General features: G+C 72.4%; 52 protein-coding genes (2 of these 52 running past the window's edge). 19 read left to right on the top strand and 33 right to left on the bottom strand.

The genetic code is table 11. The annotated features are described in order from the left end of the window. Positions 1-987, bottom strand: the 5' portion of a protein-coding gene (locus ACWD12_RS25415; protein ID WP_450101489.1) for an MFS transporter. It extends 279 nt beyond the left edge of the window; 987 of the gene's 1266 nt are visible here — the first part of the coding sequence; it begins with the start codon at positions 985-987; the stop codon falls past the left edge of the window. A gap of 251 nt (positions 988-1238) precedes the next feature. Between ACWD12_RS25415 and ACWD12_RS25410 the strand changes: the two genes are divergently transcribed. After that, complete coding sequence (locus tag ACWD12_RS25410) at positions 1239-1715, top strand: carboxymuconolactone decarboxylase family protein (protein ID WP_358356849.1); 477 nt, start codon at positions 1239-1241, stop codon at positions 1713-1715. Positions 1716-1889: 174 nt separating this feature from the next. On the opposite strand, the gene merB is transcribed toward ACWD12_RS25410, so the two are convergent. Continuing rightward, positions 1890-2507, bottom strand: a complete 618-nt coding sequence (gene merB / locus ACWD12_RS25405; RefSeq protein WP_450101488.1) for an organomercurial lyase — start codon at positions 2505-2507, stop codon at positions 1890-1892. Positions 2508-2805: 298 nt separating this feature from the next. Between merB and ACWD12_RS25400 the strand changes: the two genes are divergently transcribed. Further along, on the top strand, positions 2806-3564 hold the full coding sequence (locus tag ACWD12_RS25400) for a cobalt-precorrin-6A reductase (RefSeq protein WP_450101487.1): 759 nt from the start codon (positions 2806-2808) through the stop codon (positions 3562-3564). 106 nt (positions 3565-3670) lie between these two features. Here ACWD12_RS25400 and ACWD12_RS25395 read toward each other — a convergent pair whose 3' ends face one another. The 3 genes from ACWD12_RS25395 to cobG form a co-directional block, all read right to left on the bottom strand. After that, positions 3671-5269 (bottom strand): precorrin-2 C(20)-methyltransferase, encoded by a 1599-nt coding sequence (locus tag ACWD12_RS25395; protein ID WP_450101508.1) that lies wholly within the window; start codon positions 5267-5269, stop codon positions 3671-3673. A gap of 137 nt (positions 5270-5406) precedes the next feature. Continuing rightward, entirely contained in the window at positions 5407-6033 is a 627-nt protein-coding gene (locus ACWD12_RS25390) for a precorrin-8X methylmutase (protein ID WP_450101486.1), read from the bottom strand. Continuing rightward, entirely contained in the window at positions 6018-7436 is a 1419-nt protein-coding gene (gene cobG, locus ACWD12_RS25385; protein ID WP_450101485.1) for a precorrin-3B synthase, read from the bottom strand. Before cobG ends, ACWD12_RS25390 begins: the two co-directional genes overlap by 16 nt. Before the next feature lie 76 nt (positions 7437-7512). Here cobG and ACWD12_RS25380 point away from each other — a divergent pair, with 76 nt between their 5' ends. Further along, the gene (locus tag ACWD12_RS25380) at positions 7513-8007 is read left to right on the top strand and encodes a Fur family transcriptional regulator (protein ID WP_450101484.1); all 495 of its coding nucleotides are present in this window, start codon (positions 7513-7515) and stop codon (positions 8005-8007) included. A 168-nt stretch (positions 8008-8175) separates the two neighbouring features. On the opposite strand, the gene ACWD12_RS25375 is transcribed toward ACWD12_RS25380, so the two are convergent. The 3 genes from ACWD12_RS25375 to ACWD12_RS25365 all read right to left on the bottom strand — a co-directional run bounded on the left by ACWD12_RS25375 (position 8176) and on the right by ACWD12_RS25365 (position 11723). Beyond that, a complete protein-coding gene (locus ACWD12_RS25375; protein ID WP_450101483.1) occupies positions 8176-9726 on the bottom strand; it encodes a hypothetical protein in 1551 nt (516 codons plus the stop codon). Continuing rightward, positions 9723-10298 carry a SigE family RNA polymerase sigma factor gene (locus tag ACWD12_RS25370; RefSeq protein ID WP_450101482.1) on the bottom strand — a complete coding sequence of 192 codons (576 nt, stop codon included), beginning with the start codon at positions 10296-10298 and terminating at the stop codon, positions 9723-9725. The genes ACWD12_RS25375 and ACWD12_RS25370 overlap by 4 nt, the downstream gene beginning before the upstream one ends. 240 nt (positions 10299-10538) lie before the next feature. Further along, entirely contained in the window at positions 10539-11723 is a 1185-nt protein-coding gene (locus ACWD12_RS25365) for a serine hydrolase domain-containing protein (RefSeq protein WP_450101481.1), read from the bottom strand. A 287-nt stretch (positions 11724-12010) separates the two neighbouring features. Between ACWD12_RS25365 and tsaD the strand changes: the two genes are divergently transcribed. Genes tsaD through ACWD12_RS25350 form a run of 3 tightly spaced genes read left to right on the top strand, consistent with a single transcriptional unit; the run spans position 12011 to position 14659 of the window. Then, positions 12011-13090, top strand: a complete 1080-nt coding sequence (gene tsaD / locus ACWD12_RS25360) for a tRNA (adenosine(37)-N6)-threonylcarbamoyltransferase complex transferase subunit TsaD (RefSeq protein WP_450101480.1) — start codon at positions 12011-12013, stop codon at positions 13088-13090. Positions 13091-13127: 37 nt separating this feature from the next. Beyond that, positions 13128-14108, top strand: coding sequence for an aminoglycoside phosphotransferase family protein (locus ACWD12_RS25355; RefSeq protein ID WP_450101479.1), 981 nt, complete (start codon positions 13128-13130; stop codon positions 14106-14108). Next, a complete protein-coding gene (locus ACWD12_RS25350; protein WP_450101478.1) occupies positions 14105-14659 on the top strand; it encodes a DUF1697 domain-containing protein in 555 nt (184 codons plus the stop codon). Before ACWD12_RS25355 ends, ACWD12_RS25350 begins: the two co-directional genes overlap by 4 nt. A gap of 40 nt (positions 14660-14699) precedes the next feature. On the opposite strand, the gene ACWD12_RS25345 is transcribed toward ACWD12_RS25350, so the two are convergent. Further along, entirely contained in the window at positions 14700-15506 is an 807-nt protein-coding gene (locus ACWD12_RS25345; RefSeq protein ID WP_450101477.1) for an SDR family NAD(P)-dependent oxidoreductase, read from the bottom strand. 474 nt (positions 15507-15980) lie between these two features. Continuing rightward, positions 15981-16778, bottom strand: a complete 798-nt coding sequence (locus tag ACWD12_RS25340) for an AraC family transcriptional regulator (RefSeq protein WP_450101476.1) — start codon at positions 16776-16778, stop codon at positions 15981-15983. Positions 16779-16862: 84 nt separating this feature from the next. On the opposite strand from ACWD12_RS25340, the gene ACWD12_RS25335 reads away from it, so the two are divergent. Then, positions 16863-18356 (top strand): MFS transporter, encoded by a 1494-nt coding sequence (locus tag ACWD12_RS25335; protein ID WP_450101475.1) that lies wholly within the window; start codon positions 16863-16865, stop codon positions 18354-18356. 30 nt (positions 18357-18386) lie between these two features. Here ACWD12_RS25335 and ACWD12_RS25330 read toward each other — a convergent pair whose 3' ends face one another. Together ACWD12_RS25330 and ACWD12_RS25325 are read right to left on the bottom strand one after the other, a co-directional pair. After that, positions 18387-19016 carry a DUF5134 domain-containing protein gene (locus tag ACWD12_RS25330; protein ID WP_450101474.1) on the bottom strand — a complete coding sequence of 210 codons (630 nt, stop codon included), beginning with the start codon at positions 19014-19016 and terminating at the stop codon, positions 18387-18389. 89 nt (positions 19017-19105) lie between these two features. Beyond that, the gene (locus tag ACWD12_RS25325; RefSeq protein WP_450101473.1) at positions 19106-20350 is read right to left on the bottom strand and encodes a Cmx/CmrA family chloramphenicol efflux MFS transporter; all 1245 of its coding nucleotides are present in this window, start codon (positions 20348-20350) and stop codon (positions 19106-19108) included. A 246-nt stretch (positions 20351-20596) separates the two neighbouring features. Here ACWD12_RS25325 and ACWD12_RS25320 point away from each other — a divergent pair, with 246 nt between their 5' ends. Together ACWD12_RS25320 and ACWD12_RS25315 are read left to right on the top strand one after the other, a co-directional pair. Beyond that, positions 20597-20806 (top strand): HTH domain-containing protein, encoded by a 210-nt coding sequence (locus ACWD12_RS25320; protein ID WP_358356874.1) that lies wholly within the window; start codon positions 20597-20599, stop codon positions 20804-20806. Further along, complete coding sequence (locus ACWD12_RS25315) at positions 20806-21372, top strand: Clp protease N-terminal domain-containing protein (RefSeq protein ID WP_450101472.1); 567 nt, start codon at positions 20806-20808, stop codon at positions 21370-21372. The genes ACWD12_RS25320 and ACWD12_RS25315 overlap by 1 nt, the downstream gene beginning before the upstream one ends. A gap of 91 nt (positions 21373-21463) precedes the next feature. Here the strand turns inward: ACWD12_RS25315 and ACWD12_RS25310 are convergent, their stop codons facing one another. Next, on the bottom strand, positions 21464-22126 hold the full coding sequence (locus tag ACWD12_RS25310; RefSeq protein ID WP_358356877.1) for a response regulator transcription factor: 663 nt from the start codon (positions 22124-22126) through the stop codon (positions 21464-21466). Further along, positions 22123-23601: a sensor histidine kinase gene (locus ACWD12_RS25305; protein WP_450101471.1), complete on the bottom strand. Its 1479-nt coding sequence runs from the start codon at positions 23599-23601 to the stop codon at positions 22123-22125. Before ACWD12_RS25305 ends, ACWD12_RS25310 begins: the two co-directional genes overlap by 4 nt. Positions 23602-23970: 369 nt before the next feature. Between ACWD12_RS25305 and ACWD12_RS25300 the strand changes: the two genes are divergently transcribed. From ACWD12_RS25300 to ACWD12_RS25290, 3 genes are all read left to right on the top strand, one after another. Beyond that, positions 23971-24762, top strand: coding sequence for an ABC transporter ATP-binding protein (locus ACWD12_RS25300; RefSeq protein ID WP_358356881.1), 792 nt, complete (start codon positions 23971-23973; stop codon positions 24760-24762). 98 nt (positions 24763-24860) lie between these two features. After that, on the top strand, positions 24861-27392 hold the full coding sequence (locus ACWD12_RS25295; protein WP_450101470.1) for an FtsX-like permease family protein: 2532 nt from the start codon (positions 24861-24863) through the stop codon (positions 27390-27392). Between the two features lie 1007 nt (positions 27393-28399). Further along, positions 28400-28918, top strand: coding sequence for an NUDIX domain-containing protein (locus ACWD12_RS25290; protein WP_450101469.1), 519 nt, complete (start codon positions 28400-28402; stop codon positions 28916-28918). Between the two features lie 117 nt (positions 28919-29035). Here ACWD12_RS25290 and ACWD12_RS25285 read toward each other — a convergent pair whose 3' ends face one another. Beyond that, positions 29036-29596 carry a YceI family protein gene (locus ACWD12_RS25285; RefSeq protein ID WP_358356886.1) on the bottom strand — a complete coding sequence of 187 codons (561 nt, stop codon included), beginning with the start codon at positions 29594-29596 and terminating at the stop codon, positions 29036-29038. A 102-nt stretch (positions 29597-29698) separates the two neighbouring features. Beyond that, a complete protein-coding gene (locus ACWD12_RS25280; protein WP_450101468.1) occupies positions 29699-31144 on the bottom strand; it encodes a PucR family transcriptional regulator in 1446 nt (481 codons plus the stop codon). A 278-nt stretch (positions 31145-31422) separates the two neighbouring features. Between ACWD12_RS25280 and ACWD12_RS25275 the strand changes: the two genes are divergently transcribed. From ACWD12_RS25275 to ACWD12_RS25260, 4 genes are all read left to right on the top strand, one after another. Then, complete coding sequence (locus ACWD12_RS25275) at positions 31423-33465, top strand: hypothetical protein (protein ID WP_450101467.1); 2043 nt, start codon at positions 31423-31425, stop codon at positions 33463-33465. Positions 33466-33950: 485 nt separating this feature from the next. Continuing rightward, positions 33951-35237 carry a hypothetical protein gene (locus ACWD12_RS25270; RefSeq protein ID WP_450101466.1) on the top strand — a complete coding sequence of 429 codons (1287 nt, stop codon included), beginning with the start codon at positions 33951-33953 and terminating at the stop codon, positions 35235-35237. A 175-nt stretch (positions 35238-35412) separates the two neighbouring features. Further along, on the top strand, positions 35413-35847 hold the full coding sequence (locus tag ACWD12_RS25265; protein WP_450101465.1) for a hypothetical protein: 435 nt from the start codon (positions 35413-35415) through the stop codon (positions 35845-35847). Positions 35848-35980: 133 nt separating this feature from the next. Beyond that, positions 35981-36763 (top strand): enoyl-CoA hydratase-related protein, encoded by a 783-nt coding sequence (locus ACWD12_RS25260; RefSeq protein WP_450101464.1) that lies wholly within the window; start codon positions 35981-35983, stop codon positions 36761-36763. A 39-nt stretch (positions 36764-36802) separates the two neighbouring features. On the opposite strand, the gene ACWD12_RS25255 is transcribed toward ACWD12_RS25260, so the two are convergent. Both ACWD12_RS25255 and lipB read right to left on the bottom strand, forming a co-directional pair. Continuing rightward, on the bottom strand, positions 36803-37576 hold the full coding sequence (locus tag ACWD12_RS25255) for a hypothetical protein (protein ID WP_450101463.1): 774 nt from the start codon (positions 37574-37576) through the stop codon (positions 36803-36805). A 31-nt stretch (positions 37577-37607) separates the two neighbouring features. After that, the gene (lipB, locus tag ACWD12_RS25250) at positions 37608-38252 is read right to left on the bottom strand and encodes a lipoyl(octanoyl) transferase LipB (RefSeq protein ID WP_450101462.1); all 645 of its coding nucleotides are present in this window, start codon (positions 38250-38252) and stop codon (positions 37608-37610) included. A gap of 125 nt (positions 38253-38377) precedes the next feature. On the opposite strand from lipB, the gene ACWD12_RS25245 reads away from it, so the two are divergent. After that, entirely contained in the window at positions 38378-38944 is a 567-nt protein-coding gene (locus tag ACWD12_RS25245; protein WP_450101461.1) for a dihydrofolate reductase family protein, read from the top strand. A gap of 62 nt (positions 38945-39006) precedes the next feature. After that, positions 39007-40089, top strand: coding sequence for an ankyrin repeat domain-containing protein (locus ACWD12_RS25240; protein WP_450101460.1), 1083 nt, complete (start codon positions 39007-39009; stop codon positions 40087-40089). Positions 40090-40095: 6 nt separating this feature from the next. Here ACWD12_RS25240 and ACWD12_RS25235 read toward each other — a convergent pair whose 3' ends face one another. The 15 genes from ACWD12_RS25235 to ACWD12_RS25165 all read right to left on the bottom strand — a co-directional run bounded on the left by ACWD12_RS25235 (position 40096) and on the right by ACWD12_RS25165 (position 56288). Next, a complete protein-coding gene (locus ACWD12_RS25235; protein WP_450101459.1) occupies positions 40096-40293 on the bottom strand; it encodes a DUF397 domain-containing protein in 198 nt (65 codons plus the stop codon). A 355-nt stretch (positions 40294-40648) separates the two neighbouring features. Next, on the bottom strand, positions 40649-41548 hold the full coding sequence (locus ACWD12_RS25230) for an SGNH/GDSL hydrolase family protein (protein WP_450101458.1): 900 nt from the start codon (positions 41546-41548) through the stop codon (positions 40649-40651). Positions 41549-41690: 142 nt separating this feature from the next. After that, the gene (locus ACWD12_RS25225; protein ID WP_450101457.1) at positions 41691-42503 is read right to left on the bottom strand and encodes an ABC transporter ATP-binding protein; all 813 of its coding nucleotides are present in this window, start codon (positions 42501-42503) and stop codon (positions 41691-41693) included. Continuing rightward, a complete protein-coding gene (locus ACWD12_RS25220; RefSeq protein WP_450101456.1) occupies positions 42500-43300 on the bottom strand; it encodes an ABC transporter ATP-binding protein in 801 nt (266 codons plus the stop codon). The genes ACWD12_RS25225 and ACWD12_RS25220 overlap by 4 nt, the downstream gene beginning before the upstream one ends. 5 nt (positions 43301-43305) lie before the next feature. Continuing rightward, on the bottom strand, positions 43306-45042 hold the full coding sequence (locus ACWD12_RS25215; protein WP_450101507.1) for a branched-chain amino acid ABC transporter permease: 1737 nt from the start codon (positions 45040-45042) through the stop codon (positions 43306-43308). 5 nt (positions 45043-45047) lie between these two features. After that, positions 45048-45974 carry a branched-chain amino acid ABC transporter permease gene (locus ACWD12_RS25210; RefSeq protein WP_450101455.1) on the bottom strand — a complete coding sequence of 309 codons (927 nt, stop codon included), beginning with the start codon at positions 45972-45974 and terminating at the stop codon, positions 45048-45050. Beyond that, a complete protein-coding gene (locus tag ACWD12_RS25205) occupies positions 45971-47272 on the bottom strand; it encodes a branched-chain amino acid ABC transporter substrate-binding protein (RefSeq protein WP_450101454.1) in 1302 nt (433 codons plus the stop codon). The genes ACWD12_RS25210 and ACWD12_RS25205 overlap by 4 nt, the downstream gene beginning before the upstream one ends. 179 nt (positions 47273-47451) lie before the next feature. Beyond that, on the bottom strand, positions 47452-49317 hold the full coding sequence (locus ACWD12_RS25200; RefSeq protein WP_450101453.1) for a hypothetical protein: 1866 nt from the start codon (positions 49315-49317) through the stop codon (positions 47452-47454). 148 nt (positions 49318-49465) lie between these two features. Then, a complete protein-coding gene (gene kynU / locus ACWD12_RS25195; protein WP_450101452.1) occupies positions 49466-50740 on the bottom strand; it encodes a kynureninase in 1275 nt (424 codons plus the stop codon). Further along, on the bottom strand, positions 50737-51849 hold the full coding sequence (locus tag ACWD12_RS25190) for an amidohydrolase family protein (protein ID WP_450101451.1): 1113 nt from the start codon (positions 51847-51849) through the stop codon (positions 50737-50739). Before ACWD12_RS25190 ends, kynU begins: the two co-directional genes overlap by 4 nt. After that, entirely contained in the window at positions 51846-52466 is a 621-nt protein-coding gene (locus ACWD12_RS25185) for a 3-hydroxyanthranilate 3,4-dioxygenase (RefSeq protein ID WP_450101450.1), read from the bottom strand. Before ACWD12_RS25185 ends, ACWD12_RS25190 begins: the two co-directional genes overlap by 4 nt. Before the next feature lie 31 nt (positions 52467-52497). Then, positions 52498-52947: a RidA family protein gene (locus tag ACWD12_RS25180; RefSeq protein WP_450101449.1), complete on the bottom strand. Its 450-nt coding sequence runs from the start codon at positions 52945-52947 to the stop codon at positions 52498-52500. Continuing rightward, entirely contained in the window at positions 52944-53732 is a 789-nt protein-coding gene (locus ACWD12_RS25175) for a 2-keto-4-pentenoate hydratase (RefSeq protein WP_450101448.1), read from the bottom strand. Before ACWD12_RS25175 ends, ACWD12_RS25180 begins: the two co-directional genes overlap by 4 nt. Positions 53733-53802: 70 nt before the next feature. After that, positions 53803-54612 carry a 2-keto-4-pentenoate hydratase gene (gene mhpD, locus ACWD12_RS25170; RefSeq protein WP_450101447.1) on the bottom strand — a complete coding sequence of 270 codons (810 nt, stop codon included), beginning with the start codon at positions 54610-54612 and terminating at the stop codon, positions 53803-53805. Then, complete coding sequence (locus ACWD12_RS25165) at positions 54609-56288, bottom strand: 2-hydroxymuconic semialdehyde dehydrogenase (protein ID WP_450101446.1); 1680 nt, start codon at positions 56286-56288, stop codon at positions 54609-54611. The genes mhpD and ACWD12_RS25165 overlap by 4 nt, the downstream gene beginning before the upstream one ends. A 214-nt stretch (positions 56289-56502) precedes the next feature. Here ACWD12_RS25165 and ACWD12_RS25160 point away from each other — a divergent pair, with 214 nt between their 5' ends. Further along, positions 56503-56669 carry the beginning of a LysR substrate-binding domain-containing protein gene (locus tag ACWD12_RS25160; protein ID WP_450101445.1) on the top strand. 772 nt of this gene lie beyond the right edge of the window, so only the first 167 of its 939 coding nucleotides appear in the window; the start codon lies at positions 56503-56505; the stop codon falls past the right edge of the window.

Here is a 56669-nt window from a genome sequence, read left to right as displayed (position 1 = left end):
CGACCGTCCGAGGACGGGGAACAGCAGCACGGCGGCGGCGATCCCGATCGCGGACGCCGCGAACGTCGCGCGCGGTCCCCGGGCGAGCGTGACGCCCGCGACGAAGTTGCCGGCGACCCCGGCGGCGCCGTAGAGGAGCAGGAACACGGTGATACGCGTGCCGTCCACGTGGGTGGTGTCGCGGAGGAACGCGGTGACGTACGTGTACGCGGCGAAGTGCCCGACCACGATCAGACCCGTCACCGCGAGGCCCGCCCGCACGCCGCGGGTCCGGAGCAGAGCCGCGAGCGTACGCGGCCTTGTCACCGTGCCGACCGGCAGCGCGGGCAGTGCCGTCGCGAGCAGGACGGCCACCGCCAGCGCGAGCGCCGCCAGGACCACGAACGCGGCGCGCCGACCCACGTGTTGGCCCAGCAGCGTGCCCGCGGGTACGCCGAGGACGGAGCCCGCCGGGACCGCCGCAAAGACCACCGCGGTGGCGGTCGCCACGGAGGCGGCGGGCACCAGCCGTGGCGCCAGTCCGGCGCCGATCGACCAGAAGCCGCCGATGACCAGGCCGACCAGCGCCCGGGCGACGAGCACGACCCAGAACGCGGGCGCGCACGCCGTCAGCAGGTTCGCCAGGACGAGCAGGGCCATCAGCACGGTGAGCACGATCCGCCGGTCGACGCGGCCGACGGCGACCGCGACGAGGGGAGCGCACAGCGCGGCGAGCACTCCCGGCAGCGTCATGAGGAGACCCGCCCGGCCGTCGGAGACGCCGAAGTCGTCGGCGAGGCCGGTCAGCATGCCGATCGGCAGGATCTCGCTGGTGACGATGGTGAAGATGCCCAGCGCCACGCCGACGACGGCGGACCAGTGCGCGGGTGCGTCGGGGGCAGGGGTATGGCCGCCGCTGCCGGGCACCGAGCGGCCTTCGGTGTCGGGACCCGGGACGGGCGCAGGTTCGGGTAGGGAAGCAGGTACGGGGGATTTGGCGGTGGGCACGGTGCTTCTCCCGCTGGCTCGGCATCGGCTCGGCGCCGGATCGGACGCCGCCGGGTGGCGGCGGCAAGATCCAGTACAGCGGGTCGCGCACCCGATGACCGGCGGGAATCGGCCGTCACCGATGCAGCCCCGGCAAGCCGCGAAAGCGGCCGCCCGTGCGCTCCGAAGGCGGGGGGCCGGTCGATGTCACAGGGGTTGCGGCTGTTTCGTCTCGGGGGTGTAGGCCACAACGACGACACAGGAGTTGCATCATGGACGCTCGACTCAACCTCTTCGGCAGCCCGGTCGTCGCGAAGATCATGAAGAATTTCATCGCCGCGGGCCACCTGCTCAGGGAGACGGATCTGCCGTACTCCACGCTGGAGCTGGTGAACATCCGGGCCAGCCAGATCAACGGCTGCGGCGTCTGCATCGACATCCACACCAAAGAGCTCGCACATGCGGGCGAGTCCGCGACGCGCATCAACCTGGTCGCGACCTGGCGCGAGTCCACCGTCTTCACCGAGGCCGAACGCGCGGCGCTGGAGCTTGCGGAGCAGGGCACGCGCATGGCCGACGCGGCCGGCGGAGTCACCGACGAGGTGTGGGAGAACGCCGCCAAGCACTACAGCGAGGCGCAACTCGCCGCGCTGGTCTGCGCGATCTCCGTCATCAACGCCTTCAACCGCGGGAACGTCATGGTCAAGCAGCCCGCCAACGGCGACTACAAGGTCGGCCAGCTGGGATGACCGCCCGCCGGCCGTATGTCGACGGCTGGGCGTCCGGACGATGCCCGCGCGCACCGCCGCCGGTGCCCGCGGACATCGTTCGGTGCCGGGTTCGGGGGCGGCGCCGGTGTGGGAGTCGGTGTGGCGTCGATCCGCTTGTCGCGCCTTCGGACTCCGCTGACCGGGCCGCCCCGGTCAGAAGAGTGCGGCCAGCCGCCGGGCCACCGTCCACGCCTCGGTGGCCGTGCACACGGCGAGGTCCGGGTCGGCTCCGGCGGCCGCCTCCGCGGCCTCCCGGCTGCCGTAGAAGTTGACGCGGTTGCAGAAGACTTCGCGGATCTCGCCGCCGGCGGCCGGGGCCAGCGTGACGTGGATGCCGGCCGGGTCGAGGTCCTTCAGCCCGTCCGGTGTGACGGTGAGGTGGACACGGTCGCCCGTCGCCGCGCAACGGGACGCGGCGGGCGACGAGTTGCCGAACACGATCGGGAACATCAGGACGTCCATCGCGCACCAGCCGTGGTAGCGCGTGCCGTTGATCTCGACCGTGTGCGCGGCACTCGGCAGCAGGGAGAGCCCCGCGCCCGCGATGTCGCCCTTGCCGTTGAGCTCCAGCCGGAAGCCCATGGCGTCGAAGCGGCGCAGGACGTCCTCGTCCGGCCAGCCGAGGACTGCCGCGGCGTCGCGTACCGGCAGCGGTCCCTCGCCCATGATCTGGCCGAGGACGGTGGCGCCGGCGGTCATGAGTTCGACTCCGGCCGGGGCGGACCACTTCGCGACGAGCGCATCGGCCAGTTGCTGGGCACGGGCGTCCACGGCGGCCTCCGGGACTCGGCGACTAGAGGTAGTGGTTCCTCACTATATGTCAGCTTTATCGGCCTTCCCGGCGGGCGCGCGGGTGCGCGGGTGCGCGCGGAGTGCTCGGCGTGGTGCGCCGGTACGGCGCCCGCCCCGGGGGGCTTGGCGCGGCCCCCGGAGCGGGATGGTGGGATGGACGCGACACCGGCGCCGTCGCGGCACCGGGATCGGGATCGGGGATCGGCACAACGCGGGGATGGGGCGCCACGGCGGCGGTTGGCGCAGCCCCCGGCGCGGACAGGCAGGAGAACGGGCGGTGGCGGAGCGGCGGGTCGTCCTGATCCTCGGCGGTACGTCCGACGCGCGGCAGTTGGCGGCGCGCCTGGTGGCGCAGCCGCCGCCGGGCGGCGTACGCGTCGTCTCGTCCTTGGCCGGCCGCACAAAGGCGCCCGTCCTGCCGCCGGGTGAGACGAGGGTCGGCGGCTTCGGCGGTGCCCCGGGACTCGCCGCGTGGCTCCGCGAGCATCGTGCCGCCGCCGTCGTGGACGCGACGCATCCCTTCGCCGCGCGGATCTCCGCCAACGCCGTCGCGGCGTGCGCGGCGGCGGGCGTACCGCTGCTCAGACTCGAGCGGACCGGCTGGACCGAGCGCGACGGCGACGACTGGCGACGTGTCGGGTCGGCCGAGGAGGCCGCCGCGCTGCTGCCCGGCGTCGGGAGCCGGGTGTTCCTGACCACCGGGCGCATGGAGACCGCGCCCTACGCCGGCCTCGACGACCTGTGGTTTCTGCTGCGCAGCGTGGAGCCGCCCGAGGACGCCGTCCCGCGCAACCTCGAACTCCTGCTCGCCCGCGGCCCCTTCACCGTCGAGGACGAGATCGCGCTGATGCGCCGGCACGGGATCGACGTCGTGGTCACCAAGGACAGCGGCGGCGGGCAGACCGCCGCCAAGCTCGACGCGGCGCGCGAACTGCGGCTGCCGGTCGTCGTGATCAGCCGTCCGGCGGTGGCCGCCGAGACGTGCGTGGCCTCGGTCGCCGAGGCGGAGCGGTGGGTCGCGCACGTCCTGGAGTGAGGCACCGCGGGGCCGGGTTGTTGCCTCGCGGTCCCTGACTGTCCTGTGCCGTCAGACCTGTGCCGTCAGACCTGTGCGGTACGTGGGCAGGCGCCGCCCCGCGCGCTCAGGCCGGGTAGCGGCGCGGCGTGTAGACCCCGAGGCTTCCGTCCGGCCGCGGGTACGTCCGCGTCGTCGACGCGCCCACGATGAGCAGGGTCCGCATGTCGACCGTCTCCGGGTCGAGTTCGCCCAGCGGTACGATCCGCACCGCCTCGGTGGGGCCGCCCACGTCCCGCCCCACGACCACGGGCGTCGCGGGATCGCGGTACGCCAGGAACAGGTCCCGCGCGTCGGCCACTTGGTGCCGCCGTGCCTTCGACGCCGGGTTGTAGAGCGCGACCGCGAGGTCCGCACTCGCCGCGGCGGTCAGGCGGCGCGCGATCACGTCCCAGGGCTTGAGCCGGTCGGACAGGCTGATGACGCAGAAGTCGTGCCCCAGCGGTGCCCCGGCCCGGGAGGCGACCGCCTGCATGGCGGAGAGCCCGGGGACGACCCGCACGGGCACGGGACTCTTGGTCTCGTCGGCGGCCTCCAGGACCGCGGACGCCATCGCGAAGACGCCCGCGTCACCGGACGACACGACCGCCACCCGCGCACCCGCCTCGGCGAGCGCCAGGGCGTGGCGCGCGCGTTCGGCCTCCACCCGGTTGTCGGTCATGTGGCGCCGCTGGCCGGGGCGCGGCTGCACGCGGGCGACGTACGGGCCGTACCCCACCAGGTCGTCGGCCGCCGCGAGAGCGGCGTGCGCCTCCGGGGTCAGCCACGCGGGCCCGGCCGGGCCGAGTCCCACCACGTCGACCGACCCGAGGACGCCGGTGGGGGCGGGCACCGCGTACTCCTCCGTGACGACCGTGCCCGGCGTGCGGTTGGTCGCGAACGGCGTGCCGGGGGAGGGCGACGGGGCGATGACGAGGGAGAAGTACGGGACCGATCCGGCGTCGACCTCCGACAACGGCGCGACGCGCTGCCGATCGGTGGTCGCCCGCTCGACGTACCACGCGCGCCCGGCGGCGTCGGCGTCCTCGAACGCCTCGCGCACGTGCCCGAAGTGCCGGCGCCCCAGCTTGATCACCGCCGCGGCGTCGGCGGTGCGCAGCCGTGCCGCGAGCACATCGGGCGGCAGCGTGCCCGGCAGGATGGTCAGCACCTCGTCGTGCTGCACGAGCGGTCGGCCCAGCACGGCCGATGCCCCGCTGACCGACGTGACACCCGGGACGACCTCGGCGCGATAGCGGTCGGCGAGGCGTTCGTGCCAGTACATGTACGAGCCGTAGAAGAAGGGGTCGCCCTCGCACAGCACGGCGACGTCGCGCCCGGCGTCCAGGTGCGCGGCGATCTCGGCCGCCGTGGAGTCGTAGAACTCGGCCAGCGCGCCGTCGTAGCCGCCCGGGTGGTCGGTCTCGCCGGTCGTGACCGGGTACTCCATCGGCAGCCGGATCTGCTCCGGGCGCAGGTACGGCGCCGCGATCGTGATCGCGACACCCGGGGCGCCCTTCTTTACGGGGTACGCGATCACCGGCGCGGAGGTGATGAGCCGGTGCGCCTTGAGCGTCATCAACTCGGGGTCGCCGGGGCCGAGTCCGACGCCGTAGAGGCGGCCGGTGGGGGCGCCTGCGGCGGACGCGGCCGACTCGGCGGCTTTTGCGTCGGCGTCGGCGTCGATGTCGACTGGGGGTGCGGCGGGGGAGGTGGATGCGAGCACGGCGTCAAGCGCGGCTTCGGTCACGGGGGGCTCCGGCGTGTGGCTCACGGGGACGGTCTCGGTGGTGGCTGACGACTAGTCGGGGGCGACGGCTGCGCTCACTCCCGCACGCTCGCCATCGCGTTGAGCGCCGCGGCAGCCATCGCACTGCCGCCGCGGCGTCCGTGCACCACCAAGTACGGGATGTCTCCGGCGCGTTCGGCCAACGCACGCTTCGACTCGGCGGCGCCGATGAAGCCGACCGGCACCCCGACGATTGCGGCCGGACGCGGGGCCCCCGCGTCCAGGAGTTCGAGCAGCCGGAAGAGCGTCGTGGGCGCGTTCCCGACCGCGACGACGGCTCCCTTGAGGTCGTCGCCCCACAGGTCCACCGCTGCGGCGCTGCGCGTCGTCCCCTGGTCTGACGCGAGTTGCGGTACGCGCGGGTCCGACAGCAGGCACTTGACCTCGTTTTCCGCGGGCAGGCGGGCGCGCGTCACACCGGACGCGACCATCTGCGCATCGCACAGGATCACCGCGCCGCCGCGCAGCGCCTCGCCGGCGGCGCGTACGACGTCGGGGTGGAACTCCACGTCGTCAGGGAGGTCGGTCATGCCGCAGGCGTGGATCATGCGTACGACGACGCGCGACACGTCGTCGGGGAACCGGGCGAGATCGGCCTCGGCGCGGATCGTCGCAAACGAACGCCGGTAGATCTCGGCGCCGTCCTTCAGCCAGTCGTCCACGAGGACCTCTCGAGGTGTGCGGGGTACAGGGGTTCGGAGCGGGCGGGCGATACGCCGGGCATCGTGGCCGCGTCGGCAGCGGCGTCGGTATCGGCATCGGTCTCGGCAAAGGCGCCGTCGGCGAGTACGAGCGACGCGCCCGGGGGTCTGCCGCAGCCGCGCTCGCAGGCGGCGAAGTGCACGGCGGTCCCGTCGTCGTGGCTCCTCCGGGCGACGAAGTCGCGTGCCAGCGACCGCACATCGGCTCCTGCCCGGCGGCACTCGCCGAGCCCGCTGCACGCACTGACGCCGAGCCAGGGCGAACCGGTATCCGACGGCAGGCCGACCGCGTCGAGCGCCGCGACGACCTCGCGTACCCCGACCTCGCGTACCCCGACCTCGCGTCCCTCCACCTCGGGTACGTCGCCGACCACCACGCCACGCCACGGCGCGATGCGCAGCCGGAAGCCGTGCGCGCCGAATCCGGCCAGGACGGCCAGGTGAGCCTGGGTCAGGCGGCCCAGTGGTACGAGCGCGGATATGCCGAACCGCCCGTCCGCCTGCGGGAGGACACCGACCGCGACGCGCTTTTGTCGGGTCCGAGGAGCCGGGCCGCCGTGCGAGGCACCGTCCGACTCATGCGAGCGTACTGGGCCGCCGCCCAGGGCCGCGACCAACTCCTCCGCTCCGCCAGGGAGTTCCCGGACGTGCCAAGCCCCACTGGCCTCACTCGCCCGCACGAAGGCCCGGGCCGCCGCCGTCGCCAGAGTGACTGCCTCGTGGGGCGACGTGCCGTACAGCCCGGTGTCGACCCCCGCCACCCGCAACGCGACGACGCCTGGGGCCACCGCAACGAGGGCCACATCGTGCCGGGCGGTCGCGACCGGCAGCGTTCCGTCGTCCACGGCGAACTGGAAACGCCCTGACAGAGAGGCGAGTTCCGGATCCGTGCACAGTGCAGCGTCGAGCGAGGTGACCAACTCGTCGCCGTCGACCAGCGCACCGGGCGCCCGCCCCGCGAAGGGGCTCGCGACGATGTTCCGGACCCGGTCGTGCGTCGGCGAGGGCAGCAGGCCCGCCCGCGCGAGCCTTCGGCCCAGTTCGCCGACGCCGTCTGCCGAGAGTCCGCGTACCTGGACGTTCGCCCGCGCGGTCAGATCCACCGATCCGGTGCCCAACGCAGCCGCCACTGCGGCGAGTTCGGTGAGCTGGGCGGGAGAGATCCGGCCGCCGGGGAGGCGCACCCGGGCAACCAGGCCGTCATCCGCAGGCGCCGCGTCGACCGTGCCCGGGCACGCGTCGGCGCGCTGCCGTACCCGGCCCGGGACAACCCCGGATGCTCCGGTCGTCGTCGGAGAGCCGTCGGCCGGGGGCTCGATCGGCCGCGCGGCAGCGGCGCCCGGCGATCCCGCCATCGAGTCCATGCCGCCCTCCCCGCTTTCCGTCCGGTCTCCGGTCCCGGCGCCGTCCGTTCCGCACCCAGATGCGACACTGTTGCATATGGACCCCGCGGCGCCCCACCCCACCCCCTCCCGGCCCGACCCGGTGGACGAGGCGGTACGCCGCATCCGCGCGCACGGGGAACGCGTCACCATCGCCCGGACCGCCGTGCTGCGCGTCCTCGCCGACACCGAGAGCTACTTGACGGCCGATCAGATCTTCGTACGCGTGAACCGCGCCGCCCCGGGCGTCCACCGCACCACCATCTACCGCGCGCTCGACGCACTGGAACGGCTGGGGCTGGTCGTCCAGACCAGGATGGGCCAGGACGCCGCCGCCTACCAACTGTCCGCGTCCCTCCTCGGGGACGCCGAGCCGCGCCTGCACGTCGTCTGCCGCACCTGCGGCCGCGTCGACGAGGTCGCCGCCGACCTGCTCGCCGACGTGGCAAAACGCCTGACCACCGAACACGGCTTCACACTCGACCCCACCGCAGTAGCCCTAACCGGCCACTGCGGCGCCTGCGCAGCCGTCCGCTCCCCGTTGACCCGTTGACCCGTTGACCCGTTGACCCGTTGACCCGTTGACCCGTTGACCCGTTGACCCGTTGACCCGTTGACCCGTTGACCCGTTGACGGCCGGCACGCACCGTTCCGCGGGGCGGCGAGGGCCCTTGAGCCGGGCTCGGCCCGGTTCCGTCGGGACAGTCGGTTCGGCCGCGCTTCAGTCGCGGAGGTCGAAGGGGTCGGTGTGGGTTTTGGAGCCGGGGGTGACCGAGGGGCGCCAAATGTCCTTCGCCTGGGCGACCTCGACCGTCACGCCGGCGACCGGGAGGTCCGGCCGGACGGGGAGGTCGGCGAAGCCGTCGGCGTCCAGGGTCCCGAGGCGGGGCGGCGATCCCGGCTGGTTCAGGCGTACTTCGGTGTCCGGAGCGGACGGTGCGGCCACGGTGACGTGGTCCTCCTTGATCCACGTCCACACCCGGTCCCGGACCATCGTGTCGGTGGAGCCGCCGGCTTCGTCGCCCGCCGCGACCGCACCCGGGGCGACCGCGACCATGAGGCTGCGCAGCGGCGGCCCGTCGGGGACGGGGCGGTCCGCGACGAGGGCGACCAGGACGGCACCGCTCGGCAGGCGGACGGTCAGCAGGTGGTTGGCGTGGCCGTTCGTGCCGCGGCCGTAGGCGACTTCGTTGACGGCCAGGTCGCCGGCCGACACCCCGAGGGGCAACGCCAGCCGGGCCGCGAGCCATTCGGTGACCGGGGCCGAGTCCGGGGTCGGCCCCGGGGGGAGGAAACTGGGGTCGTCGAGGTCGTGGCTGTCCTCGATCACCGGCTGTTCGGCGACCGTTCCGCCGCGCATGAGGGCGACGCGGGCGGCGACGGCGCGTCCGGGGGCGGGGGTGAGCACCACGCCGTCGTCGGCACCGACGTCCACCCATGTCCGGGGTGCCGGTCCCCGCTTGTCGAACTGCGGGTGCCACGAGACCTTCGCGGCGTCCGCACCGGGCGCCGACATGGCGAACAGCCACCAGCCGCCCGGGGTTTCGATCAGTCGCGACAGCGTCATGTCGGCATCCAGCGACTCGCCCACGTTGCCGACGATCCGGAGATCCGCGATCGGTGTGCCGGTCGGGCCCGCCCATACGACGATGTCCGCACCCACCGAAGCGCCGGGCCGGTTCACCGTGGCGCCGACCACGACGATGCGGCCGGCCGGGGTATCGGCCGCGTACCAGACGGTCACGTCGAGCCAGGCGGCGTCGTCGGGGGAGCGCAGAACTCCCTTGCCCGTCGCGGAATCCGCGATCAGGCGGGCCCGCGCCGCGTCGCGCACGGCGGGGTCGCCGCGCAGTGATCCGCGGGTCGGCCAACGCATCGCGGACCGTACGGCGTCCGCGTCGAGCGCCCCGATCGCCGGATCGGGGGCGGGCGGAAATGCCGCCGTCGGTGCGGCAGTCGGCACGTCCGGGGGTGCCGTCGCACCCGGCGAAGGCGTGAGGGGCCCGGGGGCGGGCCGGGGAGCCAGGTCCGAAGGGTAGGGCAGCGGCTTTGCGGGTGCCTGCCCGTCCGTGTCCGACAACGCGGCGACCGCGCCTGCGGCGACCACCGTCGCGGCCACGCACGCCGCACCGGCCGTCACCAGACGCCGCCGTCTGCGGTCCAGTCGCGCGCTCTCCCGCCTGATCGCCGCCAACGGGGCGTCCCCGAAAGGCATTTCGTCGGCCCGCTCGGAAAGCGCCGCGGCCAGCCTCCCTTCGGTCTCCGGGTTCATGGCAGCTCCGCATCCGGTCGGTGGGCCGCCGACGGTGCTGTGCCGTGGGGCCGACCCGCGTCGTACGTCTCGCCCAGCAGGCCGCGCAACCGCGCAAGCCCCTGCGACGTCTGGCTCTTGACGGTGCCGATCGCGCATTCCAGCGCGTCGGCGGTCTCGCGTTCGCTCAGGTGCTCGTAGAAGCGCAGGACGAGCACGGCCCGCATTCTGGGCGGCAGGCTGCGCAGCGCGCGCCACAGTTCGTCGCGCTGGTCGACGCGCGCGTATCCGTCCTCCGCGACGCCGTCCGGCGGCTGCGCGTCGGCGACCTCGCGGCGGTGCTTGCGGGCGTGGCGGACGGCCAGGTTGACGACGATGCGGTGGACGTACGCGTCGGGCGCGCCGCTCGCGCTGACCCGCTTCCAGTGCCGGTGCAGTCGGACGAACGCGCCCTGGGCGAGGTCCTCGGCGGTCGAGCGGTCGCCGCACACCAGGTAGGCGGTGCGTACGACGACCGGCCAGCGCCGCATCACGTACCCCGCGAAGTCGCCGTCCAGGGGCGGTGTGCCCCCGGCCCGCGCCGTGTCCGCCACGCTCGCCCCCTCAACCCTCACGGAGAAGACAGACCGAGCGTGGCGGAAAGGTTCAGTCGGCCGGGAGGATGTGACCGGCGTCACACGGCTGTTCGGCGGACCCGCACGACGGCCGTACCTTGTGCCGTTGGCCGTTGGCCGTTGGCCGTTGGCCGTTGGCCGTTGGCGGTTGGCGGTTGGCGGTTGGCGGTTGGCGGTTGTGCGGGTCGCGGTCCGCTGATGAGCAGGCACGGGCGGCCCCTACTTGCCGAGGCGCTTCGCCGCACGTACGACTGCCGCCGCCAGCCGGTCGTTCTCCGGCGCGCCGCCCGACGGCGGGAAGTGGAAGCGCCGCCGGGTGTACCCGTACGCGACCCCGCTCGCCGGGTCCGCGAACGCCTGCGACCCCGCCGCCCCGCTGTGCCCGAACGCCGTGCCGCCCAGGAACGGGTAGCGCAGGTGCGACGTTTCGAACCCCAGCCCGAAGTGGTCCTCCTCGCCCGTGACCAGATCCGTGCCCGGCGTGTGCAGACGCGAGAACTCGGCGATCGTCTCCGGTCGCAGCAGCGCCGCCCGGCCGTCCACGTCGCCGATCGCGGCCGCGTAGAACCGCGCCAGCCCGCGCGCGTTGCCGACGCCGCCCGCCGAGGTCGGGCCGAGCGCGCGCACCGAGCGCGTGTTCGCGAACGTCGCGAGATCCGTGGGCGGGGTGGCGTGCAAGTTGAACGCCACCGCGAGGTGGCTGTCCCGGGCCGGCCGGTTCGCCGCGAGTTGGGCGGCCACCTCCGGGGGCGGCGCCATCGGGCGGACGTCCTGGACGCGGGCCTCTTGGTCCTCCGGCAGCCCGATGTAGAAGTCGAGGCCGTAGGGCGCCCGTACGCGCTCTTCCCAGATCTCCTGGACGGATTGCCCCGTGGCGCGCCGCACGACCTCGCCGGTGAGCCCGCCGATGACGTAGGCGTGGTAGCCGTACCCCTTGCCCGGCTCCCAGAAGGGCTTCTGCCCCGCCAGCCGCGCCGCCACAATGCGGTCGTCGGCCAGTTCGTCGGTGCTGAAGCCACCGTCGACGCCGATGACGCCGGACCGGTGGGCCAGCAGCTCACGCACCGTCAGTTCGCCCTTGCCCTCGGCGGCGAACTCGGGCCAGTACGAGGCCACCGTGCGGTTCAGGTCCAGCACACCGTCCTGCACGAGCATCGCGACCACCGTGAACGCCGCGCCCTTGGTGATGGAGAACACCGGGTGCAGCGAGTCGCCGCGCATGCCCTCGCCCGCCCACAGGTCGACCACCAGGCGGTCGCCGACGTACGCGGCCAATTGCGAGCCGGGCTCGTTGTACTCGGCGGCCACGAGCGCCTCGAACTCGGTACGCACCTCCTCGAAGCCGTCCGCGACGTGGCCGTGCACCTGGCGGTCGTCGGCCGCGGTCTGCGTCTGCTGCTGCATGGTCCCCTCCGGGGGATCGGGCCCGACAGTGCCGGGCCGGTGGGATGGGCGGTTCTGGCTACGTGTGCGGCCAACCCGACTCCGCCCGGTCCGGATTCCGGATGACGGTGGTATCGCCGATCCCACCCACGCTGACCTGCGCGGACGCCGGATCGCGTGTTCGGCGACTAGCATCGTCCCGGCGGCCGGGCGACAGTACCGGCAGGCAACCGGAGCGAACGGCACCGGGCGGGCAGCACGCATAGGGCAGGCAAGCGGCAGGCAGCGGCAGGCCGGCGGCGGAAGGCATGGTGGCAGCGGTGGGTCCGGTGGTCCTCGGGATCGAGACGTCCTGCGACGAAACCGGCGTGGGCCTGGTCCGGGACGGCGTCGTCCTCGGTCAGGCGGTCGCGTCGAGCATGGACGAGCACGCGCGCTTCGGCGGCGTCGTGCCCGAGATCGCGGCACGAGCGCACCTGCACTCGGTCACCCCGGTCGTCCGGGCGGCACTGGACGACGCGGGGCTCACGCTGGCCGACGTCGGCGCGGTCGCCGTCACCGCGGGCCCCGGGCTGGCGACGGCACTCCAGGTCGGTGTCGCGGCGGCCAAGGCGTACGCGGTCGCGCTCGACGTGCCGCTGTACGGCGTGCACCACCTCGCCGGCCACGTCGCCGCCGCGACCCTTGACGGCGAACCGCTGCCGAACCCGTCGGTCGTGCTCATCGTCTCCGGCGGCCACACCTCCCTCCTCTACGTCCGCGACCTGGCCGTCGACCCCATCGAGCACCTCGGCGACAGCGTGGACGACGCCGCGGGGGAGTGCTTCGACAAGGCCGCGCGCGTGCTCGGCCTGCCCTACCCGGGCGGTCCCAACGTCGACCGCGCCGCACGCGACGGCGACGCGCGGGCCGTGCGGTTCCCGCGTCCGATGACCGGGCCGCGCGACGACCCGTTCGGGTTCTCCTTCTCCGGCCTCAAGACCGCCGCGGCCCGCTGGGTGGAGGGGGAGCGCCGAGCCGGACGCGAGCCCAACGTCGCCGACGCCGCGGCCTCGCTCCAGGAGGCGATCGCCGACGTGCTGACGCGCAAGGCGGTCGCGGCGTGCCGGGCCCGCGGCGTGGAGACCCTTGTCGTGGTCGGCGGCGTCGCGGCGAACTCGCGGGTGCGGGCCATGGCCGAGGAGCGCTGCGCGGAAGCGGGCATCACCCTGCGCGTACCGCCGCTGCGGCTGTGCACCGACAACGGCGCGATGACGGCGGCCGTGGGCGATCTGCTGATCCGGGCGGGCCGTCCGCCCGCGTCGCTCGACCTGACCATCGACCCGTCCGCACCGCTGATGGACGCCCTGCTGCAACCGCGTCCGGCCGAACTGCCCGCGGCGGTCTGAGCGGGCGTACGGGGACCACGAACGGGGGCCGACCGGGATGCGGGCGGACTGGAAGCCGGACCGTGCGTTCAGGCGCTTCGTCAGCGGCGCGCACGGTGCCGCGGGACGTGCCTGGCTCGCCGAACTGCCGGACCTGGTCGAGGCGTACGCCGCACGCCGCGCACTCACGGTCGGTGATCCCTATCCCCTGTCCTACAACTTCGTCGTCCCGGTGGACGGGCCGGAGGGCGCGGCCGTCCTGAAGATCGCTCCGCCCGGCACCGGCCACCTCGCGGCGGAGGCGGCGGTCCTCCGCGCCTGGGACGGCCAAGGCGCGGTGCGCGTATACGACTTCGACCCGGGTCTCAACGCCTACCTCATGGAGCGCGCCGAGCCCGGTACGCCGCTCGCGGCCGAGGTGACGGCGTCCGGTACGGCGGCGGCCGACGACGCGGCGACCGGCGTCCTGGCCGCGACCATGCGCGCGTTGTGGCGGCCCGTGCCACCCGGGCTTGAAGTCACCGACATCGCCGCACACTCCGAGCACTTCGCCTGGTACCGCGCCGAGTTCGGCAGCGGTGGCCCGCTCGGCGACGGCCTGGTGGACCGCGCGGCGGAGGTGTTCGACGTCCTGGTCGCGACGTCCGGCACCCGGGTGCTCCTGCACGGCGACCTGCACCACGACAACGTCCTGCGCGCCCGACGCGCCGCCGGCCCGGCGTGGCTGGCCGTCGATCCGCACGGCGCGGTGGGCGACCCGGGCTTCGACACCGCACAACTGCTGTGGAACCCGGGTGACTTCCTCGCCGGATCCCTGGGCTGTACGGCAGGCCGGGCGCTCGACGCGCGCCTGGACCGCCTCGCCGCGGACCTCGACGGCACGGTCCCCGGCGCCGACCTCGGCCGCGAGCGGCTCACCGCCTGGGCGTTCGCGAAGGCGGTCCTTTCCGAGGTGTGGATGGTCCAGGACTTCGGCCGCCCCGGCGACTCGGCCTTCACTGTCGCCCGACTCCTCGACCCCAAGGACGCGCTCACATGACCACCCGGACCACCCGGACCACCCGGTACATCGCACTGCTGCGCGGCATCAACGTCGGCGGCCACAACAAGGTCCCGATGGCCGAACTCCGGGCCCTCCTCGCCGACATCGGCTATGCGGACGCCAAGACGCTGCTGCAGAGCGGCAATGCGGTCTTCACCGCGCCCGTCGCGGCGACGGCCAAGGTCGCCAAGACCGTGGAAACCGCACTGGCCGCGAAGTACGGCACCGACATCGCCGTCATGGTCCGCACCGCGGACGAGATCCGCGCCGCCGTCGACGCGAACCCCCTCGACGTGGGCCACCCTTCGAAGTTCCTCGTGGTGTTCTACGCCGACCCCGTCGACCGCACCAAGCTCGAAGGCTTCGACGCGAGCGCCCACGCCCCCGAGGAAATGGCCCTTTCCGAACGGGAGATCTACTACAACTTCCCCGAAGGCATGCGCGACGCCAAGCTTCCGATCGTCGTCGAACGCAAGCTCAAGGTCCGCGGCACCGGCCGGAATTGGGCCACCGTCACCAAACTCCTCGCCCTCGCGGAGGAGGAGTGAGAGTTCGGGCACTGGGTGAACGGTGCGGGCGCGGCCGTCCTCAGCGGGTGGGGGCGTTGAAGCCCCCGTCGGGGTACAGGATCGAGCCGGTGAAGTACGACGACTCGTCACAGGCCAGGAAGAGCACGGTGTCGGCGACCTCGCGGGGCTGCCCGAAGCGGCCCATGAGGGTGCGGCCGGTGACGCCCGCGGCGGCGGCCTCGTCGGCGCGGGTCGCGGCGGTCATCGGGGTTTCGATGAAGCCGGGGCCGACGGCGTTGACGCGGATGCCGTGCGGGGCGAGTTCGACCGCGAGGGACTTGGTGAGCATCCACGCGCCGGCCTTGGACACGGCGTACGGGGTGCTGTTGCCGCTGGTCCACACCGAGCAGATCGACGCGATGTTCACGATCGACCCGCCCTGACCCGCGGCGATCATCTGCCGGGCCACGGCGCGGTCCGTGTACATCAGGCCGTTGAGGTTGACGTCGACCACCCTGTGCCAGGTGTCGGTCGACCACAGCAGTCCCGCGTCGGTGCCGTCGTGCTCCTGCTCGCCGGCGCCGACGGCGGCGCTGCTGACCCCGGCCGCCGCGACCAGGACGTCGATACGTCCCCACCGCTCGACCGCGTCGCGCGCGAGTTCCTCGCACCGCTCGGCGTCGGTCACATCCACCGCGAACGCGCTCGCCGCCCCGCCGGCCGCGGTGACCTCCCCCGCGACCGCGGCGGCGCGTTCCCCGTCCATATCGGCCACGACGACCGCGGCGGCGCCTTCCTCCGACAGCCGCAGCGCCGACGCCCGCCCCAACCCACTGGCGCCCCCGGTCACCACCACGACCTTGCCGTCCATCCGCCGTGCCGACACCACACCTCCAGGCCGTCCCGCCGCACCGACGATCCGCCGGGGCCGCCCCCACCGTAGAACTGACGCAACGTCAGGTCAACGTACGATGACAAAACTCGCAGGTCACACGCCCTTGGCGTCGCCTCCGCACCGCCCGGTCGAGAATCCGCCAGAAGACCGAGACGACCCCGGCGCCGCCGCCATCGCGCCCGGGAACAACTCGTGCCGTACCGCGGCCGCCCGGATCTTCGGTGCGGGATGGGTGCGACTGGTCAGGCGGGGTGGGCACGGGGGGCGAGTATGGCGCCCCGGGGTGCGGTGCGGAAGGCCAACGGCTCGATGGCTCCGTCCGCATCGGCGACGCGTTCGGTCCGGGCCCTCGCCGGAGCCGGTCCCAGTCCCGGCCCCGGCTCCCGGCCACGGCCCCGTCGATCACGGTGCTCTCCCGTCCTCGTGTTTCCGAACTTCGGGGGCCACCGTCACCCGCTCGTCGGGTCACGGGTGTTCGTCGGGCGGATCGCCGTGGAGGTAGCGGCCGGGGGAGGTGCCGACGGTTCGGCGGAACGCGGCGAGGAAGGCGCTGGGGGTGGCGTACCCGACGGCGTGCGCGACGCGGGACACCGGCAGGCCCTCGGCGAGCAGGGGGAGGGCGGCGCGCAAGCGTACGCGGGTGCGCCAGCGGTCGAAGCTCATGCCGGTGTCCTGTACGAACAGCCGGGTGAGCGTACGCCTGCTCACCCCGACGGCACGCGCGTGCGCCTCAAGGCCGCGGGCGTCGGCGGGGTCGGCGAGCAGTGCGTCCGCCACCTCGCGTACGCGGTCGTCGGCGGGGAGCGGCACGTCGATCGGCGTCGACGGCAGCGGTCGCAGCAGGTCCGGCACCACCGCCTCGGCCCGCAGCCGGACGTCGTCGGCGAGGTCGTCCCGGTTGAGGTGGGCGATGAGGTGCGCGAGCAGCCCGTCCACCGCGACGGGGGTGGGTTCCGTCCAGTCCAGGACACAGCGGGCAGGGTCGATGTAGAGGCTCGACAGCACCGCGTCGCGCGTCGCGCCCGTCCGGTGCACGACTCCGGCGGGCACCCACAGCGCCAGCGTGGGCGGCAGCACCCAGTACGCGTCGTCGACCGCGACACCCAGGACTCCGCTGCGCGTCCACGCCAACTGGTGGTGCGTGTGGCTGTGCGCGGCGATCCAGTCCCCGGACGTCAGCGGGAAGTTCCCGACGACGATGGCGCCCACGCCCGGTGGCACCGTGTGCGCGTTCAGCGCCTCCAACTCCCGCACGACCTTCATGGCCGCAACGCTATGTCCTCAACGCGCTATCACGTGGCCCGGTAGCGGATCGCGGACACGGTGGGTGCCGCCTAGCGTCGTCGTATGCCCATTGATCCTCCGGGCGCGGCGGCTTCGTCCGCCGCGGCCGTACCGTCCGTTGCCCCATCCACCCCTCGGCAAGGCGTCGCCGACCGCCGCATGGTGGCCCTCACCGTCCTGTGCTTCGTCCAGTTCATGCTGGTCCTGGACGACACCGTGGTGAGCGTCGCGCTGCCGAGCATTCGCGGCGAACTCGGGTTCGGTACGGCGGGCCTGGCATGGGTTGTCAACGCGTACTTCCTCGCCTTCGGCGGACTGCTGCTGCTCGGCGGCCGGATGGCCGACATGCTCGGGCGCCGCCGCGTGTTCCAGTGGGGCGTGGCCCTGTTCGGCGCGGCGAGCCTGCTCTGCGCGCTGGCGCAGGAGCCGTGGCAGCTCGTGGCCGGGCGCTTCGTGCAGGGCACGGGTGCCGCGGTCGCGAGTCCGGCGGCGCTGTCGCTCATCAGCTGCCTGTTCCCCGGTCCCGAGGAGCGCGGCCGGGCGCTGGGCATTTGGGGTGGCATCGCCGGGCTGGGCGGCACCATGGGCCTCGTGGTCTCGGGGGCGCTGACGGACCTCGCGTCGTGGCGGTGGATTTTCCTGATCAACCTGCCGGTAGCTGCTGCCGCATTGGTGCTGATGTCGCGCCTGGTCGCGGAGAGCCGGGCGCCCGACTCCGCGCGGGGGCTCGACGTGCCCGGCGCCGTCCTCGGCACCGGCGCGGTCGTGGCGCTCGTCTACGGCCTGCTTCAGACCGCCGAATCGGGTTGGGGCGACGCGGCGTCCGTCGTGCCGCTGGTGCTCGCCGCGGTCCTGGCCGCGGTGTTCGCGGCGGTGGAGGCGCGTACCGCCGAACCGCTCGTGCCGGCTGCCTTTCTGGCGGTCCGCGCGCGCCTCGTCGCCAACGGGGCGACGCTGCTGGTCTCCGCGTCCCTGTACGCGATCGCCTTCCTGCTGATGCTGCACCTGCAATCGGTGCTGCACTACGAGCCGTTCACCGCCGGGATGGCCTATCTGCCCTACGGCGCCGGGATCCTGACCGGTGTGTGGCTGTCCTCGCGCGCGGTCGCGGCGCTCGGGATGCGGTGGGCGCTGGTGGCGGCACCGCTGATCACCGCGGCCGGCAACGTGCTGCTGGCCGGCATCGAACCGGGCGACGGGTACGCCTCCGGCGTCCTTCCGGGGCTTCTCGTCACGAGCCTGGGCTGCGGACTCGCCCTGCCCGCCCTGGCGACGGCCGCACTCGCCGGCACGGGCGAACACGACGCGGGGCTCGGATCCGCCGTCTTCACCTCGATGCAACAGATCGGCGGAGCCGTCGGGTTGGCGACCCTGGTCGCCCTCGCGGCGCACCGTACGGACGCCGCCCTGGCCGACTCGGCCGACCCGAACCGCGCCGCCACGGACGGCTTCTCCCTCGCCCTCCTGGGAGCCGCAGCCCTCCTGGCCCTGGCCGCCATCCTGGCCGCCACCCTGCTGAACGCGTCCCACAGCACCCCGCGCGACACCACGACATGACCACGAAGCCCCCGACTCCCGCGCGGGGCATCAGGGTACGAAGGCCATCAGGGCCATTGCGGTCATCATCGCGGCTGAACAGGCGGATGTGACCGAGGGGTTCGTCTGGGGGTCGGGCCCAGCGCTCACACTCAGGCTCACACCCACGTCTCCGCCGACGCCGCGGGCGGGTCCGGGTCCGATTACGGCTCCGGTCTCGGGTTCGGCAGCGCAAGCGAAGGCGGGACGGCGGCGGTCAGTGGCGGCGAGGGCGAAGCGGGCGACGGCCCAGAGGGCGAGGACGCCGACGTACGGTCCCAGCCACCAGTCGGACGTTCCGGCGTGCGCGCCGCCGCCGGTCGATCCGTGCGCCGCGCCGCCGTGCAGGGCCGGCATCAGGAGCGTGAGTACGCCCATCACGTACAGATCCAGCGCGACCGCCACGCGCCGACGCGGCAGGCCGGGGCCCGGGCGGCCGAGCGCCCAGGCGGCCGCGCCGCCGAGGACGAGCATCCAGCCCGCCGGACCGAGTGGGTCGTGCTGCGGCAGGACCATCGCCCCCATGGCCGCCCCCATGGCCAAGTGCGGTGCCCATGACCGCACTTGGCCCCGTCGGTGGAGGTACGCCCCGACCAGTCCCGCAACGACTCCGAGCGCGCCGGCGATCACCTGTGCGTCCATTCCGGTGTTCTTCCCCGGAAGTCCGCAAATTGCCCGTACCAGTGGGAGCGCGGGGAAAACCGGCAAACGCGCCCCCGCGCTCCGTGGCGTCACCGACGGGTGAGGGCGCGGTCCAGGAGTACGACCGGCACAGTCGCGGCGGCCAGTCCCGCGCCGATCCACGCGACCGACGTGACCCCGGCACCCGCGTCCAGCGCCACCCCGGCCAGCGCGGGGACGATGCTGATGCCCAACTGGAACGCGGAGACCGTGGTCGCCCCCGCGAGCGTCGGTGCGTCCGCGGCGATGGCGAACACCCGTCCGTAGATCGCGGGGTTCAGCACGAACCCGGCAACTCCCAGGAACAGCACGAGCGGTACGACGGCCCACACGTGTTCCGCAAGCAGCGCAAGCAGCACCGAACCGACGAGAATCCCGGCCGCCCCGATCAAGAGCGCGTGGAAGGGTCGTCCGTCGGAGATTCGGCCGCCGACCGCGAGGCCGATGAACGCGCCGGCACCGAACAGCGCCAGGACGGCCGGGACCCACACCTCGGGAATGCCGGTCACGTCGGTCAGGAACGCCGCCAGGTAGTTGAAGGAAATCATGTACGCGGCCGTGCTGAGGATTGTGACGCCGTATACCGCCCACAGTTGCGGCCGCCGCAGCGTGCGCAGTTCGCGCCGTACGCTCGGCTCCCCGTCCGCACGGGTCTCCGGCAGCGTGAACAGGACGGCGAGCGCCCCCGCGACGGTGAGCGCGACCACTCCCCAGAACCCGCCCCGCCATCCGGTGAAGTGGCTGAGCAGAGCGCCCGCCGGGCCGCCCGCGATCATCGCGATGCCCAAGCCGCTGACCACGACTCCGGACGCGCGGGCCGTGCGGTCCGGCGTGACGAGGCTGATCGCGGTGACCGCCGCGACCGCCCAGAACCCCGCGTACGCGAGCCCGCTGACGAAGCGGCTGATCAGCAGGACGGCGTAGCTGTCGGTGACCAGTCCGGCCGCGACGGAAGCGGCGAAGAGCAGTTGTGTGACGACCAGGGTCGTACGCCGCGGCCAGTTCAGCGTCATGACGGCCAGCGGCGGCCCGCCGATGACGACGCCGGCCGCGAAGGCCGAGATCAGCGTGCCCGCGGACGACAGCGAGACGTCCAGGTCGTCGGCGACCGCGGGCAGGACGCCGGCCAGCAGGAACTCGGCGCTGCCCATCGCGAACAGGCTGAAAGCCAGCAAATAGACGCCCAGTGGCATCCGCCCGCCCGGTGCCTCAACGCCCTTTCCGTCAACTGATGTTCCGTCCGGCGGCCGGACCTCGTCGGCGCGGTCGACCGTCATGTCGCGGTGTGTCTCCATCACCCTCACCTCCGCGAGGACCATGGCAGCGCCGATGCTCGATCGGGAACTTTCGTTGCCAAAACCGGGACGCATTGATGGCTCCTGCGGCTCGTCAACGCCGCGCGCCGGAAGCCCTGTTCGCCGATGCCCACGCCGGCGCCGATGCCGACACCGACGCAGGTTCCCCGGGGCCTGGGGGCGGCCGCCATGGCGCGGCGTCAACTGTGGTTGACAAGGCGTCGATGTCAACTTAGATTGACAGGTATGAGCAACGCAACCGACCTGGCCACGAAGGCCGGGGACCGTGATCCACGGGTCGGGTTGCGGGCGGTCGCCGCGTTGCGGCGGCTGCTCGAGCAACTGGAGTCCGTACAGGTCCGCAGCGCCCGCAACCAGGGATGGTCGTGGCAGGAGATCGCCCAGGAACTCGGCGTCTCCCGTCAGGCCGTGCACAAGAAGCATGGGAGGCAGTGATGTTCGAGCGGTTCAGCCCGTCCCTGCGCAGCGTCGTGGGGAGTTCGCCCGAGTGGGTCACGGAGACCGGCGGCGACCGCATCGGGGAGGAGGAGATGGCGCTCGCCCTGTTGGCGCATCAGGAGGGGCGTGCGGCACGCGTACTGCGCGAACTGGGCGTGGGAGCCGCCGAACGGGAGGAGATCGCGCGCCGAATGGCCGGTCGCCGCCGTCGCGGCGGCTTCACGGACGCGGACGCCGACGCCCTGGCGACCCTCGGCATCGACATTCACGAGGTCGTCGCGCGGGTGGAAGCGGCCCACGGGGAAGGCAGCCTGACGGGGCGGCAGCCCGCCGGACAGGCGGCCCGCACCGCAGTGCGCGCACGCCACCGCATGTCACCCGGGGCCAAGCAGGTCCTGGAACGTGCCCTGCGGGACGCCGTCGACCGGCGCGAACGCGTCGTGGGGACCGAGCACTTGCTCCTGTCGATGGTGTCGTTGCCCGGTACGGTCGCCGACGTGCTCGCCGGCTTCGGCGTCACCCGGGAGGCCGTTTGGCGGCAACTGGCGGTGCAGGGCTCCTGATCCGAGCCGACGGGACAAGGCGGCAGGCCCCGCGGCAGGCCCGGCGACAGGCCGGGCGGCGGGGCCGCGCCGAGCCCGCCCGGCGTGGGAATCAGCGGCGACCCGGGCGCACCAGACCGGTTTCGTACGCGAACACGACCAACTGCGCGCGGTCCCGCACCGCGAGCTTCACCATCGCCCGGCTGACGTGCGTCTTCGCGGTCAGCGGGCTCACCACCAGGTGCTCCGCGATCTCCTCGTTGGACAGGCCCTGGCCCACCAACCCCACAACCTCGCGCTCGCGCGTCGTGAGGAGTTCGAGGTCCGGGACCTCGGCCGGGGCGCTGGCCTGCGCGGTGTACTCCTCGATGAGGCGGCGGGTCACGCCGGGCGAGAGCAGGGCGTCGCCCTCCGCCACCGACCTTACGCCGCGCAGCAGTTCGGCCGGCTCGGTGTCCTTGACCAGGAACCCGCTCGCCCCGTTGCGCAGTGCCTCGAAGACGTACTCGTCGAGGTCGAAGGTCGTCAGGATGACGATCCGGGTGTCCGCCAGCGCCGGGTCGGCGGTGATGTGCCGGGTCGCCTCCAGGCCGTCGCCGCCGGGCATGCGGATGTCCATGAGCACGACATCGGGACGGTGTTCGCGTACCGCGGCCAGTGCCGTGGCACCGTCGGCGGCCTCGGCGACCACGGTCATGTCCGGCTGGGCGTCGAGCAGGGCCCGGAACCCGGCACGGACCAGCGCCTGGTCGTCGGCGAGCACCAACCTGATCACGCGTCGTCCCCTTCGGTGCGGCGGCTGCCGCCGGTCCCGGAGCCCGGGTCGGCGGCGGAGTCGCCACCATCTTGTCCGGCCAGGGGCAGGAGGGCCACCACCCGGTATCCACCGCCGGGCCGTGCGCCGCTGGTCAGGGTGCCGCCGAGGGCGGTCGCGCGCTCGCGCATGTTGCGCAGGCCGTGGCCCCCGCCGGCGGCGGGCGGCGTCGCCGCCCGCGCCGACGTCGACGCGGACTTGGCGTCCCCGCGCCCGTCGTCCTCGACGGTCACCCGCAGCGCCTCGCCGTCGGGCGTCCGCTCCAGAGCCAGGCGTACGGTGACCAGCGACGCGTCCGAGTGCCGCACCGCGTTGGTGACCGACTCCTGCACGATGCGGTACGCCGCAAGCCCCACCGGCCCCGGCAGCGCCCGCACCGCGTCGTCCCGCTCCAGACGCACCGCCAGATGCGCCGTCGACGCACGGGCCACCAGGTCGTCGAGGTCCGCGATCCCGGCGGTCGGGGTACGCGGGGCCGCCTCGCCCTCGCCCTTGAGGATCGCGAGGACGCCGCGCAGCTCGCCCAGTGCCTCGCGGCTGGCCTGCTTGACGGCGGTGAGTGCGGTCCGGGCCTGCTCGGGGTTGGCGTCCATCAACTCCAGGCCCACGGAGGCCTGCACGTTCATCAGCGAGATGTGGTGCGCAAGCACGTCGTGCAACTCCCGGGCGATGCGCAGGCGTTCCTCGCCCGCGCGAGCGCGCTCCGCCTCCTCGCGGGCCGCTTCCTCCTCGGCCTCGCGGCGGCGTTCGGCGGCCACGTACGCCCGCCGCACCCGCACCACCTCGCTGAACGCCGCCAGGGCCAGCAGCCACGCCGCCACCCCGCCCGCCCATGCGAGGTTGGGAAGCTCGTTGTCGCGGATCAGCGGACCCAGCCAGCCCATCGCGAGGTACCCCGCGAGGAGTACCGAGTACGACACGGCGCGGTGGCCCGCGGTCATCGCGGTGAACAGCGCCACGATGAGGGACAGGAAGACCGGTCCGGGCGGGTACTCGCGGAGCGTGTAGACCAGCGGCGGCAGCAGCGACGCGACGAGCACCTGAACGGGGTAGCGGCGGCGTACCAGGAGCAGCAGCGGGCCGATCACGACCAGCACGATTGCCAGCGGGTCGAGGTCGCGCAGGCCGGGTTCGTCGCGCTGGTTGTGCGCGGCGGCGAAGGTGCCGCCGATCTGGAAGGCGCCCAGGGCGAGGGTGACGAGGAGGTCGCGGGGGATACGGCCGAAGGGCGGGGGCAGCGGCGGGCCGAACAGCGGCGGGGGGCTGTCATCGCCGGGAGCCGCGCCGGACGCGGTACCGGGCACGGCACCGGAGGCCGTGTCGGACGCCGGGTCGGACGTCGCGCCGGACGTCGGTCCGGTCGCCCGGCCGGTGGCGGACCTGCCGGTTCGCGGGTGCGCCCCGGAAGGACCGCTGGGTGGGGTGGAGGGGATCACCGCTTCAGGGTAGGCCGCCCGGACCGTCCGAAACGTCCCCTGACCGGCGACGTCGCGGCGTCTCCCGGCGGCGCAGCGCGGCGCGCGGCACTGCTCCCGGGGGAGTAGGCGCAGGTACCGGCGCCGCCCCCGGCGACTCCCGGGGGATGTGTGCGGGTCACTCCTGGCGAGGGACGTCACGGCGGTGCCCGGCGACGAGGCTTGAGGCAGTTCCGCAGCACCCTTCCCGGCACCTCCTCCGCGACACCTTTCCACCGATCTCCCAACTGCGGATCTCCCAACTGCGGATCTCCCAGCTGCGGATCTCCCAGCTGCGGATCTCCCCGCTGGGGACGTCCCAGCCTCCTTCAGCCGAACCCGGAGCCCACCATGTCCAGTTCGTCCCCCGTATTCCCCGCGTCCGCCGCGGAGCCCGGTCGGTACGCGGCCTGCACGGTGCACGCGGTCCGCGCGTACGGCACCGGCGACACCGAGGTACGCGCCCTCGACGACGTCACCGTCGGATTCCCGAGCGGCCGGTACACCGCCGTGATGGGCCCGTCCGGCTCCGGCAAGTCGACGCTGCTGCACTGCCTCGCCGGCCTGGACACGCTGACCGGCGGCCAGGTCCTGCTGGGCGACACCGACCTCGGCACGCTCTCCGACAAGCAGCTCACCCGGCTGCGGCGCGACCGCATCGGATTCGTCTTCCAGGCGTTCAACCTGCTGCCCACGCTGACGGCCGGGGAGAACGTCACGCTCCCGGCCGCCCTGGCCGGCACCACCCTCGACCCCGAGTGGGTGGAGCGCGTCGTCGGTGCGGTCGGCCTCGGCGACCGCCTGGGCCACCGGCCCGGCGAGCTGTCCGGCGGCCAGCAGCAGCGCGTCGCCGTGGCCCGCGCGCTGGCCACCCGGCCCGAGCTGATCCTCGCGGACGAGCCGACCGGCAACCTCGACTCGCGCAGCGGGGCCGAGGTGCTGGGGCTGCTGCGCGAGGCCGTCGACTCGCTCGGCCAGACGGTCCTGATGGTCACGCACGACCCGGTGGCCGCGGGCTACGCCGACACCGTCGTGTTCCTCGCCGACGGCCGGATCGCCGACCGCATGGAGTCCCCCACCCCGCAGGCGGTCCTGGACCGCATGAAGGCGTTCGACCTGCCGAAGGCCGGTGTGTCCCTGTGAACACGAACAGCCCCTCGAACAGCGGCCCTGCGAACAGCAGCTCTGCGAACAACCGTCACAAGTACACGAGTTCCCCGCCCGGAACCCGCCTCGGCAGCGTGGGCATCGGCCGCCTGGCGGTACGCAACCTCGTCGCGTACAAGCGCCGCGTCGCCGGCCTCGTCCTCGCCGTCGTGCTCGGCACGGCGTTCCTGTCCGGCGCGCTGATCCTGTCCGACACCGTCAAGTCCTCGATCACCGGCCTGATCCGCGACAACGGCGCGGGTACGGACGTCGTAGTTCGCAACGCGACCGACGTCACCGACGAGCCCGGCACGACCCGGGCGGCCATCCCCGGCGACACGGCCGACCTGGTACGCGGCGTCCCCGGCGTCGCGGCCGCCGAGCCCGTGGTCGTGGGCTACGGGCAACTCGTCGGCAAGGACGGCGACATGCTGACCGGCAACGGTCCGCGCATCGCCGGGAACTGGGTCGGCGACCCCGCCCTCAACCCCTACACGCTCGCCGAGGGCCGCGCCCCGCAGACGCCGGACGAGGTCGTGGTCGACCGTGCCTCCGCCGAACAGGGCGACCTCGAACCGGGGGACCGCATCACCGTTCTGACGCCGTCTCCGGCCCCGGTGACCGTTGTCGGGGTGGCGAGGTTCGGCGACGCCGACGCGTTCGGCGGCTCCTCGTACACCGGGTTCACCCTGGAAGGCGCGCTGGCCCACGTCGCGCGCGATCCGGGGCAGATCAGCTCGGTGTCCGTACGCCTCGACGAAGGCGCCGACCAGGAGGCCGCGGCCGCCGCCATCCAGCGGGTCCTGCCGCCCGGCGTGCAGGCCCTGCCCGGCTCGGACGCGACACAGGAACAGGTCGACGCCGTATCCGACGGATTCCTGAACATCTTCCGGACGTTCCTGTCGGCCTTCGCCGCCATCGCCCTCGTGGTCGCGGCGTTCTCCATCAACCACACCTTCTCCGTGGTGACCGCGCAGCGCATGCGCGAGGCGGCGCTGCTGCGCGCGCTGGGCGCGTCCCGGCGGCAGATCCGGTCGCAGGCCATCGGCGAGGCGGCACTGATCGGCGTGGTCGCGTCGGTCGTGGGCCTGCTGGCCGGCCTCGGGCTCGCGGCCGGGCTGAAGGCCATGTTCGCGGCGTTCGGGTTCGCGTTCCCGGTGGACGGTCTGGTCTTCCGTGCGGAGACGGCGATGATCGTGCTGCCGGTCGGCATCGTCGTGACGATCCTGTCGGCGCTCGTACCGGCCGTACGCGGGTCCCGGGTACCGCCGATCGCGGCGCTCCGCACTTCCGCGGCCGAGTCCGCGGGGATCCCGCCGATGCGTACCGCGGCCGGTGCCGTCCTCACGGCGGCGGGCATCACGCTGACGATCCTCGCCGACGACGTGTGGCTGCTGGCCGCCGCCGCACTCGCGTCCCTCGCGGGTGTACTCCTGGTGGCCCCGGTCGTGGTCCGCGCGGTCGGCGGCGTCATCACCGCACCGTTCCGGCGGCTCGGCGCGGGGCCGATGCTGGCGCGCGGCAACGTGCTGCGCAGCCCGAGGCGTACGGCCGGCGCGGCTACGGCGATGGTCGTCGGCATCGCGGTCGTCACCGTCTTCGCGGTCTTCGCGGCGTCGCTCAAGGACGGCGCGGCGGCCGAGACCCGCGACACCATCGTCGGGGACGTCGTGATCGGCGGGTCGTCGCCCGCGGGATGGGCCGGCGGCGGACACAGCCCCGAACTCACCCGCCAGGCGGGCGAACTGCCCGGCGTCGAGACCGCCGTCGGCATGCAGCAGGGCAACGCGCTGCTGGACGGTTCGAGCAAGACGATCGTGGCGGCCGACACCTCCCGGCTCGACGCCGCGCTCGACCTCGGCCTCGACTCCGGCACGGCCACCGGTCTGGGCACCGGCGGGATCGCGGTGTCGCAGCCCAAGGCCGAGGACGCCGGATGGAAGACGGGCTCGCCGGTCGAGATCACCTACCCCGACGGCGCCCGCGCGACGCTGACGGTGGTCGGCATCTACGACCGCACCACGATCGTCGGTGACTACCTGATCGACCGTCAGGCGTGGTCCCCGCATGCGGTGACCGACGTCGACGCACTGACCGTGGTGGCGCTGTCGCCCGGCGCCTCGGCCGCGGAGGTGCGGGAGGCCGCCGAGAAGGTGGCGGTGCAGTACGGCAATCCGCCGGTCGAGGACCGGGACGGCTACGTCGACTCGTCCATGGCCATGGTCGACCAGTTCGTCACCGTCGTGTACGTCCTGCTCGCGCTGGCCCTGCTGATCGCCCTCGGCGGCATCGCCAACACGCTGTCCCTCGCGGCCCACGAACGCCGCCGCGAACTGGGCCTGCTGCGCGCGGTCGGTGCCGAACGCGGCCAGGTGCGGGCCTCGCTCCGCTGGGAGTCCGCGTACGTCGCCGCTCTCGGTGCGCTCACCGGGCTGGTCCTGGGTGCGTTCCTGTCCTGGGCGGCGGTCTCGGTCCTGTCCGGGGACCAGGAACTCCCGTACGTCCTCCCGCCCCTGCAACTGGCCGTCCTCTTCGCGGCCGGAACCGCGGGAGGCCTGATCGCCGGGACCCGCCCCGCCGCCCGCGCGGCAAAGATGAACATCCTCAACGCCATCTCCGCCGAGTAGCCGCAGTCCGAGCGTCCGAGAACCCTCGAACTACCCGGAACTACCCCCCGGCACTCCGTGAGCGGCTCGACCGGCCGCCAGCGGGGTGCCGGGGCTATTGGCGGCTCAGAGTGCGCGTGACCCCGGCAGCGATCGTGGTGGCGAAGAGCCGGCCGACGCGATGAAGGGTTGGAAAGCCGGGCGTGCCCGAGGTCCAGGCGGCGGGGGGATCCTGGCACGGCTCAGATTGACCTCGCCGTCGGCGAGGAGGTGTACGGCACGCAGGTCTGTGCCCGCGGGCAACGCCTCGGCGAGCAAGGCCACGCCGCCGGGGCGTGCAGCCTCGCGGCCTTGAGGTTCACCTGCCCCGGACTGTGGCCGCGTCGAGCCGCACTTGCCCGTACGCAACGAGGGTTTCGGCCCACGCCAAGCGGGCCCGGGCCGTGGCCGTGCTGCTTGCGGGCGTGACGCTCTCGAATGTTCGAGCGTGAACCTCGGGCGTGACACCCGGCACTGGGCACTCGGCACCCGGCACCCGTCACTCAGCACCCCGGCGCTCAGCTCTTGCACTCCGCATTTGCGTCGCCCAGCGCGCCGGCGCGCAAAGGCGCGATCTCCGGCTCCGCCCATGCGGACCGGAGATCGCGCCCAGCACTGCCGGGAGCGGTATTCAAGCCCTCGGCATCAGAACCACGAGGTGCAATAGTGCACATCTCCCGCGTACAGGTCTGCGCAGTACGGAGGCACGTACCGTGCGCTCGGGGCCCCAGGGCGCCCCGTCCCGCGCGTGGTTGTCGCCGTCGCTGCGGGAGTCGAGTCCCTCGCCGCCGCCGAAGGCCTGCCAAACACGTTGTTTTGCTGGAGTCAGGTCGTCGATTCCCATCGGCGGGATGCTGTCGGTGTTGTTCCGCGCTGGCAACCTGCGGCGCGCAGCCCGCGGCGCGGTCGGCTCCTGCGGGGGCGATCGGGTGCAAGATCGTGAATGCGCACTGGTCGCGTGCGGGATCGACTTGAGAGGTGGGTTCTTGATGGTGTCTCAGGTGCAGGGTGGCGAGGTTCCGGAGGGCGTCAAGGATTTCGTGGGGGGACAGGCGGGGGCGGCGATTGCTGCCGGGGCGGTGATCCTGGACGGGCGCGGGCGGGTTGTGGTGGTGAACCCCTCGTACAAGGACGGGTGGGAACTGCCCGGCGGGATGGCCGAGGAGGGCGAGGACCCGTACACCGCGGCCCGGCGCGAGGTGCTGGAGGAGATCGGCCTCGACCTGGACCTCGGGCGCCTGCTCGTGTGCGACGTCACCCCGCCGCGGGTCTACGGCCGCGTCCTGATGCACTTCCTGTTCGACGCACCGGTGCTGACCGACGATCAGGTCCGCGACCTGCGCGCGGTCGACCCGGAGCTGATCGGTGCCGCGGCGCTGCCCGCCCGGGAAGCGCTGGCCGCGCTGCACGTACGGGTGTCGCACCGGGTGGGGGTCGCGCTGCGGATGCGCGAGAGCGGCGAGTGCGCGTTCCTGGTGGACGGCGTCGCGACGGGCGGTCCCGGCTGACCGCGTTCTCGGCATACGTGCATAGGGGGCCGCCGGACGAGCCGCCCGGAACGCGACGACGCCGCCGGGGCAGGCCCGGCGGCGTCGCGCTGGTCGTCGTGCCGGTCGGGGGATCGCTCAGGTGGTGAGCGCGGCCTCGATCTCCAGCTCGATGCGGGCCTTGTCGGCCAGCGCGAGGGAGCCGTTGGGCAGGGTGATGACCGTGCCGACGCCGAAGTCGCTGCGCAGGATCTCGGTGACCGCGCTGAAGCCCGCCTTCTCGGCCCCGCTCTGCGGGTCGGTGACGGTGCCGTTGTACGTGAGCTTGAGTTCGACCTGCTTGGTCACGCCCTTGAGGGTCAGCTCGCCCTTGACGACGTAGTCGGCGTCCGTGTCCTGGACGACGCCGGTGGAGGTGAAGACCGCGGTGGGGTGGTTCGCCGCGTCGAAGAAGTCCGGGCTGAGCAGGTGGCCGTCGCGGGCCTCGTTGAGGGTGTTGAGAGACGCTATGGAGATCTCGGCGCGTACCTCGGAGGTCAGCGGGTCGTCGCCTACGGTGATGTGGCCCGAGAACTCACCGAAGGCGCCGCGCGCCCCGGCGAGGGCGAGGTGGCGTACCGAGAACGTCACGGCCGAGTGCACCGGGTCGATGACCCAGGTGCCGGACGCGAGCTCGGGACGCAGAGGTGCGGTGGTCATGGGAACTCCCAGGAAATCGCGGAACGATGGCGTGGGGCATTGCCGGGGAATCGCCCGCTGCGCCTAGGTCGTTGCTCATTCAACCAGCGTGTCGTTGCATGTTCAACCATTGATCGGCAAAGTGGCGCCTCCGCCGGCGCGGCGTGCCACCAAGGCGGCGCTGATCACCGGCAGGTCCGTGGTGCGGGCCGCATTCAGTCCGGTGAGCTGGGCGATGCGGCGCAGGCGGTAGTCGATCGTGTTGGGGTGCACGTGCAGACGGGCGGCCGCTCGGCGGCGGCTGAGGCCGAGGCGCAGGAAGACCTCCAGAGTCTCCAGCAGTTCAGGCCGTGCCGCCAGGGGCTCCAGGAGGGCGGCGAGGCGTTCGCGCGCCTCGCCCGGGCGACTGAGCTGGTAGTCGAGCAGCACGTCGGCGAGGCGGAAAAGCCCGGTGCCGCGGCCGGTGCGGCGGACCAGGTCGACGACCTCGGCGGTCTGGCGTACGGCGTCGGGCACCCCCGCCGGTGCGGTGACCGCCCCGGCCGCGGTGATCTCCGCGCCTGCGGCCTTGGCCGTACGGTCGATCAGCGCGCACAGGTCCGACCACGCCGGCGGCCGGTCCGAGACCGGGAGGAGGACCGTGCCGCCGGCCGCGTCGATCACGGCGAGCACGGGTTCGTCGGCGAAGCGCTCCAACTCGGCCTGTGCGCGCCGGAGTTTGCGCCGCGCCGAGATCTTCGGGCTGCCGGTCGTGTCGCGCTCGTCGGGGTGCGGTCCGATCACGAGCGTGAGCACGACGTAGTTCGGGGCCGGTCGCAGGCCGACGCGTTCGGCCAGGTCGTCCACCGGCTCGCCGGCGATGAGCGCGGCCATCAGCGAGCGCCGCCCGTGGTGCTCCTGGGTCTCCAGCGTGCGGCGCTCCTCCAGGTACGCCGCACTCACCGCGACCGTAACCTGCCGCAGCATGCGCAGCAGGAGGGCCAACGCCTCCTTGACGTCCGCCAGTTCCTCCGGACGGGCGTCGGCGGAGATCTGCTCCCACGCCGCGAGCATCCCCACGTGGTACGCCCCGAGCACCGCGTCCAGCGGGATGCCCTCCTCGGCGCGGCGTGCGGCGGACAGCCGCTGCGCGCCGAGTTCGCCTTCGGTGGCGGGTCGCCGCTCGGCCAGCACGTGCGCCAGGATGCGCAGGTTGTGGTCGATGATCTCGGCGATTTCGCCGTGCACTTCCTCGCGCGGCAGCAGCCGGTAGACGGGGAGTTCGTCGACGATGCGCCGCACCACGTGCCCGGTCAGGCGCGCCGCACGCCCCTCCAGCCACGGCCCCACCGCGCGGCCGCCGAGGGTGAGCGGCAGCGGGGGGCGGGCCGCCGCCTTGGGACCGGCCGCCGTCGGGCCGGGCGGCGTCGGGCCGGGTGGCGTCGGGTTGGGTGGCGTCGGGCCGGGCGGCGTCGGACCGGGTGGTGCGGCGCGGTCCGCGGGGTCCGCGGGTGCTTCGGGGGAGTGGTGCGGGGCGGTTTCGGGGGTGACGGACCGGCCGCGCGGCGAGGCGGGCTTGTGACGGGTCACAGGGCACCCCCGTTAAGTCTGCGTAACTTCCCAGGTGGCAACGCGTCGTGAGACCAGCAAGATGTCAGTGAACCATTGCCGCGCACTGCTGCGACAGCCCGCACAGCGTGCCGCGGCGGGGGTGGGGGGATCCGGCGTCCGGTCGCGCCGTGACTCGGCCCCGGATCGTCCGCCGCGATCCGGGGCCTCTGTCGTGGCGCCGAGGGCCGTCGGGGGAGGTGCGTTCAGCGCGCGGCGCCGTCCATGCCCTGTACGCGGAAGTCCCAGGAGGTGGTCCGTTGAGGCCCCGAACCCGTGCCGTCGTCGCGCTTGCGGGCGCGTTGCTGCTGTCCGTGCCGGCCGGTCCCGCACTTGCCCACGACGAAGGCGGCGACGGCCGCACGGAGGCGCTGACCGCCGAGGAGCGCGCGGGCGCGCCCGAGTGCGATCCGATTGACCCGGCCGCGTGCATGCTGCCGTACCCGAACGACTGGTACACCGTCAGGGACCGGCGCAGCGAGACCGGGAGGCGCCTGGCGCTCACCCCGTCGATGATGCCGGTGAACGCGGCCGGCCAGACCGCGGACCCCGCGGCGTACAACCGCGGCGACGGGTTCTCGCCGGGGTCGACCCTCGTGGTGCGGGTGCCGGGGATAAGCCTGCCGAGGTCCGGCGCCGCCCCGGTCACCGACATCGCGCGCTCGCTCTCGCGGGACGCGCCGATCGTCATCGTGGACAACGAGACCGGCCAACGTTGGCCCTACTGGGCGGAGTTGGACTCGCACGCCACGAGCCCGGACCGGCAGGCCCTGCTGGTGCACCCGGCGCGGAACTTCATCCCGGGGCACACGTACTCGGTCGGCCTGCGCAACCTGCGGGACGGGTCGGGGGCGTCGATCGCCCCCAACTCGGTCTTCACGAGCCTCGTCGGCCGCACGCTCCCGCGCCACGACCCGCTGTGGGCGCGGCAAAAGCAGTTGCGGCCCGTGCTGCGCGAACTCGCCGACCACGGCCGCGTGGACCCGCGGAGCCTGTACCTGGCCTGGGACTTCACGGTGGCGAGTACCGAGAACACCACCGGCAGCCTGCTGGAGATCCGCGACGACGCGTTCGAGGACCTGGGGCGGCAGGCGCCCGCGTACACGATCACGTCGGTCCAGGACTTCACGCCCGAGCAGGACGACCGCATCGCCCGCGAGATCAAGGGCTTCGTGGCGGTGCCGAGCTATCTGAACGCACCGGGAGGGCCGCCGGGTTCGTCGTTCAATTACGGCCGTGACGGCAAGCCGCGGCAGCTGCCGGGCAACGTGCAGCAGGCGCCGTTCCAGTGCGAGATCCCGCGCAGCGCCTTTGCGGCGCCGTCGCAGGCCTCGCTGTACGGGCACGGTCTGCTGGGCAGCGAGCGGGAGGTGCGCGGCTCGAACGTGCGGTCGATGGCCAACGAGCACAACTTCACGTTCTGCGCGACCAAGTGGATCGGGATGAGCGAGGACGACATCCCGGTCGTCATCGCGTCGCTCACCAACATCGGCCACTTCGACGCGGTGGCGGACCGTTTGCAGCAGGGGGTGCTCGACACATTGTTCCTCGGGCGGCTGCTGGGCAATCCCCGCGGCTTCGCGGCGGACCCGGCGTTCCGCACGGCTGAAGGGCGTCCGGTCATCGACACCCGAAAAGGCGTGGTCTACGACGGGAACAGCCAGGGCGGGATCATGGGCGGCATCACGGTCGCCGTGTCGCAGGACGTCAGGCGGGGTGTGCTGGGCGTGACCGGTATGAATTACGGCGGCCTGCTGCTGAACCGGAGCAGCGACTTCGTGCAGTTCCAGCCGCTGATCGACCAGGCGTACCCGGACAAGATCGACCAGCAGCTCGGTCTGCTGCTGATGCAACTGCTGTGGGACCGTGCGGAGACGAACGGGTACGCCGCGAACCTGACGGACCGTCCGCTGCCACACACGCCGCGGCACCAGGTGCTCATGCAGATCGCGTTCGGCGACCACCAGGTGGCGAACGTGTCGGCGGAGGCGCAGGCGCGCACGATGGGCGCGCGGATCGCGACGCCGGCGCTCGCGCCGGGGCGCAGTCCGGACGTGACGCCGTACTGGGGTATCGCGCCCATCACGCGCTACCCGTTCTCGGGGTCGTCGGCGCTGGTCGTGTGGGACAGCGGTACGCCGGCGCCGCCGACCACCAATACTCCGCCGTTCGAGCCGGACTACGGCGAGGACCCGCACTCCGACCCGCGCAACTCGGCGGCGGCGCGTGTACAGAAGGCGGCGTTCCTGACGAAGGGGCAGGTTGTGGACGTGTGCGGCGGGGCGCCGTGCCGGGCGGGGTGAGCTGTCGGCCGTTCACGAACACCGGTTTGTGAACGGCGGGTTATGAACGCCGTTCGCGAACGGTTGTTCATGAATCCGGTTTGCGAATGGCTGTTCATGAACGCGGTTCGCGAACGGCCATTGATGAATGCGTTCGCGAACGACGGTTCGTTAACCCGGTTTACGAACAGGCATTCATGAACCCCGTTTGCGAATGCGCGTTCGCGACTGGGGGCGGGCAGGCGTTTGCGAACGGCCGTTTACGAATGTCCGTTCGCAAACCGCCGTCCGTGAACCCCCGCGACAAACGGCCGTTTGCGAATCGCCATTCGCAAACGGCCGTTCCCGAACGTGCGTTCATGCACGGCTGTGAGTGAACCGTCCGTCATATTGATTGCGCCGTACGGATGAAATATCCGGCCCGGTCCGCGGAGCGAGCGTCCGAACGGCCCACCGGAAGGTTGGCCGTCTTGTAGCGTCGGCGGCTCCACCACGGGAGGAGCGGCATGCGCACGCGGTTGCGGACCACAGGGCGAACGGCGCGAACGGCGCGCCCACGGGGCAGGGCGGTCCTGGCCACGGCCCTGGTCTCGTTGGCGCTGGCCGCCCCCGCCCCCACCGCCGACGCGCACACCGACCCGCACCCGGAGCCGCAGGCCGACGACCCCGCCTGGCACACCTGGCCCCTCGGCACTCCGCGCGACAACCAGGAGCTGCGCGCCGTCGCCGCCCTCGGCCCGCGCGACGTCTGGGCCGTCGGCTACCGCGGCGAGATCGCCGACAGCCGGCCACTCGTCCAGCACTTCGACGGCACGCTGTGGCACGACCTCGCCGTCCCCCTCGCCACCGGTACGGGCCAGTTCGACACCGTGGCCCCGCTCGCGCCCGACGACGTATGGGCGATCGGCCACCGCAACGACGAGGCCGCTTTCAACGACCGTGCGCTCGCGGTGCACTTCGACGGCAAGGCCTGGCGCGAGACGCCCATGCCGGAGCAGCCGTACAACATCTCCGCATACCCGTTCGGCACCGCCGCCATCGGCCCCGCCGACGTGTGGACCGTGGGCGCCCTCGCGCAGGACCGGATCGCCAACCCCCACCCCCTCGCGTACCACTGGGACGGAACGGAGTGGACCGCCGCGGCCACCCCCGACCCGGGCGGCAGCGCGATCCTGTTCGCGGCGGCCGCCGACCGGGCAGGGGGCGCGTGGGCGGTGGGCGTCGCGTACACCGACGGCGTAGGCCGCCCACTTGTCGAGCACTGGGACGGCAAGGCCTGGCGCATCGTCGACATTCCGTACGACCCGGCGCAGGCGCACAGTCTCGAAGGCGTCACCGTGCTGGCACCCGACGACGTCTGGGCGGTCGGCGGTACGAGCACCGCCGGCGGCGAGTCGCGCCCGGTCGCGTACCACTGGGACGGCACCGCCTGGTCCCAGGCGGTCACCCCCGCGATCGACGCCAACCTGCACGCGGCCTCGGCCGACCCGACCAGCGGCGTCGTGTGGGCCGTGGGCTCCCAACCCGACGAGACGACCCCCGCCGTGCTGCTCCGCTGGGACGGCACCGCCTGGACCCAGGTGCCCGCAGCCGACGACCCGGACGCGCGCGGCGCCTCGCTGTTCTCGGTGGCGGCCGTCCCCGGTGCCGACCCGGTCACGCCGTCCGCGTGGGCGGTCGGCTCGACCCTGCCGACGTTCCAGACCCCTTGGCACGCGGTGATCGAGGGGTACGGGCCGCCGCCCGGCCGCATCGCCGGCTCACGCGGCCCGTCGGTCGGCCCGATCCCGTAGTCACACGCCCGCCGCACCTCTCTCCCAGGCCGCGCCATTCCCGCGGGCCGCGCCTCTACCGCAGGCCGCGGCCCGCGAGCCGCACTCTCACCGCACACCTCGCCCCGCGAGACACTGGGCACGGCGGCGCCGACCATGGTGTCGCAACCGGGTCCAACCGCGCGGGAGGCAACTGTTGGGCGAAAAGGGCGGGTTCGACGAGCGGCACGCGTACGACCCCAAGGCGTCCCCGAACTCCGGCGAGGCGCTGCATCCGCTGACCGCCGGGCTGTACATCGACGACAAGGAGGCGCGGGAGCCCAACGGCGACGTCTTCTACGGCTACCTCAGATTCACCGCGTCCGACCGCGTCACCAGCGTCACCAGCTCCGGGACCGTCGAACAGGTGGCCCGCTGGTTCGGCCCCGAGAACAAGCAGTGCAGCCAGGGGGTCTACGAACTGGAAGGCAATGCAATCTCGTTCGCGGTCACCAGTTCCTCCGGAACGGTCCTGTACAACGGCACCGTCGGTCCCGGCGCGCTCACCCTGCGCCTCGACTCGCGCAGTCTGATCAACGGCCACCGCGCGCACCGGACCTACCACTTCGCGCAGGCGGACTTCCCGGACTGACCCAGGGCCGCGGGACCGCCGGACCGCCGGACCGGCCCGGGGCGCGGACCCTTCGGCCCGCCGCACGCCACTCGGCACGCCGCACCCAGTAAGTTGACATGGTCAATGAGTCGTGACGAGAGGCGGTACGCGGATGTCCGGGTCGAACACGAGCTCCCCGAGCACACCTACCGTCGTCCTCGAACGCCGCGGCCGCGTGCTCGTCATCGCGCTGCGCCGCGAGCACAAGCGCAACGCCGTCGACCAGGACATCAGCGACGGCATCGAGAAGGGCCTCGACCTCCTCGAAGGCGACCCGGACCTGTGGTGCGGCGTCGTCACCGGCACGCCGACCGTCTTCTCGGCGGGCACCGACCTGTCCGCCGGCTACGCACCCAAGACCGAGCGCGGCGGCTCGTACGGCATGATCCGCCGCCCGCGCACGAAGCCCCTCATCGCCGCGGTCGAGGGCTTTGCGCTGGGCGGCGGCTTCGAGATCGTGCTCGCCTGCGACCTGGTGGTGGCCTCGCGCGAGGCCACCTTCGGCCTCCCCGAGGTACGGCGCGGCCTGCTCGCCAACTGCGGGGCGATCTTCCGCGCCCCGCGTACGCTGCCGCTCAACGTCGCGCGCGAACTGCTCGTCACCGGTGACCCGACCGACGCCGCCCGCATGTACGGCCTCGGCGTCGTCAACCGGCTCACCGAGCCCGGGCAGGCACTCGAAGGCGCACTCGAACTGGCCGAGCGCATCTGCCTGAACTCGCCGACTGCCGTGTCGCACGTCCTGCAGTCCGTCGAGCGGGTGACGACGACCGACGACGAACTCGGGTGGCAGGTCACCGAGGAGGGCTTCCACACCGTCCTCGCCTCCGAGGACGCGAAGGAGGGCCTGACGGCCTTCCTCGAAAAGCGCCCGCCGGAGTGGACCGGGCGCTGACCCCGGACCACGGCACCCGACAGCGGTTGCCGGAGCAGGTCAGGAGAAGCGGACGCCGAACTGCCGCAGGACGACCGGCACGTTCACCCAGCGCGCCGGCGTCCTGGTGCGGTCGAGGTACTGGCACTCGAAGCCGGAGTAGCGGTCGAGCCGCGTGACGGAGACGTGCGGCATGACGTCGCACCGGAGTTCGTCGGACTTGTCGTGGTACATCACCCAGAACGCACCCTGAACGCCGGTGTCCACGAGGACACCCGTCTCCGGCTGGAGGGTCTGGTAGGAGACCGAGCCGAAGCCCACGCTCTGGATCACGACGGCCCAGGTGACCTCGACGCCTTCGTACACAATCGTGCAACCGGTGCTCTCCCCGGCCTTGTTCGGGACCTGGCCGCCGTTGCAGGACGCGGTCATCCGGCCCGGCACCCCGGCCAACCGCAGGGTGTCCTCCTGCAGTTCGTGCAGCACCTTCGCGGTCACCGTGGCGTCCGAACCGGGAGCGGGCGGCAGCGCCGCCTTCAGCTTCGCGTCGTCGCCGTTGAAGTACGCAGGCTGCGGCGCGGTGACCTCGACCGGCAACTCCAGCCCTTCGGTGACCGTCGGATCGGGCACCGGAACACCTGAGCCTCCGCCGACCGACGCCCCGTCAGGCGGCACCGTGGCGGACGCGGAAGCGGACGCCGATCCGGATCCGCTGCCGCCTCCGTCGTCGTCACCCCAGACGAAAAGGCCCACCGCCACCCCGGCCAGGCACAGCACCAGCACGATGCATGCCTGCCCGAATCCGCCGAGATCCTTCAGTCCGCGCCTGGCCATCAAGGGAGCATACGACGTCCCCGCAACGGCTTCAGGAGTCGATTGCCGCCGGTCCGGACAGCGCGGCCCACACCGCATCGCGTACTTCGGCCTCGCTCGGGACCGCGCGTCCCGCCTCCCCGGCGAGTTCGGCGATCGACGTCATCGTCACACCGGGCAGGGAGCACGCCGTGAACGTCGTGAAGGGGCTCAGGTCCATCGACACGTTCAGCGCGAACCCGTGGCTCGTCACGCCTTTGCGAATGCGCATGCCGATCGACGCGATCTTGCGGTCGTCCGGAGTCCACACGCCCACCAAACTCGCGCCGCCCGGGGGAGTGTCACGGCGTACCGCCGGGAACCCGAGCGCGCCCAGCGCCCGCACGAGACCGAGCTCCATCCAGCGCACCACGTCGCCGGGCCCGCCGTCGCGGACGTTCATCACCAGATAGCCGATCAGCTGCCCGGGCCCGTGGTACGTCGCATGCCCGCCCCGGTCCACCTCCACCAGCGCGATGCCGGAGTCCGCGCCGGGCAGGTCGGCGGCCGGCGTACGGGCGCTGTACGTCACCACCGGCGGGTGCGACAGCAGGAACAGGCGGTCGCCGACCGTGCCCTCCTGTCGCTCGCGGACCCACTCCGCCATCGCGGCGGCCGCCGCGACGTACGGCGTCTCACCCAGGTCGACCCGCTCCATGGCACTCCCACAACAGATTTCGAGAATTTTCCGGCGCCGATGTCGAGACGGCCCCGACGGCTCCGACGTCCCCGGCGAGCGGCGCCCGAAAGGGGCACCGGCAACCGGGAACACGGGTGAGAACAATGCGCAAGATCTTCTCCTTCCTCGTCGCCAGCGTCGACGGCTACTACGTGGGCGCCGAGGACGCGTTCGACTGGCCGGTCGTCGACGACGACTTCAACACCTTCGCGGTCGAACAGCTGAACAGCATCGACACGATGGTGTTCGGGCGCCGGACGTACGAGGTCATGGCCGGCTTCTGGCCCACCGCCTTCGCCCGCGAGAACGACCCTGCGATCGCCGCGCTCATGAACGACACCACCAAGATCGTCGTCTCCCGGACCCTCGAGGACGCCGACTGGGAGAACACCACCGTCGCGAACAGCACCGACGAATTGGCCGCCCTCAAGGCCACTCCCGGCGGCGACGTCATCGTGATGGGCAGCTCGGACCTCAACGTCAGCCTCATGCGGCTCGGCCTGCTCGACGAGGTACGCGTCATGGTGTGCCCTGTCGTACTCGGCGACGGCCTGTCCTTGTTCCGCACGGCGACCGACCGCGTACCCCTCACCCTCACCGACTCGCGTACGTTCGCCTCCGGCAACATCCTCAACCGCTACGCCCCGCAGCTCCCCGCAAACGGCAACTGAAGCCGCCCGCGCCCCGCGGTCCCAGGACTGCTCGTGTCGGTTGGGACTGGAACGCTCAGGCCATGGGCAACTTCGACGGACCCGTCATCCCCGACCCACCCGCGCCCCTTCCGGAGCGTGCGCGGGGCGACTGGGAGGGCATGGGACGCAACGGCTTCCGCGATGCCGAACTCGTCCGCGCGCGACTGGAACACGGCGCGGACCCGACGGAGCGGCGCCCCGAAGGCGACACCCTGCTGCACGTCATCGCCGAATACGGAACCTCGGACGTGCTTGCGGAGATGGCGGCTCGGGCGGACGACGTCGATGTCGTTGCGCAGTGGACCGGCGAGACACCGCTGTGGAAGGCGGTGTGCCAGGGCAACGCGGAGAATGTCGCCGTCCTGCTCGGGTCGGGAGCCGACCCGTGGCGACCGGTGCTGAGCGGTCGCTCGGCGGGATCGATCGTCCGGTGGACCAAAATGGCGCCGCTGTTCGAGGAGTTGCCGGGACACGTCCCACCGTCCGACGCCGAACGTGCCGAACAGGCGGAAGCGGACCGACGGGCCGAGGTCTTCTACGAGGAGGAGTACTACGTTTTCTCGGCAACGTTCGTCGCCGCCCTCGGCGAGGATGAGGTGATCCGCCGCCTCGGCGGCGACCCGGCGCGCTGCCCGGTCCTCGACCCCGACAGCGCCCCGGTGCCTTCCGGCACCGGCCCCGGGGGATTCGACCCGCAGGACCGCGACAACGCCGAGCGCTTCCTCGGCATCCGCGCGGTACCCGGCGGATGCGTGGTCGTGCAGCCGCAGGGTTCCCGGGCGGGCTCGTCAGCGGTGGTTGCCGCACTGTCACCGGGCACCCGCACCTACGGCATCTACCTCAGCCATATCAAGGGCACTTTCGGGCACCTGGCAGTTGACGGAGTCGACGTCCGGCACGAGGAGATCGGACGCAGCGCATACGACGGATCCCCTGACGGCCACTGGCTCTACCGCTTCTGGGACGCGGACCCCAGGGGTGTGGTCGGCCGGGACAAATGGGAGGCGTACCAACTCGCCTACGCCGCCGCCGAAGCAGGCGTCACGATCACCAGCGCGTCACAGGTCGCGGGCCCACCGAACCACTGGATCGAACTCCCGCCGGAAAGTGCGTTGTTGGCGTGAGTCCGGTCAGCCGACCGTCGATCGGAGAGCCGCAGTCATGGACGCCCACGACGGGGCACACACGGAAAGCACTCCGCGCGAACGCTCCTTGCTGCCACGGACCCCCACCCCAGGAGACAACGCAGCGACCTCCACGCATTCGCCGCCCTGGTTCCCGCTGTAGCTGGACGTCCTCCAGAGGGGGCCGGTGGCGTGCTGCGTCATGAAGTGCTCTTCAGGAGTTCGCGCAGGAGCTTCGCTGATGCGGAGACGGACAGAATCTCCGTTCGCAACAGATCGTAGTGACGTTCCATTTCGGCGACACGGGCACGCTCGGCCACGAGGTGCCCCTCGCCCATGGGTGGAAACGCTCGAATGCGGCCGCCAGCAGGTCATGGACGTCCTCGACCTGAGCGACGAGCGTGGGCGGCTCATTTATCTGCGTCCGGAGGGCGGCGGGTGTGAGTGGACCGTGCGTGAGTCCGGATGGGGGCAAGTCGTCGGGGGGTGACGGGATCCGGAACGGTGGGCCGGTGCGGGCGGCGACCCCTGTCCGCCGCCCGCACCGGGGTCGGGGGGATCAGGTGATCGCGTCCTTGATGATCAGCGCGTAGTTCTCTTCGCCTCGCTGGTTGGGGTGCAGGGGTGCGGCGAGGTTGGTGGGGACGAAGCCCTCGATCCAGCGGGTGGACGCGGAGCGGCAGATGTCGTGGCCGGCGCTCGGGGTGCGGACGTCCACGTACTCCGCGCCGTGTGCCGCGGACTGGGTGGCGATCACCGAGTTGAGGCGGTCGACGTTGGCCTGGAGGTAGTCGGCGTCGGTCGGCAGCACCGGCTGGACGGGCCAGCAGCCGCCGGGCTTGATGTAGAGGCCGTAGCCGGTGACCACCACACGGGCGTTCGGGGACTTGGCGTGGATGCCGTCGAGGACCGCGGCGAGCTTCGGGCCGACGGAGTCGACCCGCGCGGCGACCTGGTCTACGCCGCCCGCGGTGTAGCGGCTTTTGCAGGTGGCCCCGAACGGGTTGAGCTGCACGCAGTCTTCAGCGATGCCCACGAGGCCCGCGTCGTTGCCGCCGATGGTGAGCGTCACAAGTGTGGTGTCGGCGGACAGCGCGTCGAACTGCGGCGGGGCGGTACCCATGTCGACGCCGAGGAGGGACAGCGACTGTGGTTGGGTCATGTCCTTGGTGTCGGCGCCACTGCACGTGACGTCGCGCAGCTCGTCCACGCCCAGGCTCGCGGCGAGCTCGTGCGCGTAGTTGTTCGTCGAACGGCCGCACGCCACCGGGCCCGTGATGTTCGGGATCAGCGGCCCGGACGCCATCGAGTCGCCCAGGGCGACGTACACCTGTCGGGCCTGGGCCGACGCCGCCGAGGCGGACGCGGCCCCGGTGCCCGCCACAAGCCCCAGCAGCGCCGCGGCCGCCAGGACGCCCTTACCGAGACGCCAGAACCCTTGCCGGTACCAGGACTTCACGATGCCTCCTGCTGGTCGCGGGACAGCGGAACCCACTGCCGCACATCATGCAGGTTGAAGATCCTCGGCTTAACTGGCCGGTAACGTAGAGTTCCGGCAAGGGTTTTGTGACACGTGACAACACGGCGCCGACGGCACCCGGCTACTCGCCGAGGTAGGCCTTGCGGACCGAGGGGTCGTCCTGCAGTTCCAGGCCCGTCCCGGAGAGCACTATCCGGCCGGTCTCCATGACGTACGCGCGGTCCGAAAGCGCCAGCGCCGCACGGGCGTTCTGCTCAACCAGCAGGATCGTCGTGCCGCCCGACTTCAGCTCGGCGACCGTGTCCATGATGCGCCGCGTCATGATCGGCGACAGGCCCATCGACGGCTCGTCGAGCATCAGCAGCTTGGGCCGGCACATCAGCGCCCGTCCCATTGCGAGCATCTGCTGCTCGCCGCCCGACAAGGTTCCCGCCGCCTGGCGCTTCCGCTCGCCGAGCACCGGGAACAGGTCGTACGCCCCCGCGACGTCCGCCGCGATGCCGTCCGCATCCCGCCGCAAGTACGCCCCCAGCAGCAGGTTTTCCTCGATCGACAGGCGCGGGAAGATGTGCCGGCCTTCGGGCGAGTGCGCAAGGCCCAGCGCCACGATCCGGTGCGCGGGCGTGCGGTGGATCGCCTTCCCGTCGAACTCCACGCTTCCGGCCGCCGCCCGCAGCAGTCCCGAAAGGGTGTGCAGCGTCGTCGTCTTGCCCGCGCCGTTCGCCCCGACCAGGCTGACGACCTCGCCCTCGTCGACGCGGAACGAGATGCCCTTGACGGCCTCGATGCGCCCGTACGCCACGCGCAGGCCCTCGACGTCGAGCAGGGTCCGCGACCGACCTCCCGCAGCCGCGGCCCCCGACTCCGCAGTCCCCGCTTCCGCGTGCTCAGCCGCCTGCGCCGCCTCAGCCGCCTCCGCCTCCGTCGCCGTCATGCCGGAACCTCCGAACTCTCCCGTGCCGCCGCGGACTCCTCGTACGGCTCACCCAGATACGCCGCGACGACCCGCTCGTCCGCCTGGACCGCAGTCGGCGGCCCCTCCACCAACTTGGCGCCCTGCACCAGCACCGCGACCCGGTCGCAGAGGTTGAAGATGAAGCGCATGTCGTGCTCGATCACCAGCACGGCCACCCCCCGGTCGCGGATCGCGAGGATCAACTCCTCGGTCTCCAAAGTCTCCTGGGGGTTCATCCCGGCGGTCGGTTCGTCGAGCAGCAGCAGTCCCGGGTCGCTCGCGAGCGCGCGGGCGATCTCCAGACGGCGCTGCCCGCCGTACGGCAGGTTGCGGGCCATCCGGTCGGCCTGATCGGCCAGACCGGTGAACTCCAGCAGCTCCAAAGCCTTTTCGCGCGCAGACTCCTCCGCACGCCGGAAGCCTCGGCTGCGCCAGATGGCCGAGAACAGCCCTTCGCGCGTCCGGCAGAACCGGCCCACAAGCACGTTCTCCAGCACCGTCATGCCGCCGAACAGCCGGATGTTCTGGAACGTGCGGGCGATGCCCGCCTCCGTCACCCGGTGCGGCTTGGGCGGCAGGATGGCACCGTCGTAACGGACTTCGCCCTCCGTCGGGGAGTACAGCCCGGTCAGGCAGTTGAAGAACGTGGTCTTCCCGGCCCCGTTCGGACCGATCAGTCCCACGACCTCGCCGGGAGCGACCGTCAGGTCCACGCCGTTCACCGCGGTCAGCCCGCCGAACCGCATCGTGACCCCGCGTACGTCCAACAGCGTCATGCGCTTCACACCCCCGCCTTCGCGTCGACGTTCGGCTCCGTGTGGAACTCCGCCTCGTGCCCGCGGTCCCGGACCAGGCCCTCGGGCCGGAAACGCATCAGCAGGATCAACGCCACGCCGAACGCCAGCAGTTGGCCTTCCTGGAGGAATTCCAGCTTCGCCGGGATCAGGTACAGCAGCGCCGCCCCCAGCAGCGGGCCGGTGATGCTGCCCATGCCGCCCAGCACCACCGCGGCCAGCAGGAACGCCGAGTTCGGCGGCACCGGGCCGGCGAACAGGTACTGCTCCGGAACCACGGTGTAGGTGATGTGCGCCTGCACGGTCCCGGCCAGTCCCGCCAGCGCGGCGCCCAGCGCGAACGCCATCAGCTTGAGCTTGAACGTGTTGATGCCCATCGCCCGCGCGGCGGTCTCGTCCTCCCGGATCGCCACCCAGCCGCGCCCGATCCGCGAGTCGCCGACCCGGCGGAAGACCAGCACCACGATCGCGGTCACCACGAGCAGCAGCAGGTAGTAGTTCGCGAAGCGGCCGAGCGTCACGCCGAACACCACGTGCTCGGCCCCGAAGTCGAAGCCCAGAATGTCGAGGTCCGGGATGTTCGGGATGCCGTTGGGGCCGCCGGTCACGTCCGGGCCGGACACCCCGTCCAGGTTGTTGACCGTGATGCGGAAGATCTCGCCGAACCCGAGCGTCACGATTGCCAGGTAGTCGCCGTGCAGACGCAACGTCGGCGCCCCGATGATCACGCCGAACAGCATCGCCGCCGCGGCACCGGCCAACGCAGCTGCCCAGAAGGGCAGTTGAAAGCCATGGATGGACGAGGCCGGGGACCCGGAGACCAGGGCCGCGGTGTACGCGCCGACGCCCAGGAACGCCACGTAGCCCAAGTCCAGCAGACCTGCCAGCCCGACGACCACGTTGAGGCCCAGCGCGACCGTCGCGAACACCAGGATGTTCGCGGCCACCGTGGCGTACCGGTCGTCCGACTGGGTGAACGGGAACGCCGCCGCCGCGAGGAACGCCGCGGCCGTGGTGACGCTGCGGTGCCGTGCGGTCAGGGCCGTCAGCCGTCGCGCGAGGCCCGCCCGCGCCAGCGCCGCGCAGCCGAATCCGACCGCGATCAGGAAGCCGCCGAAGAGCTGGCCGTACGACGTGCCGATGCCGTACGTGAACACCAGCAGCCCCAGCGCCAGCACCGCCGCGATGACCAGGATCTCCACGGCGTCCGGGAGTTCCCGGGCCGGACCGGGCTCCCGCGCGTCGTCGGGCAGCGCCCAGGCGCCCACGAGCGGCACCACCGCGGCGACCGCCGCGACCACGCCGCCCGGCTCCAGGTTGGCCAGGCCGTCCAGTTCCACCGCGATGGCCATCACGGTGAACCAGGTGACCGCGACCGCGCCGAGCGCGAGCCGTCGGAGCGCGGCCGTCGCACCCGCCGGAACCAGCCAGCCGAGACCGCGCACGCCGTACGACGCCAGCGCGAACACCGCCACGGCCGCACCGAGGATCAGCGTCAGCACCTGGAGCCCGCCCGGGTACCCGGTGACCGTCAGGTTGCCGGGGAACGCCGGCGTCCACGTCCAGGCGAGGAACGTCGAACCGGCAAGAGCCAGCCCACCCACCAGAGTTGCCGCCCGGGCCACCCGGGTCGGCAGCGGCACCCGGACGCGCCGCACCACGGCGGTACGCACAGCGGTCCGCACGTCGGAGAGTGACGAGGGGGTCAGAGTGTCGAGTCCCATGCTTCTCACGCCCGATCCGCGATACGCGCGCCGAGCAGGCCCTGCGGCCTGGCCAGCAGCACCACGATGAGCAGGACGAAGGCCCACACGTTGGCCCACGACCCGCCGCCGAACTGCCCCATCCCGGGCAGGTCCTGTACGTACGCCGAGGCCAGGGCCTCGGCCACGCCCAGGACGAGTCCGCCCAGCATCGCGCCGTAGATGTTGCCGATGCCGCCGAGTACCGCAGCCGTGAAGCCCTTGAGGCCGGTGACGAAGCCCATCTGGTAGTCGACTTGGCCGTACCGCAGCCCGTGCGCCACCGCGGCCACCGCCGCGAACGCCGCACCGACGGCGAATGCGACGCTGATGACCCGGTCGGTGTCGATGCCCATCAGCCGTGCGGTGCCCGGGTCCTGGGCCGTGGCCTGCATCGCACGCCCGGTACGCGAGCGGACGAACGCCCCCAGCGCGAGCGTGCACAGCGGCGCCGCGGCGAGCAGGAACAGGTCCGCCGACTGGAGCGTCACATCGCCCAAGTGGTAGGGCCCACCGCCGAGTTGCGGGAAGGACCGAGCGGCTTTGGCGTCCGGGTAGAACAGGAACACGAGCTGCTGGAGCACCAGCGACAGCCCGATGGCCGTGATGAGCGGGGCGAGCCGGGGCGCGGTGCGCAGCGGGCGGTACGCGAACCGCTCCGCCAGCACCGCGACCAGCACCGAGGCGACGGCACCGCCGATCAGCATCAGCGGCACGGCGAACCACAGCGAGACGCCGTCGGGCAGGGCGAGGAACACGGTCAGCGCGCCGAAGCCGCCGATCATGAAGATCTCGCCGTGGGCGAAGTTGATGAGCTGGACGATGCCGTAGACCATCGTGTAGCCGATGGCGATCAGGCCGTACATCGACCCGAGCATCAGGCCGTTGGCCAGCTGTTGCGGCAACTCGTTCACTGCGGGGTTCCGCCCTGCGCCGGTGCGCCCGCCGACGCGCCCGCGTTGCCGCCCGTCAGTTCTCCGCTCTTGACCGGCGCCCACTGGCCGCCCTTGACCTGGTACACCGTCAGCTGCTTGTTGGTGGTGTCGCCGAACTCGTCGAAGGACACGCGGCCGGTGACTCCGTCGAACGCCACCTTCTGGAGCGCCGCGAGCACCTTCGCGCGGGCGTCGCCCGGCAGCTTGCCGCCGTTGCCCTCGACCGTCGCCTTGACCGCCTGGATGAGCGCGGAGACGGCGTCGTAGGAGTAGCCGCCGTAGCCGCCGTACGGCTCCTTGAACCCGCCCTGGCCGTACGCCGCGACGAAGTCCTTCGCGGACGGCAGCGCCTCGACGGGCGCGCCCACCGAGGTCGCGTAGTCGCCCTCGCCGTTGCCGTTGGCCAGCTGGATGTACTTGGCGTCGTTCATGCCGTCGCCGCCCATGAGCGGGATCTGCGCGCCGGACTTCTTCAACTGGTCGGTGAACAGGCCGGAGTCGGCGTACTCCCCGCCGAAGTACACGGCCTCGGCACCGGAGGTCCGGATCTTCGTGACCACCGCGGAGAAGTCCTTCTCCCCGGAGTTGATGTGGTCCTCGCCGACGACCTGGCCGCCGATGCGGGTGAACTCGGCCTTGAAGGTGGAGGCCAGGCCGGCGCCGTACGCCTTCTTGTTGTCGACGACGAAGACCTTGCCCTTGGCCAGGTCGTTCTTCATGTACTGCGCGGCGAACGGGCCCTGCACGGCGTCCGTCGTGGCGGTCCGGAAATACGACGCGAACGGCCGCTTCTTGTCGCCGGACGCCCAGTTCTCGCCCTGGGTGAGCGCCGGGTTCGTGGTGGACGGCGACACCGCGGCCAGCTTGGCCTGGTCGAAGACCTTCTGCATCGACTGCGCGACCGAGGAGTTGAGCGGCCCGACGACCCCGAGGACGCGGTCGTCGGCGACGAACTTGGTGGCGTTCTGCTGGCCGTTGGACGGCTGGGCCAGGTCGTCGAGGGCTTCCAGCTTGAAGGTGACGCCGGGCACGAGGTTCTTCTCGTTGGCCTGGCGCACCGCGAGTTCGGCGGCGTTGCGGGCACCGAGGGCGAGGGCGGACAGGTCGCCGGTGAGCGGGCCGTCGAAGCCGATGACGACGGTGGACCCGCCCTGACCCGGTCCGGAGCCGTTCGCGCTGGAGCCGGCGTTGCCGGAGTCACGCGAACCGCACGCGGTCAGGGTCAGGGCGGCGGCGACGAGGGCCGCGGCCGTGGGCAGGGCGGAGCGGTGGCGCATGGGGACTTCCTCGGGGAACTGGACCGGAAAAGGGCAGGGCTAGGCGCCCTCGGGGCGGCGGGTGGACCGCCCCGAGGGAGCGAGGGGGAGCGAGGGGGAGTTCAGGGGTGACGGGGGCCGGTGGGCGGCCCGGCCGCGAGGCGGTGCGGCGGCCGGGCGCCCACGTCAGCGCGGGTGGATCAGAACTGGCTGTTGCGGAAGGGGTGGTCCGGGCGTCCCAGGTTCGGACGGCCGAGGGATTCGCGCGAAGACACCGCGTAGATGCCGTGGTTGGTCATCACCCACACGATGTTGCGGTCCCACTCGACGTACACGCCGTGCGTCTGGTTGCCCTTCGCCCAGTCCGGGAACTCGCCGTTCTCGGTGGGCCAGTCCTTCGTCTTGGTGCCGTACGCCTTGGGCACGAAGTACGCGTCGATCTCCGGGCGCGACGGGTTGTCGACGTCGAAGATCTGCGCGCCCGCGTTGTAGAACCCGTAGACGAGCGTGCCGTTGTCCTGCTTGCCGGGGTTGGTGTAGTAGCCGGTGCGCTTGGGCCCGAAGCTGCCGCGGCGCTGGCAGTAGTCGGTGATCCCGGAGGACTTCGGCGGAGTGGGCCGCGGGAGCTGCCCGACGACGCGCGGCTTGGCGGGGTCGCGGGCGTCGATCTGCCAGATCGGCTTGTACGGCTCGTAGCAGTCCTCGGTGAGCGGGTAGCCCGAGAGGTAGATCATGCCGGTCTTCTCGTACTGCGACACGTCGATGTTGTCGCCCTCGGTGCCGGCCACGGACGGCGGCAGGTCGAGGTGGCCGACCTGCTTCATATCGGCCGGGTTCGAGATGTCGAGCACGGTGAGGCCGTAGCCGCCCTGTACCGCGAAACCGTACTTGCCGCCCTTCTCGACGGGCTTGGGAATGAACAGCGGCATGCGCGCGCCCATCCACGAAGTCCGGTTGCCGCACCGCGGATTCTTCGCGTACGCGGCCTCCTCGCCCTTCACCTGGCCTTCCAGGTGCCAGGTGTCCAGCAGCCGGGGCTTGGTCGGATCCGACATGTCCCAGCTTTGGTAGCCCGCCGAGTGCAGGTTGGTCGGGTACTCGGTGTTGGCGTAGGTGTCGTTCGGTGCGACGGCGAGGAACAGGTACTTGCCGCCGTCCCACATCGGTACGTCGAGCGATCCCGAGCCCTGCTGCGGCTTGGACAGGTCGCTCTTGAACGGGTCGGCCTGCGTCGAGTCGGTGCTGACCGTCGCGAGCAGCTGCCAGTCTTTCTTGAGCGGCCCGTTGAGCTTGAAGACCTTGAAGCCCTTCAGGCCCTGCTTGGCGCGGACCGCGGCGACGCCGGCCGGGTTGTCGAACTTGTCCTTGCCCGGCTCGGGGTGCAGCTCGTCGATCTGGCGCTTGTCCTCGAAGGACATGACCATGACGTAGGAGTTGAGCCTGGCGTTCCACTGGATGGTCGTCGCCCCCCAGTAGTCGTAGGCGGCCCAGGAGCCGTTCGCCTTCGACTCGTCGCCGTCCACGTCGTTGCGGCTCATGCGCTCGACGACCTTGACGTTGCGCACGTCGGTGATGTCGTAGACGCGGCCCTCGGACCGGTCGTACTGGAACATGTACCGGCGGCCGTTGAAGTCGACGATGTTCTGCCACGTGTGGAAGAAGTCCGGCGTGAAGTCGGCTCCTTCGTAAGCGGCTTCCACCTTGACGTTCTTGCTGTACGACTTGGTGTCGTAGTCGTCCATGCGCCCCGGGAACGGATGCGGGTTCTCCTCGTCGACCGGGGTCGACGCCGGGTGCAGGAAGCTGCCGTCCAACTGCATGCCGTAGCTGCCCGGATCGGCGGGCTGCGGACGGCTGTTGTCGCAGACGAACGGGATGTTCGGGTCCGTGGCGGCACCCGTTCCAGGTGTCGCCGCGGCCGGGGCGGCGTCCGTGGCCGTACTGTTCGCGGAGCCGTTCGCGGGGGCGAGCAGTGCCGCGGTGGTGGCGGTGGCCACGGCCGCGGCCACGAACGCCCCGGATCTCCGGGTGAGCGGGAGACCGGTGATGGTGCGGGGGACGCGCATAGGGACGGTCCTTCCGTCGCGGGTGTCGGTTTTCGGGCAGGGTGAAACCGGGAGTTGGCGCGGAGCACATGCGCGGGGCGGGAACGGGCCCCGGCAAAGGGAGTGGGTGACGGGACTTCAGGTGCTCTGGTGCTCTGATCTCCGGTGCTCAGGTGACGGTGGAACGCGCCGCGAACCGGCCGTCGGCGTAATCGCGTTCCTCGGTGATGCGCAGCAGTTCGGCGGCCAGCCCGGCGACGTCGGCGTGTGTGACGTACAGGGCGTTGAAGCCGAACCGCAGAATGTCCGGAGCCCGCATGTCGCCGATGTAGCCCCGCGCGATCAGCGCCTGGACCATCGGGTACGCGTGCTCGTGGCGCAACGACACCTGGCTGCCGCGCCGTTCGGGGTCCCGCGGGGTCGCCACGGTGAAGCCCAGGCCGTCGAGCAGGGTGTCCGCGCAGTCGAGAAAGAACCCGGTCAGGGACGTCGACTTCGCGCGCAGAGCCTTCATGTCCACGCCGTCGAACGCGGTCAGCGCGGCTTCCAGGGCCAGCATCGACAGCAGCGGCGGCGTGCCGATCCGGGCCCGGGAGATGCCCGGGGCCGGGGTATAGGTGCCGTGCATCCCGAACGGCTCGGCGTGCCCGTGCCATCCGGTGATCGCGTGGTCGAACGCGTCCTGGTGGCGCGCCGCGACGTAGACGAACGCCGGCGCCCCCGGGCCGCCGGACAGGTACTTGTAACCGCAGCCCACGGCGAAGTCGGCGCCGATCGCGTCGAGTTCGACCGGTACGGCGCCCGCGGCGTGGCAGAGGTCCCACAGCACGACCGCGCCGGCCGCGTGCACGGCGTCGGTGAGTGCGGCCATGTCGTACAACTCGCCGGTGCGGTAGTCGACCGGGCCGTACGCCGCCACCGCGACGTCGGGCCCGTCGGCGGCCAGCACGCCGGGCAGTTCGCGCACCGGGACGCGGCGCACGGTCAACCCGAGCGTGCGGGCGACCGCGTCCGCGATGTACTGGTCGGTCGGGAAGTGGTCCGGGTCGGTCAGCAGCAGCTTGCGGCCGGGGCGCAGGCGGGCGGCGCCGGTGAGCGCGTTGTAGAGCTGCACGCTCGTCGAATCGCCGCACACCACCTGGCCCTTCGCGGCACCGACGAGGCGGCCGACGGCGTCGCCGATCCGCGTCGGGGCGTCCCACCAGTCGTTGTCGTTCCACGAGCGGATGAGGTCGGTGCCCCACTGGCGGCGCACCGCGTCCTCGACCGCGTCCGGAACGGCGGCCGGGAGCGCGCCGAGGGAGTTGCCGTCCAGATAGACGACGCCCTCGGGGAGCAGGAACCGGTCGCGGAGCGCGGCGAGTCCGTCGGCCGCGTCCAGTTCGGCCGCCCGGTCGTGGAGCCGCTTTGCCCGTATCGCGGCGGCGGCGTCGAAGCCGGTCATCGGGTCTCCCGGGTGATCGTGCCGTTCGTACGGTCGGAACCCGCCGCGCCGACGGGGACGTTCGTGCTGCGCTTCACGACGCCCGGACCGCCGCGGGCCCGGCCGGGGCCGACCAGGTCGTCGAGGCCGAACAGGCGTGCGGCGTTGCCGCCGAGCAGCGCGTTCTTCTGCGCCGAGGTCAGCTCGCTCGCCCGGATCAGCGCACCCGGCTCGGCCTCGCCCAGCGGGAACGGGTAGTCGGTGCCGAGCAGTACGCGGTCGCTGCCCATGACGTCGACCAGCAGGCGCAGCGACCGCGGGTCGAAGACCGCGGAGTCCACGTGGAAGCGGTCGAGGTAGCCGGACGGCGGCAGCGGGCTGTCCTTGCGGACGATGTCCCGCCGGTGCCAGGCGTTGTCGGCCCGCCCGAGCAGGTACGGGAACGAGCCGCCGCCGTGCGCGAACAGCAGGCGCAGGTCGGCCGGGATGCGCTCGAACGCCCCGGACAGCGCCAGCCGCAGGATCGACAGCTGCGTCTCGGCGGTCATGCCGACCAGCCACGCGAGCATGTAGTCGTCGGTGCGCGGGTTCTCCGGCATGTCCCACGGGTGCACGAGGACGGCGGCGCCCTCGTGCGCGCAGTGGGTGAGGAACTCGGTGACCGCGCCGTGGTCGAGGTCGTGCGGTCCGACGTGGTTGCCGAGGTGCACGCCGCGGTGGCCGGCGCGAACGGCCCGGGTCACCGACTCGCACGCCGCCTCGGTGTCCTGCATCGGAACCTGGCACAGCGGCACGAGGCGGTCGGGGGCCTGCGCGCAGAAGTCGAGCATCTGCGCGTTGACGCGGTCGCACCACTCGGCGGCGCGCGCCACGTCGGCGTCGTACCCGAACATCAGCGGCGTGCTGGACACCACCTGGATGTCGACGCCCGAGGCGTCCATCTCGGCGACGCGGACGGCCGGGTCCCACAGGGCCCGGGTGACGGGGCGGTACTCGGTGTCGCCGAGCATCATCATGCCGCTGCCGTCGCCGTGGTCGCGCAGCCACGGGCCGTCGTGGTCGCGCAGCACGCCCGCGTCGGCGCGCGAGATCCGGGGGAAGACGTGCGCGTGCACGTCGATGACGGTCATGGTGCCTGGGTTTCCTGACGGGTCTTGTCGGTGTGCGGGCGGAGGTCGTCGGGCCAGTCGCGGCCCGGGTGCAGCGCGCCGCACTGCGGGCAGGTCCGTGCGTCGTCGTCCGCGTAGAAGCCCGCGAAGACGGGCGGGAGGTCGTCGACGATCGACTGCAACTGCAGCTCACTGCGGTGCACGAGGTGGTGGCACGACATGCAGTACCACTCGAACGCGTCGCGCGCTCTGGCCGGACGGGCGAACTCGACGACGAGGCCGATGCTCCCCGGCTCGGGCCGCTGCGGCGAGTGCCGCAGGTGTGCGGGCGCGAGGAAGATGTCGCCCTCGCGGATCGGGATGTCGCGCGGCGGCTTCCCGTCCTCCTCCATGACGCGCAGGACCATGTCGCCGCGCAGCTGGTAGAAGAACTCCTCGATGGGGTCGTCGTGGAAGTCGGTGCGCCGGTTCGGGCCGCCGACCAGCGTCACCATCAGGTCGGCGTCCTGCCAGATCTGGACGTTGCCGACCGGCGGCTTAAGGAGGTGGTGGTTCGCCTCGATCCAGGCGTCGAGGTTGAACGCGTTGAGGTTGAACGCGTTGCGGCGGTACGGGGCGCGCGGCGTGCTGCCGGACATGGGCGCTCCTAGGTGGTCTGGTGGCGTTCCGTCAGGACGAGGGCGAACTGTTCGGATGGTCCCGAAGTTCGGGAACGTACGCCGTCGCGCTGATCTCGATCAAGAGGTGGGGGTGCGGCAGCTGGTGCACCGCGACCGTGGTGCGCGCGGGCCCGGACTCGTCGAAGAACTCCGCGTACACCTCGTTGTAGCCGCCGAAGTCGTTCATGTTGACCAGGTACGTCGTCATCGACACCACGTCGGCGAGCGAACCGCCCGCGGCCCGGACGATGTCGCCGATGTTCCCGATCACCGCGCGCGTCTGCTCGCGGATGTCCAGGTCGGTGACGCCCATCGGGTCGGCGGATGCCCCGGCGAAGGTGCCGTCGGGGCGCCGCGAGCTGGTGCCGGACACGAAGACGAGGTCGCCGGCGCGCCGGAAGTGCGGGAACCGGCCGCGCGGTCGGGCCTTCCCGGGCACGATCCCCGGAGTGCCGCTCACCGCGCGTCCCCCGCTGTGGACGCGGTCACCTCGACCGAGCCGAGCCTGTCGACCGTCGCCCGCACGTGCGCGCCCGGTTCCAGCGGTACGGCGGCCGTCGCGGCACCCGCGAGCACCACCCATCCCGGCTGGAGCGTCGTGCCGTACGCGGCCGCCAAGCGCGCCGCGGCGGCGAGCGAGCGCACCGGATGGCCCAGGATCGCCGCCGTGCTGCCGGCCTGCGCCAGGCGGCCGTCCACTTCGAGCAGCACCCCGAGGTTGCCGAGATCGACGCCGTCGGCCGGGTGCCAGGGGCCGGTGGAGAAGCCCGCGGACGACGCGTTGTCGGCGACGACCTCGGGGAGGGTGAAGGAGAACCCGGCGTAGCGCGAGTCGATGACCTCGACGGCGGCGGCCACCGCCGCCACGGCCGCGAGCGGGGCGCTGTTGTCGGCCCCCGCCCCCAGCGGGGCGTCGAGCAGGAACGCGACCTCGGGCTCGATGCGCGGGTGCAGCAGGACCCCGACGTCGACCGTGCCGCCGTCGGGGACGTACATGCCGTCCGTCAGGCTGCCGTGGATCAGGTCGTGCACGCCCATCTGACGCATCTTGGCGACCGAGGTGAAGCCCATCTTGAAGCCGGTCATGCGGTCGCCACGGGCGAGGCGGCGGCCCACGACCGCGCGCTGCACCGCGTACGCGTCCGCAAGCGGCACACCGGCCAGTTCGGTCGGCCCCGCCACGGGCTTGCGGGACACCGCCGCGTCGTCCAGGGTGTCGGCCCAGCGCTCGACCATGCCGGTCATGCGGAGTCTCCGTTCACGAGGGGGGCGGCGCGGCGTGCTGCCGCCGCGCACGGGGTGACGCGAGGGAGGGTCACGGCGCACCGTCCTCGGCTCTGCGGCCGAATGCGGCCCGGACAGTGCCCAACCCCTGGATGCGTGCCTCCATCACGTCCCCCGGCGCGGCGGCGACCATGGGGCCCAGCGCGCCGGTGAGCACGGTGTCGCCCGCGCGCAGGTGGTCGCCCTGGGCAGCCAGGGCGTCGGCGAGCCAGAGCGCGGCGTTGAGCGGGTGCCCGAGGCAGGCCGCGCCCGCGCCGACGGAGACCTGCTCGCCGCGGCGCTCCATCACCATGCCGACGGTCCGCAGGTCGATGTCGCGCAGCCGGGTGGGGCGTCCGCCCAGCACGTACAGGCCGGACGACGCGTTGTCGGCGACCGTGTCGGTGATGGTGATGTCCCAGTCGCGGATGCGGCTGCCGACCACCTCGATCGCCGGGAGGGCGAAGGCCGTCGCGCGGATGAGGTCGGCCACGGTGGTGCGCTCGTGTGGCAGGTCGTGTTCGAGGACGAGCGCCACCTCGGCCTCGGCCCGCGGCTGGAGCACCGCCCCGAAGGGGATCTCGGCACCGTCGGGGACCGCCATGTCGTCGAAGAGCACACCGAAGTCAGGTGTTTCGACGCCGAGTTGCTTCTGCACGGCGGCGGAGGTCAGGCCGATCTTGCGGCCCACCACCCGGCGCCCGGCGGCCACCCGGCGTTCCGTCTGGATGCGTTGCACCGCGTACGCGGCGGCGACGTTGCCCGTGGGCAGCAGGTCGCGCACCGGATCGCACGGCGCGCCGGTCTCCCGCGCCCGGTCCAGCCGGTCGGCCGCCTCGACGAGAATCTGTCGGTCCGTCACCACTTCACACACACATTCGTCGGCTCGGAGAAGAAGTCGAGGGAGTGCACGCCGCCTTCGCGGCCGATGCCGGAGGACTTGACGCCGCCGAAGGGCGTGCGGAGGTCGCGCAGGTTCCAGCAGTTGACCCAGGCGATGCCGACGTCGAGGCGCGGTGCGACGCGGTGCGCGCGCGACAGGTCGGTGGTCCAGACGGAGGCCGCGAGGCCGTACGGGCTGTCGTTGGCCAGCCGTACCGCTTCGTCCTCGCTGTCGAACGGCGCCAGGTGGCACACCGGTCCGAAGATTTCCTCGCGGACGACCGGATGCGACTCCGGCAGCCCGGCGAGCACGGTCGGTTCGACGTAGAAGCCGCCGTCGCGGTCGTCGCCGAACGACGGTACGCCGCCGCCCGCGAGCACCGCCCCGTCGCGCGCCGCCTGGGCGTAGTAGCCGAGCACCTTGGTCCGGTGCTCGGCGGAGACCAGCGGTCCCAGGCGCGTGCCGTCCTCGTACGGGCGGCCGAGCACCAGGTCCTTGGCGCGCGCCGCGAGGGCGGCGGCGAACTCGTCGAAGGCTTCCCGCTGCACGTACACGCGCTCCGTGCACAGGCACACCTGGCCGCTGTTGGTGAACGCGGAGGCCACGGTGCCGTCGACCGCCCGTTCGAAGTCGGCGTCGGCGAAGACCAATGCCGCGTTCTTGCCGCCCAGTTCGAAGGAGACCGGGGTCAGGTTGCGGGCGGCGGCACCCATGATGGCGGTGCCGGTGCGGGTCTCGCCGGTGAAGGCGATCGCGTCGACGTCCGGGTGCGAGGTCAGGAACTCGCCCGCGCTGTCCGTCCCGAGCCCGTGGACCAGGTTGAACACGCCCTCGGGAACTCCGGCTTCGTCCATGACCTCGGCGAGCAGCGTGGCCGTGGAGGGGGTCAGCTCGGACGGCTTGGCGACGACCGTGTTGCCGGCCGCGAGCGCCGGAGCGACCTTCCAGGTCAGCAGGAGCAGCGGCAGGTTCCACGGCGAGACGATCGCGACCACGCCGAGCGGGCGGCGCACGGTGTAGTTGAGCGCGCCCAGGCCGTCGGGGGTGGTGGTGCGGTACGCCTCCTCGGCCCGGCCGAGCGCGAGGTCGGCGTAGCTGCGGAAGTTGGCGATGCCGCGCGGGATGTCGATCGAGGAGGCCAGCGCGTACGGCTTGCCGGTGTCCGCGATCTCCGCGGCGACGAACTCCGCGAAGCGGGCCTCGATGCCGTCCGCGATGCGGCGCAGCACCCGGCAGCGGCCGGCGGTGTCCAGGTCGCCCCAGGGGCCGGTGAGTGCGGTGCGGGCGGCCGCCACCGCGCGGTCGACGGTGGTGCGGCCCGCGTGCGGGACGCTGCCGAACACCTGCCCGGTGACCGGGTCCACGAGGTCGAAGGGGTCGCCTTCGCTCGCGGTCTCGAAACGACCGGCGATGTAGTGCGCCCAGCGGGTGGGCCGGGGTGCCGGAGCGGGGGGCTGCGGGGCCACCTGAGGGGCCTCCTCGGTGAGAGACGGGACGTTGGGGCGGCGCTTGGCCGCGATGCCGCGCGGCGGCTGTGCCGTGTTGAGCTGTGGCGCTGTGCCTTTGGCGCTGTCCGGTTGCGTTGCGGCGTGGCGCTGTGCGGTCGCGTGGCGCTGTGCGGTGCCGCGTCGGCGTATGCCTTGTGCACGCATCATCCCGAGAAGGAGGCATGCCGAACCAATGCCGGTTCGGGGCAGAGATATATCGTGATAGATATAGCGGCATCGCGGCTGGTCAGCCGGTCTGCCGTTCGGCAGGCCAGCGGGTCGGCAGGCCGGCGGGGCGGCAGGCCGGCGGGGCGGCGGGTCGGCAGGTCGGGTGCTCGGCCGGTGAACGGGCCGCGGGGCGGCGAAAGGCAGGGGACGGCAGGTGATCGACCTTCTCGACGGACGGCTCAAGTTCCGTCATCTCGGGCTCGTGGTCGCGGTGGCCGAGCACGGCAGCGTCGTGCGGGCCGCCGAGGCGCTGCACCTCACGCAGCCGGCGGCGACGCGGACCCTGCGCGAGCTGGAGGACCTGGTCGGCGCGCGCCTCTT

The sequence above is a fragment of the Streptodolium elevatio genome (assembly GCF_053592165.1).
This window is presented reverse-complemented; position numbering and strand designations above follow the sequence as displayed.

What these genes read in the sequence shown, in the direction of transcription:
- ACWD12_RS25410 (WP_358356849.1), top strand. Translation starts at nt 1,239, where the DNA reads ATGGACGCTCGACTCAACCTCTTCGGCAGCCCGGTCGTCGCGAAGATC.
- cobG (WP_450101485.1), bottom strand. Translation starts at nt 7,436, where the DNA reads ATGGACTCGATGGCGGGATCGCCGGGCGCCGCTGCCGCGCGGCCGATC.
- ACWD12_RS25380 (WP_450101484.1), top strand. Translation starts at nt 7,513, where the DNA reads ATGGACCCCGCGGCGCCCCACCCCACCCCCTCCCGGCCCGACCCGGTG.
- ACWD12_RS25375 (WP_450101483.1), bottom strand. Translation starts at nt 9,726, where the DNA reads ATGAACCCGGAGACCGAAGGGAGGCTGGCCGCGGCGCTTTCCGAGCGG.
- ACWD12_RS25365 (WP_450101481.1), bottom strand. Translation starts at nt 11,723, where the DNA reads ATGCAGCAGCAGACGCAGACCGCGGCCGACGACCGCCAGGTGCACGGC.
- tsaD (WP_450101480.1), top strand. Translation starts at nt 12,011, where the DNA reads ATGGTGGCAGCGGTGGGTCCGGTGGTCCTCGGGATCGAGACGTCCTGC.
- ACWD12_RS25355 (WP_450101479.1), top strand. Translation starts at nt 13,128, where the DNA reads ATGCGGGCGGACTGGAAGCCGGACCGTGCGTTCAGGCGCTTCGTCAGC.
- ACWD12_RS25350 (WP_450101478.1), top strand. Translation starts at nt 14,105, where the DNA reads ATGACCACCCGGACCACCCGGACCACCCGGTACATCGCACTGCTGCGC.
- ACWD12_RS25340 (WP_450101476.1), bottom strand. Translation starts at nt 16,778, where the DNA reads ATGAAGGTCGTGCGGGAGTTGGAGGCGCTGAACGCGCACACGGTGCCA.
- ACWD12_RS25335 (WP_450101475.1), top strand. Translation starts at nt 16,863, where the DNA reads ATGCCCATTGATCCTCCGGGCGCGGCGGCTTCGTCCGCCGCGGCCGTA.
- ACWD12_RS25330 (WP_450101474.1), bottom strand. Translation starts at nt 19,016, where the DNA reads ATGGACGCACAGGTGATCGCCGGCGCGCTCGGAGTCGTTGCGGGACTG.
- ACWD12_RS25325 (WP_450101473.1), bottom strand. Translation starts at nt 20,350, where the DNA reads ATGGAGACACACCGCGACATGACGGTCGACCGCGCCGACGAGGTCCGG.
- ACWD12_RS25320 (WP_358356874.1), top strand. Translation starts at nt 20,597, where the DNA reads ATGAGCAACGCAACCGACCTGGCCACGAAGGCCGGGGACCGTGATCCA.
- ACWD12_RS25315 (WP_450101472.1), top strand. Translation starts at nt 20,806, where the DNA reads ATGTTCGAGCGGTTCAGCCCGTCCCTGCGCAGCGTCGTGGGGAGTTCG.
- ACWD12_RS25300 (WP_358356881.1), top strand. Translation starts at nt 23,971, where the DNA reads ATGTCCAGTTCGTCCCCCGTATTCCCCGCGTCCGCCGCGGAGCCCGGT.
- ACWD12_RS25290 (WP_450101469.1), top strand. Translation starts at nt 28,400, where the DNA reads ATGGTGTCTCAGGTGCAGGGTGGCGAGGTTCCGGAGGGCGTCAAGGAT.
- ACWD12_RS25285 (WP_358356886.1), bottom strand. Translation starts at nt 29,596, where the DNA reads ATGACCACCGCACCTCTGCGTCCCGAGCTCGCGTCCGGCACCTGGGTC.
- ACWD12_RS25270 (WP_450101466.1), top strand. Translation starts at nt 33,951, where the DNA reads ATGCGCACGCGGTTGCGGACCACAGGGCGAACGGCGCGAACGGCGCGC.
- ACWD12_RS25260 (WP_450101464.1), top strand. Translation starts at nt 35,981, where the DNA reads ATGTCCGGGTCGAACACGAGCTCCCCGAGCACACCTACCGTCGTCCTC.
- ACWD12_RS25255 (WP_450101463.1), bottom strand. Translation starts at nt 37,576, where the DNA reads ATGGCCAGGCGCGGACTGAAGGATCTCGGCGGATTCGGGCAGGCATGC.
- lipB (WP_450101462.1), bottom strand. Translation starts at nt 38,252, where the DNA reads ATGGAGCGGGTCGACCTGGGTGAGACGCCGTACGTCGCGGCGGCCGCC.
- ACWD12_RS25245 (WP_450101461.1), top strand. Translation starts at nt 38,378, where the DNA reads ATGCGCAAGATCTTCTCCTTCCTCGTCGCCAGCGTCGACGGCTACTAC.
- ACWD12_RS25240 (WP_450101460.1), top strand. Translation starts at nt 39,007, where the DNA reads ATGGGCAACTTCGACGGACCCGTCATCCCCGACCCACCCGCGCCCCTT.
- ACWD12_RS25235 (WP_450101459.1), bottom strand. Translation starts at nt 40,293, where the DNA reads ATGACGCAGCACGCCACCGGCCCCCTCTGGAGGACGTCCAGCTACAGC.
- ACWD12_RS25225 (WP_450101457.1), bottom strand. Translation starts at nt 42,503, where the DNA reads ATGACGGCGACGGAGGCGGAGGCGGCTGAGGCGGCGCAGGCGGCTGAG.
- ACWD12_RS25220 (WP_450101456.1), bottom strand. Translation starts at nt 43,300, where the DNA reads ATGACGCTGTTGGACGTACGCGGGGTCACGATGCGGTTCGGCGGGCTG.
- ACWD12_RS25215 (WP_450101507.1), bottom strand. Translation starts at nt 45,042, where the DNA reads ATGGGACTCGACACTCTGACCCCCTCGTCACTCTCCGACGTGCGGACC.
- ACWD12_RS25205 (WP_450101454.1), bottom strand. Translation starts at nt 47,272, where the DNA reads ATGCGCCACCGCTCCGCCCTGCCCACGGCCGCGGCCCTCGTCGCCGCC.
- ACWD12_RS25200 (WP_450101453.1), bottom strand. Translation starts at nt 49,317, where the DNA reads ATGCGCGTCCCCCGCACCATCACCGGTCTCCCGCTCACCCGGAGATCC.
- kynU (WP_450101452.1), bottom strand. Translation starts at nt 50,740, where the DNA reads ATGACCGGCTTCGACGCCGCCGCCGCGATACGGGCAAAGCGGCTCCAC.
- ACWD12_RS25190 (WP_450101451.1), bottom strand. Translation starts at nt 51,849, where the DNA reads ATGACCGTCATCGACGTGCACGCGCACGTCTTCCCCCGGATCTCGCGC.
- ACWD12_RS25185 (WP_450101450.1), bottom strand. Translation starts at nt 52,466, where the DNA reads ATGTCCGGCAGCACGCCGCGCGCCCCGTACCGCCGCAACGCGTTCAAC.
- ACWD12_RS25175 (WP_450101448.1), bottom strand. Translation starts at nt 53,732, where the DNA reads ATGACCGGCATGGTCGAGCGCTGGGCCGACACCCTGGACGACGCGGCG.
- ACWD12_RS25165 (WP_450101446.1), bottom strand. Translation starts at nt 56,288, where the DNA reads ATGATGCGTGCACAAGGCATACGCCGACGCGGCACCGCACAGCGCCAC.